51 protein-coding genes and 2 tRNA genes (2 of these 53 running past the window's edge) are annotated in these 57,671 nt (G+C 62.8%); 17 read left to right on the plus strand and 36 right to left on the minus strand.

The genetic code is table 11. The features are described 5' to 3' along the window. Both OQE62_RS01545 and OQE62_RS01550 read right to left on the minus strand, forming a co-directional pair. Window positions 1-233 carry the 5' portion of a co-chaperone GroES gene (locus OQE62_RS01545; RefSeq protein ID WP_265720221.1) on the minus strand. 61 nt of this gene lie to the left of the window's left edge, so 233 of the gene's 294 nt are visible here — the first part of the coding sequence; it begins with the start codon at window positions 231-233; its stop codon lies beyond the left edge, outside the window. Window positions 234-450: 217 nt separating this feature from the next. After that, a complete protein-coding gene (locus OQE62_RS01550) occupies window positions 451-939 on the minus strand; it encodes an FxsA family protein (RefSeq protein ID WP_265720222.1) in 489 nt (162 codons plus the stop codon). A gap of 154 nt (window positions 940-1,093) precedes the next feature. Between OQE62_RS01550 and cfa the strand changes: the two genes are divergently transcribed. Beyond that, the gene (cfa, locus tag OQE62_RS01555; RefSeq protein ID WP_265720223.1) at window positions 1,094-2,242 is read left to right on the plus strand and encodes a cyclopropane fatty acyl phospholipid synthase; all 1,149 of its coding nucleotides are present in this window, start codon (window positions 1,094-1,096) and stop codon (window positions 2,240-2,242) included. A 42-nt stretch (window positions 2,243-2,284) separates the two neighbouring features. On the opposite strand, the gene OQE62_RS01560 is transcribed toward cfa, so the two are convergent. Both OQE62_RS01560 and OQE62_RS01565 read right to left on the minus strand, forming a co-directional pair. Continuing rightward, on the minus strand, window positions 2,285-3,046 hold the full coding sequence (locus OQE62_RS01560) for an SDR family oxidoreductase (protein ID WP_265720224.1): 762 nt from the start codon (window positions 3,044-3,046) through the stop codon (window positions 2,285-2,287). A 105-nt stretch (window positions 3,047-3,151) separates the two neighbouring features. Next, window positions 3,152-4,183 carry a DUF481 domain-containing protein gene (locus OQE62_RS01565; protein ID WP_265720225.1) on the minus strand — a complete coding sequence of 344 codons (1,032 nt, stop codon included), beginning with the start codon at window positions 4,181-4,183 and terminating at the stop codon, window positions 3,152-3,154. Between the two features lie 39 nt (window positions 4,184-4,222). On the opposite strand from OQE62_RS01565, the gene OQE62_RS01570 reads away from it, so the two are divergent. Continuing rightward, the gene (locus tag OQE62_RS01570; protein WP_265720226.1) at window positions 4,223-4,540 is read left to right on the plus strand and encodes an MGMT family protein; all 318 of its coding nucleotides are present in this window, start codon (window positions 4,223-4,225) and stop codon (window positions 4,538-4,540) included. A gap of 17 nt (window positions 4,541-4,557) precedes the next feature. Here OQE62_RS01570 and OQE62_RS01575 read toward each other — a convergent pair whose 3' ends face one another. From OQE62_RS01575 to OQE62_RS01585, 3 genes are all read right to left on the minus strand, one after another. After that, on the minus strand, window positions 4,558-5,910 hold the full coding sequence (locus OQE62_RS01575) for an AmpG family muropeptide MFS transporter (RefSeq protein WP_265720227.1): 1,353 nt from the start codon (window positions 5,908-5,910) through the stop codon (window positions 4,558-4,560). 290 nt (window positions 5,911-6,200) lie between these two features. Then, window positions 6,201-7,199, minus strand: coding sequence for a threonine ammonia-lyase (locus OQE62_RS01580; protein WP_265720228.1), 999 nt, complete (start codon window positions 7,197-7,199; stop codon window positions 6,201-6,203). Between the two features lie 90 nt (window positions 7,200-7,289). Then, window positions 7,290-8,012: a TetR/AcrR family transcriptional regulator gene (locus OQE62_RS01585; protein WP_265720229.1), complete on the minus strand. Its 723-nt coding sequence runs from the start codon at window positions 8,010-8,012 to the stop codon at window positions 7,290-7,292. 67 nt (window positions 8,013-8,079) lie between these two features. Here OQE62_RS01585 and fabF point away from each other — a divergent pair, with 67 nt between their 5' ends. Next, a complete protein-coding gene (gene fabF, locus OQE62_RS01590) occupies window positions 8,080-9,345 on the plus strand; it encodes a beta-ketoacyl-ACP synthase II (protein ID WP_265720230.1) in 1,266 nt (421 codons plus the stop codon). A gap of 19 nt (window positions 9,346-9,364) precedes the next feature. Here the strand turns inward: fabF and OQE62_RS01595 are convergent, their stop codons facing one another. The 4 genes from OQE62_RS01595 to OQE62_RS01610 form a co-directional block, all read right to left on the minus strand. Then, window positions 9,365-10,789 (minus strand): aldehyde dehydrogenase family protein, encoded by a 1,425-nt coding sequence (locus OQE62_RS01595; protein WP_265720231.1) that lies wholly within the window; start codon window positions 10,787-10,789, stop codon window positions 9,365-9,367. Window positions 10,790-10,928: 139 nt separating this feature from the next. After that, window positions 10,929-11,795, minus strand: coding sequence for a regulatory signaling modulator protein AmpE (gene ampE, locus OQE62_RS01600; protein WP_265720232.1), 867 nt, complete (start codon window positions 11,793-11,795; stop codon window positions 10,929-10,931). 101 nt (window positions 11,796-11,896) lie between these two features. Then, window positions 11,897-12,460 (minus strand): 1,6-anhydro-N-acetylmuramyl-L-alanine amidase AmpD, encoded by a 564-nt coding sequence (ampD, locus tag OQE62_RS01605; RefSeq protein ID WP_265720233.1) that lies wholly within the window; start codon window positions 12,458-12,460, stop codon window positions 11,897-11,899. A gap of 58 nt (window positions 12,461-12,518) precedes the next feature. Then, window positions 12,519-14,858, minus strand: coding sequence for a DUF1631 domain-containing protein (locus OQE62_RS01610; RefSeq protein ID WP_265720234.1), 2,340 nt, complete (start codon window positions 14,856-14,858; stop codon window positions 12,519-12,521). Window positions 14,859-15,192: 334 nt separating this feature from the next. Here OQE62_RS01610 and nadC point away from each other — a divergent pair, with 334 nt between their 5' ends. Continuing rightward, window positions 15,193-16,047 carry a carboxylating nicotinate-nucleotide diphosphorylase gene (gene nadC, locus OQE62_RS01615; protein WP_265720235.1) on the plus strand — a complete coding sequence of 285 codons (855 nt, stop codon included), beginning with the start codon at window positions 15,193-15,195 and terminating at the stop codon, window positions 16,045-16,047. A 101-nt stretch (window positions 16,048-16,148) separates the two neighbouring features. On the opposite strand, the gene OQE62_RS01620 is transcribed toward nadC, so the two are convergent. Next, window positions 16,149-16,445 (minus strand): sll1863 family stress response protein, encoded by a 297-nt coding sequence (locus tag OQE62_RS01620; protein WP_265720236.1) that lies wholly within the window; start codon window positions 16,443-16,445, stop codon window positions 16,149-16,151. Between the two features lie 152 nt (window positions 16,446-16,597). Here OQE62_RS01620 and OQE62_RS01625 point away from each other — a divergent pair, with 152 nt between their 5' ends. Then, window positions 16,598-16,831 (plus strand): hypothetical protein, encoded by a 234-nt coding sequence (locus OQE62_RS01625; protein WP_265720237.1) that lies wholly within the window; start codon window positions 16,598-16,600, stop codon window positions 16,829-16,831. Between the two features lie 122 nt (window positions 16,832-16,953). On the opposite strand, the gene OQE62_RS01630 is transcribed toward OQE62_RS01625, so the two are convergent. The 13 genes from OQE62_RS01630 to OQE62_RS01690 all read right to left on the minus strand — a co-directional run bounded on the left by OQE62_RS01630 (window position 16,954) and on the right by OQE62_RS01690 (window position 32,548). Then, entirely contained in the window at window positions 16,954-18,495 is a 1,542-nt protein-coding gene (locus OQE62_RS01630; RefSeq protein ID WP_265720238.1) for a glycosyl hydrolase family 18 protein, read from the minus strand. Window positions 18,496-18,507: 12 nt separating this feature from the next. Continuing rightward, on the minus strand, window positions 18,508-19,869 hold the full coding sequence (locus OQE62_RS01635; RefSeq protein WP_265720239.1) for a methyltransferase family protein: 1,362 nt from the start codon (window positions 19,867-19,869) through the stop codon (window positions 18,508-18,510). A 232-nt stretch (window positions 19,870-20,101) separates the two neighbouring features. After that, complete coding sequence (locus OQE62_RS01640; RefSeq protein WP_265720240.1) at window positions 20,102-21,805, minus strand: glycosyl hydrolase family 18 protein; 1,704 nt, start codon at window positions 21,803-21,805, stop codon at window positions 20,102-20,104. A 414-nt stretch (window positions 21,806-22,219) separates the two neighbouring features. After that, window positions 22,220-22,948, minus strand: a complete 729-nt coding sequence (locus tag OQE62_RS01645; RefSeq protein ID WP_265720241.1) for a sulfite exporter TauE/SafE family protein — start codon at window positions 22,946-22,948, stop codon at window positions 22,220-22,222. Then, window positions 22,949-23,143: a cbb3-type cytochrome oxidase assembly protein CcoS gene (gene ccoS, locus OQE62_RS01650; RefSeq protein WP_265720242.1), complete on the minus strand. Its 195-nt coding sequence runs from the start codon at window positions 23,141-23,143 to the stop codon at window positions 22,949-22,951. 13 nt (window positions 23,144-23,156) lie between these two features. Beyond that, the gene (locus tag OQE62_RS01655) at window positions 23,157-25,661 is read right to left on the minus strand and encodes a heavy metal translocating P-type ATPase (RefSeq protein WP_265720243.1); all 2,505 of its coding nucleotides are present in this window, start codon (window positions 25,659-25,661) and stop codon (window positions 23,157-23,159) included. Beyond that, window positions 25,658-26,188 carry a FixH family protein gene (locus OQE62_RS01660; protein ID WP_265720244.1) on the minus strand — a complete coding sequence of 177 codons (531 nt, stop codon included), beginning with the start codon at window positions 26,186-26,188 and terminating at the stop codon, window positions 25,658-25,660. Before OQE62_RS01660 ends, OQE62_RS01655 begins: the two co-directional genes overlap by 4 nt. A gap of 114 nt (window positions 26,189-26,302) precedes the next feature. Continuing rightward, the gene (gene ccoG / locus OQE62_RS01665; protein ID WP_265720245.1) at window positions 26,303-27,721 is read right to left on the minus strand and encodes a cytochrome c oxidase accessory protein CcoG; all 1,419 of its coding nucleotides are present in this window, start codon (window positions 27,719-27,721) and stop codon (window positions 26,303-26,305) included. 154 nt (window positions 27,722-27,875) lie between these two features. Beyond that, window positions 27,876-28,784, minus strand: a complete 909-nt coding sequence (ccoP, locus tag OQE62_RS01670) for a cytochrome-c oxidase, cbb3-type subunit III (RefSeq protein ID WP_265720246.1) — start codon at window positions 28,782-28,784, stop codon at window positions 27,876-27,878. Continuing rightward, window positions 28,781-29,083: a cbb3-type cytochrome oxidase subunit 3 gene (locus OQE62_RS01675; RefSeq protein WP_265720247.1), complete on the minus strand. Its 303-nt coding sequence runs from the start codon at window positions 29,081-29,083 to the stop codon at window positions 28,781-28,783. The genes ccoP and OQE62_RS01675 overlap by 4 nt, the downstream gene beginning before the upstream one ends. A gap of 14 nt (window positions 29,084-29,097) precedes the next feature. Continuing rightward, window positions 29,098-29,715, minus strand: coding sequence for a cytochrome-c oxidase, cbb3-type subunit II (ccoO, locus tag OQE62_RS01680; RefSeq protein WP_265720248.1), 618 nt, complete (start codon window positions 29,713-29,715; stop codon window positions 29,098-29,100). A gap of 11 nt (window positions 29,716-29,726) precedes the next feature. Beyond that, entirely contained in the window at window positions 29,727-31,181 is a 1,455-nt protein-coding gene (gene ccoN / locus OQE62_RS01685; RefSeq protein ID WP_265720249.1) for a cytochrome-c oxidase, cbb3-type subunit I, read from the minus strand. Window positions 31,182-31,327: 146 nt separating this feature from the next. Beyond that, window positions 31,328-32,548: an argininosuccinate synthase gene (locus OQE62_RS01690; protein WP_265720250.1), complete on the minus strand. Its 1,221-nt coding sequence runs from the start codon at window positions 32,546-32,548 to the stop codon at window positions 31,328-31,330. 307 nt (window positions 32,549-32,855) lie between these two features. Here OQE62_RS01690 and pyrC point away from each other — a divergent pair, with 307 nt between their 5' ends. The 5 genes from pyrC (at window position 32,856) to OQE62_RS01715 (ending at window position 39,099) form a co-directional block, all read left to right on the plus strand. After that, on the plus strand, window positions 32,856-33,887 hold the full coding sequence (pyrC, locus tag OQE62_RS01695) for a dihydroorotase (RefSeq protein ID WP_265720251.1): 1,032 nt from the start codon (window positions 32,856-32,858) through the stop codon (window positions 33,885-33,887). 289 nt (window positions 33,888-34,176) lie between these two features. Continuing rightward, entirely contained in the window at window positions 34,177-34,842 is a 666-nt protein-coding gene (rnt, locus tag OQE62_RS01700) for a ribonuclease T (protein ID WP_265720252.1), read from the plus strand. Window positions 34,843-34,907: 65 nt separating this feature from the next. Continuing rightward, complete coding sequence (locus OQE62_RS01705; protein WP_265720253.1) at window positions 34,908-38,102, plus strand: DEAD/DEAH box helicase; 3,195 nt, start codon at window positions 34,908-34,910, stop codon at window positions 38,100-38,102. 346 nt (window positions 38,103-38,448) lie between these two features. Further along, the gene (locus OQE62_RS01710; protein WP_265720254.1) at window positions 38,449-38,649 is read left to right on the plus strand and encodes a hypothetical protein; all 201 of its coding nucleotides are present in this window, start codon (window positions 38,449-38,451) and stop codon (window positions 38,647-38,649) included. A gap of 249 nt (window positions 38,650-38,898) precedes the next feature. Beyond that, window positions 38,899-39,099 carry a hypothetical protein gene (locus OQE62_RS01715; RefSeq protein WP_265720255.1) on the plus strand — a complete coding sequence of 67 codons (201 nt, stop codon included), beginning with the start codon at window positions 38,899-38,901 and terminating at the stop codon, window positions 39,097-39,099. 66 nt (window positions 39,100-39,165) lie between these two features. Here the strand turns inward: OQE62_RS01715 and secF are convergent, their stop codons facing one another. The 4 genes from secF to queA form a co-directional block, all read right to left on the minus strand. Next, complete coding sequence (gene secF, locus OQE62_RS01720) at window positions 39,166-40,128, minus strand: protein translocase subunit SecF (RefSeq protein ID WP_265720326.1); 963 nt, start codon at window positions 40,126-40,128, stop codon at window positions 39,166-39,168. Window positions 40,129-40,196: 68 nt separating this feature from the next. Next, a complete protein-coding gene (secD, locus tag OQE62_RS01725; protein WP_265720256.1) occupies window positions 40,197-42,065 on the minus strand; it encodes a protein translocase subunit SecD in 1,869 nt (622 codons plus the stop codon). A 192-nt stretch (window positions 42,066-42,257) separates the two neighbouring features. Further along, the gene (gene tgt / locus OQE62_RS01730) at window positions 42,258-43,376 is read right to left on the minus strand and encodes a tRNA guanosine(34) transglycosylase Tgt (RefSeq protein ID WP_449288957.1); all 1,119 of its coding nucleotides are present in this window, start codon (window positions 43,374-43,376) and stop codon (window positions 42,258-42,260) included. A 149-nt stretch (window positions 43,377-43,525) separates the two neighbouring features. Further along, the gene (gene queA / locus OQE62_RS01735; protein WP_265720258.1) at window positions 43,526-44,566 is read right to left on the minus strand and encodes a tRNA preQ1(34) S-adenosylmethionine ribosyltransferase-isomerase QueA; all 1,041 of its coding nucleotides are present in this window, start codon (window positions 44,564-44,566) and stop codon (window positions 43,526-43,528) included. Window positions 44,567-44,704: 138 nt separating this feature from the next. Between queA and OQE62_RS01740 the strand changes: the two genes are divergently transcribed. The 4 genes from OQE62_RS01740 to OQE62_RS01755 all read left to right on the plus strand — a co-directional run bounded on the left by OQE62_RS01740 (window position 44,705) and on the right by OQE62_RS01755 (window position 46,757). Continuing rightward, window positions 44,705-44,791 (plus strand) — tRNA-Leu (locus tag OQE62_RS01740). Between the two features lie 106 nt (window positions 44,792-44,897). Then, window positions 44,898-45,449 carry a hypothetical protein gene (locus OQE62_RS01745; RefSeq protein ID WP_265720259.1) on the plus strand — a complete coding sequence of 184 codons (552 nt, stop codon included), beginning with the start codon at window positions 44,898-44,900 and terminating at the stop codon, window positions 45,447-45,449. A gap of 24 nt (window positions 45,450-45,473) precedes the next feature. Beyond that, entirely contained in the window at window positions 45,474-46,571 is a 1,098-nt protein-coding gene (locus OQE62_RS01750) for a cellulose-binding protein (RefSeq protein WP_265720327.1), read from the plus strand. 98 nt (window positions 46,572-46,669) lie between these two features. After that, window positions 46,670-46,757, plus strand: a tRNA-Leu gene (locus tag OQE62_RS01755). Window positions 46,758-46,953: 196 nt separating this feature from the next. Here OQE62_RS01755 and OQE62_RS01760 read toward each other — a convergent pair. Next, window positions 46,954-47,274: a hypothetical protein gene (locus tag OQE62_RS01760; protein ID WP_265720260.1), complete on the minus strand. Its 321-nt coding sequence runs from the start codon at window positions 47,272-47,274 to the stop codon at window positions 46,954-46,956. Between the two features lie 152 nt (window positions 47,275-47,426). Continuing rightward, window positions 47,427-48,626, minus strand: coding sequence for a multidrug effflux MFS transporter (locus tag OQE62_RS01765; protein WP_265720261.1), 1,200 nt, complete (start codon window positions 48,624-48,626; stop codon window positions 47,427-47,429). Window positions 48,627-48,784: 158 nt separating this feature from the next. Here OQE62_RS01765 and OQE62_RS01770 point away from each other — a divergent pair, with 158 nt between their 5' ends. Next, window positions 48,785-49,342 carry a YbaY family lipoprotein gene (locus OQE62_RS01770; RefSeq protein WP_265720262.1) on the plus strand — a complete coding sequence of 186 codons (558 nt, stop codon included), beginning with the start codon at window positions 48,785-48,787 and terminating at the stop codon, window positions 49,340-49,342. A gap of 43 nt (window positions 49,343-49,385) precedes the next feature. Here OQE62_RS01770 and tadA read toward each other — a convergent pair whose 3' ends face one another. The 4 genes from tadA to OQE62_RS01790 form a co-directional block, all read right to left on the minus strand. Continuing rightward, window positions 49,386-49,841 (minus strand): tRNA adenosine(34) deaminase TadA, encoded by a 456-nt coding sequence (gene tadA / locus OQE62_RS01775; protein ID WP_265720263.1) that lies wholly within the window; start codon window positions 49,839-49,841, stop codon window positions 49,386-49,388. A gap of 128 nt (window positions 49,842-49,969) precedes the next feature. Next, entirely contained in the window at window positions 49,970-50,773 is an 804-nt protein-coding gene (locus OQE62_RS01780; RefSeq protein ID WP_265720264.1) for a putative RNA methyltransferase, read from the minus strand. Then, entirely contained in the window at window positions 50,770-52,401 is a 1,632-nt protein-coding gene (locus OQE62_RS01785; protein WP_265720265.1) for a GMC family oxidoreductase, read from the minus strand. The genes OQE62_RS01780 and OQE62_RS01785 overlap by 4 nt, the downstream gene beginning before the upstream one ends. A 301-nt stretch (window positions 52,402-52,702) precedes the next feature. Beyond that, on the minus strand, window positions 52,703-55,402 hold the full coding sequence (locus OQE62_RS01790; RefSeq protein WP_265720266.1) for a family 20 glycosylhydrolase: 2,700 nt from the start codon (window positions 55,400-55,402) through the stop codon (window positions 52,703-52,705). Window positions 55,403-55,947: 545 nt separating this feature from the next. Here OQE62_RS01790 and OQE62_RS01795 point away from each other — a divergent pair. Next, entirely contained in the window at window positions 55,948-56,388 is a 441-nt protein-coding gene (locus tag OQE62_RS01795; protein ID WP_265720267.1) for a hypothetical protein, read from the plus strand. Between the two features lie 75 nt (window positions 56,389-56,463). Then, window positions 56,464-56,964: an RDD family protein gene (locus tag OQE62_RS01800; protein WP_265720268.1), complete on the plus strand. Its 501-nt coding sequence runs from the start codon at window positions 56,464-56,466 to the stop codon at window positions 56,962-56,964. 238 nt (window positions 56,965-57,202) lie between these two features. Here the strand turns inward: OQE62_RS01800 and lptG are convergent, their stop codons facing one another. Further along, window positions 57,203-57,671 carry the end of an LPS export ABC transporter permease LptG gene (gene lptG, locus OQE62_RS01805; protein WP_265720269.1) on the minus strand. It continues 593 nt past the right edge of the window, so 469 of the gene's 1,062 nt are visible here — the last part of the coding sequence; its start codon lies beyond the right edge, outside the window — the gene reads right to left on this strand; it ends in the stop codon at window positions 57,203-57,205.

The raw sequence follows: 57,671 nt of genomic DNA on the forward strand, positions 1-57,671 counted from the left end.
ACCTTGAGGGTATTGCTGTCGGCGTAGCGACCGAATACCACGGAGTCGCCGACCTTCACGGCCAGGGCGCGCACATCGCCGTTGTCCAGCAGCTTGCCCTCGCCCACGGCTACGACTTCGCCCTGGTTCGGCTTCTCTTTGGCAGCGCCCGGCAGCACGATACCACCGGCAGTCTTCTCTTCTTCTTCCTTACGGCGTACTACGACGCGGTCGTGTAAAGGACGAATTTTCATGGATAAGCTCTCCATTGAGTCGTTTTAAGGTTTCCAACGTGGAAGATCCTCGGCCCATTGGGCTTCGGGTCCTGGCGCCCCGGTCTGTCTCACAGAATCGGGGCAAAAACTGTGAGTGCAGCCTATCTATGGGCGCGCCGGAGAATTTCAACAGCGGCAGGTAAAAAAACTGTGAAGATGGGCCCCGTCCGGGGAATCCGATGGCCAGAGTGGTCAATTATTGATCGGGATCTTTGTCGCGGCGCCGCTCGGGGTCGCGGGGCTCTTCATGAGAAAAGTCGCCCTCGATCACATCGCGATCCCGGTGCTGCGCCCGGTCGGAGCCCCTGGGCGGCACGCCGCCGGGACCCTGCACCACGGTGACATGGCGCAGGATACGGCCCAGCAGCAACTGGCGCAGGCCGGGAATGAGGCAGGCAAAACCGAGGGCATCGGTAAAGAATCCCGGCGTCAGCAGCAGCGCACCGCCCACGGCCAGGAAGATACCTTCCGCCATCTCCCGCGCCGGCAGTTCGCCGGTCTGCATCTTCTGCTGGGCCCGCATCACCGTGGACAGCCCCTGGCGGCGCAGCAGCGCCAGCCCCACCACCGCCGTCAACAGCACCAGGCCGATGGTGGGCAGGGCACCGATTTCACTGCCCACGGCGATCAGGATCCACATCTCGAGGATGGGGATGACGATAAACAACAGTAGTAGCGGGCGCATAGGGCGATTTCCTTGGCGGCCATTCGCTTGTCGCGACGGGCGAAACTGGGTATTTTCGATATGCTGTAATAAATGAGGGGTGGTGGCAAATTATTCAAGGCGCCTCTTTCTACTCGGCGCCAGCGATGCATTACACAAGCTAGGGAGGCTTGGCATGGCAAGCGAACAGCAGGACACCATGGAAGTACCGGCCACCGGCCGCAGCCGTCACTTGGCGGACGAGATTCTGGCCGAGGCGGATATCCGTATCAACGGCGATCGGCCCTGGGATCTCCGGTTACACCGGAAAGCGGCGCTGGACGAAATCGTCGCCCGCCACAGCCTGGGTCTCGGCGAAACCTATATGCGCGGCGACTGGGATGTGCCGGCGCTGGACCAGTTCTTCTGCCGCCTGCTGGAGGCCGATCTCCCCCGCCATATCAAGCCCTGGCGCAACACCTGGCGCATCCTGCGCTGCTACCTGCTCAACCTGCAGAGCCGGCGGCGCGCCTTCGAGGTAGGCGAGCGCCACTACGACCTGGGCAACGATTTCTACGAAGCGATGCTGGACCGGCGCCTGACCTACAGTTGCGGCTACTGGCGGGAAGCGGAGACACTGGACCAGGCGCAGACCGGCAAACTGGACCTGATCTGCCGCAAGCTGGGCCTCAAACCCGGCATGCGCCTGCTGGATATCGGCTGCGGCTGGGGCAGCCTTGTGGGCTACGCCGCCGAGCACTACGGCGTGGAGTGTGTGGGCGTGACCGTGTCCAGGGAGCAGAGTGCCTACATCGACGAGCACTACGGCCACCTGCCGATCACCGTGCACCTCCAGGACTACCGCGGCCTGAAACAGCCCTTCGACCGCATCGCCAGTGTGGGCATGTTCGAGCATGTGGGGCGCAAGAATCACCGCACCTTCATGCAGGTGGCCAGGCGCTGCCTGAAAGAAGACGGCCTGATGCTCCTGCACACCATCGGCAAGAACCTGCGCCGCAGCACCACCGACCCGTGGATCGACCGATACATCTTCCCCAACGGCGACCTGCCCTCCGCCGGCCAGATCGGCGACGCCGCCGACAGGCTACTGGTGTGCGAGGACCTGCACAATTTCGGTAGCGACTACGACAAGACGCTGATGGCCTGGCACCAGAACTTCGAGCAGAGCTGGCCGCGCTTTGCCGAGCAGTACGGGCAACGCTTCTACCGCATGTGGCGCTACTACCTGCTCTCCTGCGCCGGCGCCTTCCGCGCGCGGCATATTCAGCTTTGGCAGTGGATGTTTTCCGACAAGTTGCAGGGGGGGATTCAGCGGGTGTCCTGAATGCGGAACAGTGCCAGCCCAGGCACTGTTCCGCATTCACCATTAAATCCGCGCGCCGCCGTCGATATCCAGCACCCGCCCGGTAACAAAGTCGTTTTCGAGAATAAAGCCAACCGTGGAGGCGATCTCTTCCTGCTGGCCCAGGCGGCGCAGCGGTACCTGCTTCACCAGCCCCTCGAGAATGTCCGCGCGCATCTGCGCGACCATATCGGTCTTGATAAAACCCGGCGCAATAGCCGCCACACGCACACCGTAGCGAGCCAGTTCCCGCGCCCAGGTGACGGTCATGGCGGCGACGCCGGCCTTGCTGGCGGAGTAGTTGGTCTGGCCCATATTGCCGGCGCGGGACAGGCTGGAAATATTGACGATTACACCGCTGTCGTCGCTCTCGGCCATGATGGCGGCGGCGGCGCGGCCGCACAGGAAAACGCCGGTAAGGTTCACATCGATGACCGACTGCCACTGGGACAGGGACATGCGATCGGTCACCTTGCCCTCCTTGACCTTCAGTAGCATGCCGTCGCGCATGATACCGGCGTTGTTGACCAGCACCTGCAGGCCGCCAAAGTCCGCGGCGATCTGCGCGAAGCCGCCGTCCACCTCTTCTTCGCTGGCGACGTTGATTACATAGCTGCGCACTTCAGCACCGTGTTTTTCACAGGCGGCGACGCTCTCTCTCAGGCCGTCTTCATTGACATCGATCAGCGCCAGGCGTGCGCCGCGTCCGGCCAGGTATTCGGCCATGGCGCGGCCGAGGCCCTGGCCGGCACCGGTAATGGCGACGATGCTGTTGGCAATCTGCATGGGAACTCCTCATCTGCTAATTCTGTTGTTCTCTGGTCGCAGGGTGCGCCCTACATCCCATTTTTATTGATGCCCTCTCCCCCCGGGAGAGGAGAAGTTATTGGCTCACCACTGGTAGCCGACTCCCACCGACAGTTTGGTGTCTTCCTTCTCACTTTCCAGTGAAGGCGTATTGTCGTACAGCCACTCGTAGGCCACTTCCATCAGGACCCCCTCTACCAGCGGTGTGCGCACACCGAATTTGGCGTTGGCCTGGTAATCGTCGTTGCGGTCGATCGACTGCAGTGCCTCCTGGTCGAAATAGATCTCCGGGCCCAGATCAAACTTGTAGCGGTAGTTCAGCGCCATTCGCGCGGCCGCATAGCGCTCGTCCTGCGCCTCGCTCAAATCGGTATCGATAAAGTCCTCGGTCAGGCTGCTCACGCCGCCCTGCATGGAGAAGGCGGTTTTATCGGTGTCGTAGAAGAGATAACCCATGCCCAGGCCGAGCGTGGTGCCCATATCCAGGTTTCTGGCCTCTTCATGCAGAAACGAACTGTTGGCCGCAGCGAACCACTTTTCCGCAAAGACCCAGCGCAGATCGTAACCGAGACGGTACTTCTCCAGCGATTCCACTTCCGGATTGGTCTGGTTCTGGTAGAGCGCGTTGATCAGGTGATGGAAATCCCCGTTGCGGATATCCAGGTTGGCATTGATATCCAGGTCCTCGCGCTCCCGGTTGCCGTGCTCGAAATCGCCGCCGGCACTTACATTGCCATGGAATACCACCGGGTTGCCGACAAAATCGATATAGGGCTCGGCGCGGTCGACCGCCGGGAAATCCATCACCCAGCCGGACCCCTCGTCACAGTAGAGTTCCCACTGCTCGCGGCGATGGCCGGCCAGTGTACAGGGGCCCTCACGGCCGGCGATCTTCAGGTCCACATCGGTATCCAGGGAGAGGATCTGGTCCTTGGCGATGGTCACCTCGCCGAAGGTTTCCGAAGCCCACACCACATGGTTCCGCTCCACCAGCACCAGCTCGCCGTGCACCCGGTCGCCGTTGGCCAGCGTCAGAACACCGGCCGTTGCCGACAGGGGGACAAAAGCGGTAAAAAGCAGCAGAATATTGACGATTTGTCGGAAGGCACGTACCACGAAAACAACCTTGGATTTTATTAGACAGCGGATTTAACGGTGGGAACTTACAATCGGGACAATGATGCCATATCGAGGTTCTGTCGTGTACTGGCAGAAATCCCCCGCGGGCAGGTAGTCACCTACGGCGACCTGGCGGAGATGGCCGGCTACCCCCGCGCGGCGCGTCTCGCCGGTCAGGTGCTGCGCAGGCTACCCGGGGACACGAAACTGCCCTGGCACCGCGTGATCAACGCCCAGGGGCGTATTTCCCTGCCGGAACCCCGCGCACAGCGCCAGAGAGAACGACTGGAGTGCGAGGGAATCGCGTTGATCAAGGGACGCGTGGATATGGGGAAGTACCGCTGGCAACCGTGACCGCCCGGTTCCCGCCATCAGCCGGGTCCGGCCCCTGACTCTCCCGTACGCTTGTCCCGCCACCAGAGGTAGATGGCCAGCAGGATCGCGGGGGTGCCGATGATGGCCACATAGATGAAATACACAGAGTAGCCCTGGGCATCCACCACCATACCGGAGAAACCGCTGATGAATTTGCCCGGCAGCGTCATCAGTGAATTGAACAGCGCGTACTGGGTGGCGGTATAGGCCTGGTTGGTGAGGCTCGAGATATAGGCGATAAACACGGCGTTGGCGAAGCCGCCGCTGATATTGTCCGCGCTGATCACCACCGCCAGCCAGGCCCGGTCCGGCCCCACCTGGGCCAGGTGGGCAAACAGCAGGTTGGTGGCCGCAGCCATCGCCGCCCCCACGATCAGCGGGCGCAGTATGCCGTAGCGCAGCACTATCACGCCGCCCAGATAGGCGCCCGCCACGGTACAGAAGAAGCCGAATATCTTGCCGATCTCTGCGATATCCGTCTTGCTGAAACCGAGATCCAGGTAGAACGGATAGGCCATGATACCCATGGCAATATCGCTGAGGCGAAAGATACCCACAAACAGCAGCAACACCAGTGCAAAGCGACCGTTGCGCTGGAAGAACTCGAGAAACGGGCAGCAGACGGCGCGCACGAACCACTCCCACAGGCGGCTGTGGTCGCCGCCACCCAGTACCCGGTCGACCCAGGCGTGCTGAAAGACCTCCGCCTCCCGCTTGACCCTGGCGTGGTCCGGCTCGGCGATCAGCAGCGTGGCGATGATACCCACCCCCATCAGCATCGCCATACTCATGTAGGATATCGACCAGTTGCCCCACTCGGCGACATACAGGGCACCGGCGCCGGCCACCAGCAGGGCCACCCGATAGCCGGCGATATAGTTGGCGGCCATGGCGCCCTGATACTCCGGCAACACGGCTTCGATACGATAGGCATCGATCACCACATCCTGGGTCGCCGACGAGAAGGCGACCCACAGGCACAGCAGCGCCACCTGAGTCAGAGCCAGCTGTGGGTTGACCTGGGACAGGCCGAACAGGCCCGCGGCGATGCCCAGCTGCGCCACCAGCATCCAGCTACGGCGTTTGCCCAGCCAGCGGGTCAGCAGCGGCAGACGCACCGTATCGATAACGGGCGCCCACAAGACCTTGATCGAATAGGTGATACCCACCCAGGCAAAGAAACCGATGGCGGTGCGGCTTACGCCGTAGTCGCGCAGCCAGGCGGTGAGGGTGGTAAAAACCAGCAGATAGGGCAACCCGGCGGAAAAGCCGAGAAAGAACATGACCAGCACGCGGGGTTTCAGGTAAATCCGCAGTGCCTGTCCCCAGGTAAGTGTCTGTTCCTGCATGCTGCCCTGTCAATTCCTTGTTTTTCTGGAAAAGCCGCCGGTAGAACCGATGGCGGTGATCACGCCTACCCTTCCAGCCCCGACCGCGGCAGCCTCCAGTTTAGCAGCCCGATGTAAGAACACATTGCACTAGTGGTTCATGCGGTAAATTCGGTGACTCTAGCTCACAGCCACAGGTTCCAGGGCAAGGCGAAAAAGCGCAGGACTAGCAGCGCTAATTCAAGCTTTTTCAACGCAGCACTGGGGCCTGTGGCGAAGAGATAGTGTTACAGAGTTTACCGCATGGACCACTAGCTTCGTTCCCCGCCACCCCGTTTCCCCAGCAGGTCGGACACCCGCCCCAGATCCATATTGCCACCGGTCAGTACAGCGACAACCCGTTTGTCGCGAAAACGCGCCCCGTGCTCCAGCACCGCCGCCAGGCTCACGGCCGCCGACGGTTCCACCAACTGTTTGGTGCGCGTCCACAGCAGCTCCAGGGCATCGACAATCGCGCCCTCGGAGACGGTGACGATATCCCTGACCGTGCGCCGGATGACGGCGTAGTTCCTGCGGCCGAGGGTAGTCCTCAGGCCGTCGGCAATGGTATCAGGGTGCTGCTCGGTAATATGTATACCGCCGCGCAGCGAGCGCTGCGCGTCGTCGGCGCCGGCCGGTTCCGCCCCCAGCACGATCGCGTCCGGCGCCAGCGCTGCCAGCGCCAGCCCGATGCCGGCCAGCAGGCCGCCACCGCCCACCGGCGCCACCACGATATCCGGTGTAAACCCCTCCTCGCGGCACTGCTGCAGTATTTCCAGCGCCACAGTGCCCTGGCCGGCAATGATACGGCGGTCGTCGAACGGCGGTACCACGTGCGCGCCCTTCTCCCCCACCACTTTCTGCAGGGCGGTTTCGCGATCCCGGAGGGTCGGGCCACAGAGCACTATTTCCGCACCGTAGGATGCCACCGCAGCGCGCTTGGCCACAGGCGCTGTTTCCGGCATCACCACCGTACAGGCGAGCCCCCGTTCGACCGCCGCCCAGGCCAGTGCCGCGCCGTGATTGCCGGATGAGTGGGTGGCCACCATCGCCGTGTCCGGGGGCAGCAGGCGCAGCGCATTGCCGGCGCCGCGGGCCTTGAAAGCACCCACTTTCTGCAGGTGCTCACACTTGAAGTGCAGCGACGCCCCTGTCCGTTCGTCGAGCTGGCGGCTGCGGATCAGCGGGGTGCGGTGTACAAGGCCGGCGATGTTCTGTGCCGCGGACAGCACTTCCGCGCTGGAGGGTAGATCGTTGTTTTCAGTTGGCATGGTGTCTTGCAGGTCTCTCCCGGTCGCATCTGCTCAATGGCAGCGGGGCATTGTCATTATCGGTTCCGCAATTGCTTCAACCGGATGCGGTCACCCAGCTATCCTTGCCGGATCATACGCTGACTCACTGACTCCGAGCATGGCCAGGATCTGTCGCTGTGCCGCCAACAATACCAGATGCTGCTCCCGCGGATCGGTAATGCTTCTCGCCACTGCCACTGCGCCTACCATCGCGGCGATGATGCTGCGAGCCCGGTCTGCAGCGATGTCGCGGTTCACGGCAAAAGGCAGCTTGCCCAGCCGCCCCAGGGCCGTGATGCGCACCTCCAGCATTTTTTTCATTCGCTCGTAGGCTTCTTCATAGAGTTTCCGGATTCCGGGCCTTTCGCTGCCAATCTCGTTGAACAGCACGGCTTCGGGGCCGGGATCCCGCCGGTCCCTGAATGCGCGCAAACTCAGATAGTCCGTGGCCAGCGCTGCCAGGTGCTTGATCGAAAACGGGGCTTTGGCCAGGCGGCTCACGGGACCGCGCCTGAAGCTCTCCAGGAAAGAAGCGCTGAACAGCGCCTCCTTGGATTCAAAGTGGTTGTAGAAGGCACCGTGGGTCATTTTCGCCACTTCCATGATCTGGCCTATCGATACCCTGTCAAAGCCGTGGCGACAGAAAAGCTCCGTTGCCGAGTGCATGATGCGACTTTTGCTACGCAGCTTGTGTTTTTTTGAGTAGGGCACCGTTTCCTCCCCTGCAACAGGCAACTCCGGGGCAACCACGCATTCGCGGAGCCCCGCCCCGGAAAATATTACCTTGATCATATATTAGCTGCGCGTAATTTGCCTCTGCTCCCCCGATTGCTTTGTCTACATGTCTCTGGAGGTTGTTATGCACTCGCCGATCGTGATCACCGGAATGGGGATCGCCTGCCCCCTGGGCTGTGGCGTCGATACTGTCTGGCGGCGACTGTGTGCCGGCGAATCCGGTATCGGCACCATCGAGCACTTCGATACGACCAGCTTTCCCGTGCGCCTGGCGGGAATGGTTCCGGACCGGCACAGCGACCCGGAAGCCGGGATCGACAGCGAAGCGCTGGTAAGCGCCAAAGAGCGACGCAAGCTGGACCGCTTTACACTGTATGCCCTGGCCGCCGCGGAAGAGGCCCTGGCACAGTCCGGCTGGCAACCCCGGACCGGGAGCGAACGGCAGGGCACAGCGACGATAGTGGGCAGCGGAATCGGCGGTTTCCCGACCATCACCGCGGCACAACAGACCCTGCACGAACGGGGCCACCGGCGCCTCTCTCCTTTTACGGTACCGGCGTTCCTCGCCAATCTGGCCGCGGGCCAGCTTTCGATCCGACACGGGTTCAGGGGCCCCATCGGTTGTCCGGTGACGGCTTGCGCCGCGGGGCTACAGGCGATCGGCGACGGTATGCGCATGATCCGCAGCGGTGAGGTCGAGGTGGCCCTGGTCGGCGGTGCCGAGGGCTGTGTCGACCCGCTTTCCCTGGCCAGTTTCCACGCCATGAAAGCGGTCTCCACCAATGACCGCGACCCGGTTCGGGCATCGCGCCCCTTCGACCGGGACCGGGACGGCTTCGTCATGGGGGAAGGTGCCGGGATACTGGTGATCGAAACGCAGGAGCACGCGCTCAATCGGGGCGCCACGCCGCTGGCCACGATCGGCGGTTACGGCACCAGTGCTGATGCCCATCATATTACCGCCGGTCCGGACGACGGCGCCGGTGCGGCCGCAGCTATCCACCGGGCCCTCTCGTCAGCCGGGCTTGCGCCGCAGGATATCGGCTACATCAATGCGCACGCCACATCGACCCCGGTGGGCGACCGGGCCGAGATTGCCGCCCTGCGCCATGTGTTCGGGCACCACTTGCCGGGTATCCCGGTTTCTGCCACCAAATCCGCCACCGGCCACCTGCTCGGCGCCGCGGGCGGGATCGAGGCGGTATTCACGGCAATGGCCGTGCGCGAAGGCGCACTGCCGCCAACCCTGAACCTGGATTGCGCAGACAGCGAACTGGAGGACCTGGACCTGGTGCCCGGAACCCGCCGTATCCAGCCGACACGGCACGCCCTCTGCAATGCCTTCGGGTTTGGCGGCGTCAACGCCTCGTTGCTGGCATCCCGGTTATGAAGGAGGGAACGGAATCGTTTCAGCGCAGCAGCCGCAACAGCTTGAACTTGCGCGCAGAAAACGGTGCATAGCGCAGGTCCAGGTCGAACAGGTAACTGCGTTTCATCACCGCCTTGTAGTGGCTGAAGGTGCGGAAACCGTGCTCGCCGTGGTAGGCGCCCATACCGCTGGGGCCGACGCCGCCGAACGGCAATTCGTGCGCGGCCATGAACATCATGCAGTCGTTGACGCAGGCGTTGCCGGAACTGCAGCGCGCCAGGATGCGATTGGCGGTGGCGTCATTCTGCGTAAAGACGTAGAGCGCCAGCGGCTTTTCCCGGTCGTTGACAAACTGCTCTACCCGGCTGAAATCGTCCAGCTCTATCACCGGCAGCAGCGGACCGAAAATTTCCTCCTGCATCACCGCGGTTTCCAGGCCCACCTCGCGCAGCAGCGTGGGCGCGATATAGCGGTTGTCGACATCGGTCTCGCCACCGAATACCACCTCGCCATCGCCGATATAGTCGGCGATGCGCTGCGCGTGGCGGCTGTTGACGATGCGTCCATAGTCCTTCGACTCCCGCGGCCGGTCGCCGAACATGGCGCGGGTGGCCCTCTCGATCGCCGGCACCAGCCGCTCGGCCGTAGCCCGGGTGCAGAGCAGGTAGTCCGGGGCGATACAGGTCTGGCCGGCATTGGTGAACTTTCCCCAGGCGATGCGCCGAGCCGCCACTTCGATATCCGCGTCCTCGGCGACGATACAGGGGCTCTTGCCACCCAGTTCCAGGGTCACGGGCGTCAGTTGTCTCGCCGCCGCGGCCATCACGATCTTGCCTACGCGGCCGCCGCCGGTGTAGAGGATATGGTCCCAGCGCTGCTCCAGCAGCGCGGTGGTTTCCGGCACCGCGCCCTCGACAATGGCAAAGGCATCCCGATCCAGGTAGCGCGGCAGCAGTTCCGCCACCAGCCGCGATGTGGCCGGTGCCAGCTCCGAGGGCTTCAGCACCGCGCAATTGCCGGCGGCAATGGCCGCTACCAGCGGCGACAGCAGCAGCTGCAGCGGATAGTTCCAGGCGCCGATGATCAGCACCACGCCGAGGGGTTCCGGCAACACGTAGCTCTTGCCCGGCTGGGCGACGACGGGCGTGGACGCGCGGCGCGGGCGCGTCCACTTTTTCAGGTGTTTGAGGGCGTGATCGATGTCGCCGCAGGTTGCGGAGACCTCGGTCATGAAACCTTCCTGCGGCGGCTTGTGGAGATCCCGCTGCAGGGCCTGCAGGAACCGGTCTTCATTGTCGGAGAGCATCTTGCGCAGTTGGCCCAGCTGCTGGCGGCGCCAGCCCCGTTCCGCGGTGGTGCCGCTGCGAAAGTAGGTACGCAGACCGGCGACCAGGGCGGCTGCGTTGAAGCCTTCGCCGGAGTCCGCGCCCGGCTCTTGTGGAGATTCCATCGTCTCTACTTGCATCGAGGATTTCCGCCGATGAATATTATTTTCAGTGAGGGCAATATCCGGACAGGGTGCGACCAAGTCAAGCAACGAACTGGAACAGAATTCCAAATTTAGCGCCAGCTCACCATTTTTATACTACAAGCGTACCAGACGCCTAAAAGTCGAACAGGATCGCCAGCGCCATGGCCGTGATCCACAACAAGAGTGCGCGGGACAACAGGGCCTGCAGGCCCTCGAGCTGCGCGCCACAGATGCGCTGCCCCTCGCCCACCTCCAGGCCGACGCTGCACTCGCTGGCATCGATACCGCCCAGAGCGCCCTCCAGGTAATCTTCCAGCACTTTGGACGTACTGCGCTCGCGACACATCAGGCACTGGCGCCAGGCTCGATAGCAGCCGGCGAAGTTGCCCACAATCGCGAAGGTAAACCCCGTCGCGCGCACCGGCAGCCACTCCAGTAGCCACAGCCAGCGCGACGCGGTCGCATCCTGCGTCTGCCGCGCGGCGTAGAGGGCGCTCAGGCGGTAGAGCAGCGCACCGGGGATACCCAGCAACAGGAACCAGAAAAGCACCGCGAAAAGGCGTTCGAAGGCGCGATAGGCGGCACCGCGGAAAACCTCTTCGTGCAATTGCCGGGAATCGCGCGCCTCGCCGGACTCCGGCAACAGTGGCGCCGCGGCCTGCCGCGCGGCATCCAGGTCGCCCTGGTACCAGTTGCGCAGATAGCTCGACAGAATCTCGTTGAAATTGCCGCGACCGAGGCAGTAGAGCAGCAGTGGCACAGCCACCAGCAGCGAGCCGAACCAGCCCAGGGAGGCCTCGGCCAGCACCATCAATATCGCCGCAAGCAGCACCGGCGGCAACACCGTCGCCCCCAGCAGAAGGCCGGCGTTATCCCGCAGCCTGGGCCGCTGCGCCAGATGCTGTCGCCAGGCGTAGAACCACTTGTCCCGGTGCAGCGGCGCACCGGACCCCCATATCTGCACCAATCCCAACGCCAGCAACACTGTCAGAAGTGCCATAGTTATTCTCGTTCAATCTCTCCAACAGAGAGAATAACGCCACTGGCGCGGAGGGGGAAGATGGGCGCGGGGCCGGGCACAGCGAACCGACACCTGACCAACTACTCAGCAGCCACTTCATCCAGTAGCGCCAGGTAGCGCTGCCAGTCAAAGTCGGGGCCGGGGTCCAGTTTGCGGCCGGGGGCGATATCCGAATGGCCGGTGATCCTGTCCCTGCTGATCTGCGGGTATTCCGCCCGGATGGCTGCGGTCACTTCCGCCAGCGCACGGTACTGGGCATCGGTATAGGAATCGGTATCCAGCCCTTCCAGCTCGATACCGATGGAAAAATCGTTGCAGTTGCCGCGACCGCAAAATTCGGATTTGCCCGCGTGCCAGGCGCGGCGGTCGAGCGGCACATACTGGGTCACGCGCCCGTTGCGGTCGATCAGGAAATGTGCGGAAACCCGCAGCGCAGCGATTTCGGCAAAATACGGATGGGCATCGATATCCAGTTGGCCGAGAAAGAAGTCGTCGATATGGGAGCCGCCGTACTCCCCCGGCGGCAGGCTGATACAGTGGATCACCAGCAGGTCCACCGGGCACCCCTCCGGCCGACTGTTGCAGTGCGGGCTGGGCAGCCGGCGGGCGCCGGACAACCAGCCGGATTCCGATTGGTATTTCACTAGGCATTCTCCAGTACGACTGGAGACCATTCTATGGAAGTGGGGGAGGAGTGGCGAATCAGCTCCTCTCACCGCGCTTCTTGCGCACATTGCCGATCACCGACTGCAGCGCACGTTCAAACAGCATACCGTCGTCCAGCGGCATCAGTTGCGCACCTCGCAGCGCATGGGCCAGTTCCAGGCGCGAGAATTCGGCCACCTTGGCACCGTTGCGGTTCACGAAAATAAACTGGTCGATATCCTTGATCACTGCGGCCAGGCGGCAGCGGAACTGCTCTTCATCGGAGCGTTTGAGTTCGAACCAGCTGCCCTGCGCGAGACGGAAGGTCATCTGCCAGTGGGGATCGCTTTCCGGCATTTCCCCGAGCCCCTCCTCTTCCGGCTCCGCCTGCGGCGCCAACTCGGCTTCGGCAACGGCCTGCTCCAGCTCTTCCATCTGCGGCAGGGAGGCCTCTTCCACAGCCTCCTGTGACTGTTCGGCCGTTTCCGCTGTGGCGGTCTCACTCTCAGCGGCGGACTCAGCGTTGCGGTGCTCCTGCTCCAGCTGCTCTCGGGCCCCTTGCTCGCGTTCGGCGGCGAGCTTCTGCGCCAGTGCAAAGCGCTCGCGATAGATCTCTTTCAGTCCGGCGAAGAGGCCGCGGGCCTCGAACGGGTTCAGGGATACCGACTCGACACCGGCGCGCAGGCGCTCCTGCAGCGCCGGCAGCAGAGCCAGCAGTTGCTGGCGGCTGTCGGGCATCGGCGCCTGAACACTCCACACCAGATCGCGCGCGGTACGAACATCGCGGCTCCAGGCATCGCTCTCGGTGCCCTCTTTGACACAGGTCAGGAACAGCTTGTTGTTCCAGACTTTGTGCAGCCAGTCCTGCACTACCTGGGGCAGCTCGCGTTCGGCGATCAGTGCATCCATCACCGCTGCCACGCGCGCCCTCGCGGCCTGGGTCCTGGCGCGGCCATCCGCCTCATCCACCACGCGGCGTTCGAGCATCTCGGCGCGCTTGCGCTCGCGGGCCATGAACTGGCGGAAGCGCTCCAGCAGCGTCGCGAAGATATCTACATCGCGGTCGAACTCGCTCAGCACCTGGTCGACCACCTGGCTGACTTCGCTGTACAGGGGATCGGATTCGTAGTCTTCGCCGGCCTGCCAGCCGGTGGTGGCATCGGCCAGCTCGTTGAGCAACTTGCGCGCCGGGTGGCCGCCCTTGCTGAAGAAGGACTTGTCGGCGATGGCCACTTTCAGCAGCGGCAACTGCATGCGACCCAGCTGCGACTTGATCGGCTCGGCGAGATTGCGATCCTCCAGAATGAACGAAAACAGCATCTCCACCAGCTTGATGATGTCACTGTCCACCTTGGTCAGTGATGCGGACTGGTTGGATTCCACCAGGCGCTGCTGCAACAGGCTGCCCACGTTCAGCAACTGGATGTCGCCACCCTCCGGGTAATCGACATTCTGCTGCAGCTCACCCAGGTGCCCCAGCAGATCGCCCGCCGGCATGGGGGCCAGGCCGGCAGTGGCCGGCAGCAGTCCCGGGGAAAAATTGCCGCTCCCCGCGGCCTGCCCGCCCGCCGGGCCCATCGACTGGGGAACGCCCTGCTCCACAGAAGGGCCTGCGGCCGCGCCGCCGGACTCCCGGGGCGCTCCGGTAGTGGGCCGGGATGTACCGGGCGCGGAGCGCTGGACCGGGCGCTGGCGGGCAACGCGGCGCTGTTCTCGCAATGATGGCAACACCCCCTGCTCCACCAGCAGGTGATTGCACTGCTCGTAGAAATCTTTCAGGTTCAGCATCACCACCTGCTCGAACTTCTTCAGCAGCACCAGGCGGGCACGGATATGGATATCCAGCGGGCGGATGGCCTCGACAAAGGCGTCGCAGATGGCATCGGGGCCGAGGGGGTTGTTCTTGTCGTAGATCTTGACGGAGTAGAGGGTATCGAGGCGCAGGCCCAGTTCGGTGATCGGCTCGGCAAAATCGCGCTTGGCATTGGCGACCATGCTATCGGCGGCCACCAGCTGTTCGAGATCGTCGTTGTGGACCAGCGAGAGGTTGTCGGAGGCAAACGCCTCTTCATCGTCGGTTTCCTGAGGCTGTACCTGGAAGGCTTCATCGATATTGCCGCCAAAGCGCCCGGTGATATTGCGCCGCTCCACCCGCAGCAGGCGCAACGCCTGGAAGAGGCCGTCCTGCTCCTCCTGGCCGTGGGCCCGCTCCGCCATGGAGAAGAGCGAGTCGTCCACCTTGCCGAACAGCTGCTTGAACTGCTCCTGCAACTGGCTGCGCGCCTTCTCCCGCAGCGTCACCACTGCCGATGCCAGCGGCATGGACTTGCGTGCGGAGCCACCCTGTCCACCGACGCCTTTTTCCGTCAGCGAAACCACCTTGCTGGAGTCGTTCATTTTCTGATCGCCTTTTGGGTGCCTATCCGGCCCCTGCGCTGTTGATAGCCTGGAGAGAGCGCGACCGGGCGCGCCGCGGTAACCGACTGTTCTGAGTACTGCCGCAGCGATGGATTGCGCTGCAGAGATTCTACCCATGAATGAACATTTTCGGACTCATCGGTACACCTTGGCAACTTCGACAGACGGATTTGAGACGCTTGTCACAGCCCCCAACCGAACAGGCCGCCGCTACCCCTGCGCCGACTGCCGATTGCCATGACAGCGCCAACAGCCGCAATCGAAAATCGCTGACTTTTGGTAGACTGCCGCCTCCACAAAAGAGGTCCCCGCCATGCAACCACAGGACACCGCCATTCCCGATATCATCCCCGACCTGCAGCGCGCCGTGCGCACCGCGCTGGCCGAGGACCTGGGCAGCGGCGATATCACCGCTCAGCTGATTCCCGCCGCGCGGGACGCGCGGGCGCGGGTGATTACCCGGGAGGACTGCACCGTCTGCGGTCGCGCCTGGGTCGACGAGGTCTTCCGCCAGCTCGATCCGGCGCTGCAACTGACCTGGCACTGCGAGGACGGCGAACAGGTAAAAGCCGATACGGTACTGTTCGAGCTGGCCGGCAACGCCCGCGCCATCCTCACCGGCGAGCGCACGGCGCTGAATTTCCTCCAGACACTCTCCGGCACCGCCACCACTGCGGCGGCATTCGCGGCCCGCACCGCCGGTACCGATATCCGCATACTGGATACCCGCAAGACAATTCCGGGCCTGCGGAGCGCGCAGAAATACGCGGTGCTCTGCGGCGGCTGCCACAACCACCGCATCGGTCTCTACGACGCCTTCCTGATCAAGGAAAACCATATCGCCGCGGCCGGCGGTATCGGCAGCGCCATCGAACAGGCGCGCCGGATCGCGCCGGAAGCCCTGGTGGAAGTGGAGGTGGAAAGCCTGGAGGAACTGCGGCAGGCGCTGGACGGCGGTGCCGAGGTGATCATGCTGGACGAGTTCAGCGATGCGGACACCCGCGCCGCGCTGGACCTGGCCCGCGGCCGGGCGAAGATCGAGATTTCCGGCAGCGTCGACCGGCAGCGCCTGCAACAACTGGCCGGACTGGACGTGGACTACATCTCCTCCGGCAGCCTGACCAAGCACCTGCGCGCCATCGACCTGTCGCTGCGGATCGATCTCTGACCGAAGTGACACCAGGCGGATTTGGCGTAGAAGGGGGGGATGGGCACGTCGCTGCGCTCCCCTGCCCATCTACCCCGGAGCCGATCGATTCCCGATAAAGCTCAGCGCATCCGGTCGCGGGCCCGCTCGATGGACTGTTTCAGCTCGCCCCAGGCGCTTTCCACGCCGGCCTTCACCTCGTCCCAGGCGTCGCCGCTCTGGCCCTGCAGGTGATTCAGCTTTTCCCGCAGCGCATCACGCTTGGTGCGCAGTTCGCTCAGTTGGTCCCGGTACTTGATTTCGGCATCGGTTCCGGCCTCTTCGGCTTTCGCCTGCAGCTTGTCGATTTCCGCGTTCCACTCTTTCAAACGAGCGGCCATCTTTTGCTGGTAGGCGGTTTTCTCTTCGCGTTCACTCATGGACTGGTACCTCAGGATTCGTTGCATGTCCCCTGAGTGTAGAACTGTCCGCCAAACACCGGCAGTTCATCTACGCTTTCGATAGAGTTTTTTTACAGCAACGCCAACCCGGCGGCGCAGTGCACGCCCCGAAAGCCCGACGGAGACAGTCCATGAACCAGTGCGAAACCTGCGGCAACCAGTACGACAAGACGATGGAGATTACCATCGGCAATGAATCCCATACCTTCGATAGTTTCGAGTGTGCGATAGAGGCCCTGGCCCCCAGGTGCGCCCAGTGCAATTGCCGCATCCTGGGCCACGGCACCGAGGCCGGCGGCGATTACTACTGCTGCGCCCACTGCGCCGTCCGCGCTGGCCACGACGATATCGTCGACCGGGCCTGAGCATCTCCCCCTGATCGGGAACCGGCCGCGCCGGTTCCCACAGATTCCTGTGTAGCCTGTTTCCGCATAAAAACGGGGCCCCGAAAGGCCCCGTTTCCTCGCTTACAGTATCGCGCTACCGGCTACGGGAGGTTATGCACATGGCTACCCACCGGCCCCGAGAAGATACCGCCGTCGTGCATATCCCAGTTGATCGACCAGGTCATGACGCCGTTGAAATCCGGATAGGCCTGGCCCGGTGTCAGTGAGCCGCAGTTGGTCAGCGCTGTGAGGCAGTCCAGCGCGCGGTTGATATCCGCCGTGGTCGCCTGGCCGCTGCCGGCGGAACTGGGCCCGGACGGCAGTCCCAGCCCCACCTGTTCCGGCGCCAGGCCGTCGAAGTGGCCGGCCGAACCGCGGCCGAGGGGGAAGCCCTCGATCAGCATCATCGCCGATGCCACCATCATATCCACCGAACCGGCCGGATAGGCCTGGCTGCTGTAGGGCGTCGACAGGCCGCCGTTGTTGTAGAGCTGCACGTGCAGCAGATCCAGCTCGTTGCGCAACTGGTCGATCATCGGCAGGTAGGCGCCCCAGATACCCGAGTAACTGGTGTAGCCGCCCTGCACATAGGGGTGCTCCGGCGCCATGGACAGGTACATATCCGGGTACTGCTGCTTCAGGCGTTTGACCGCATCCACCAGGTTCTGCACCACCGGCGCGCCGTGCATGACGCCGGCCCCGGATTCCAGGTCGATATCGATACCGTCGAAGCCGTACTCGTCGATCATCGCCGCGGTGCTGCTGACGAAGTTGTCGACATGTTCCGGGGTGTCCAGGGTCACGGTACCGGTCTCGCCGCCGAAGGACACCACAACGATCTTGCCCTCGGCCCGCTTGGCGGCGATATCGTCAATAAACTGCTGCTTGTCGAGGCCCGGGTCCAGGTTGAAGGCCACATTGCCGTTGCCGGCATCGTCGGCGAAGGCCACCACGATCACGTCCCAGACATCGGACACCTCGCTGATACGGTAGAGGCCGGAACCGTTGTCAAAATTGTGCCAGTAGCCCACCAGCGCGTGATCCGGCAGCAGGCCGCTGTTGCCACCGCCACCGGAACCGCCAGAGGAGCTGGAAGAACTGCTCGAGGAACTGCTGCTGGAAGAGCTGCTGGAGCTGCTGCCGCCTCCGCAGTCCCCTACCCCCGTCCAGGCATCCTGCCAGTGATCGCCCTCGCCCGGTGCGTAGGCCCAGGCTGCATCGGAGGAGCACCAGCCGGCGATATTGCAGCGAAACTTCCCGCCGGCGTTCTGCACCAGGTCCCCGGTGGCGTAGGCCGTGCCGGCGACATACTGCGGCGCATCGCAACTGCCGGAACCTCCGGAAGAAGAGCTGGAAGAAGACGAACTGGACGAGGAACTCGAAGACGAGCTGGAGCTGCTACCGCTGGACGAACCATCGCAGGCACCGTCGTAATTCCACACATCCCAGGTGCCGGAATTGGTCGCCGGGTCCTCTGCCTGGGTCCACCAGTTGGCCGTATAGGCGTTGGAGAGATGTTGAACGCTGTCGCCACCGACATAGGCGGTGGGTTCTTCCCATTGGGGCAGGCTGCCGCAGTCCACCGCCGCGGCTTCTGCCGCGACGAGGCCCAGGGCAGCAGCGCCCAGCCAAAACCGTTTCATTGTTCTGATTCCCTATTCTGTAGCCAGCCCGGCCGATGGCCGCGCGGGCTGGTCGGAAGACTGTCCGGGCAGATTGAATAATCGCCCGGGGTTGAATCGCAGCAGCGGAAACCAACGGCCGACAAACGCAAACAGGCCGCGCTGCTCGATATAGCGCGCGTAGGCGACATAGTCCGGATCCCAGGACAGGTGCCGCTCCTCGGTGCGCGCGCGCATGAAGTAAACGAAATTTACCAACAGCAGTAACATCGACTGCCGCAGCGCATCCCCGCCACTGGAACTCACCATGAACGGCATGGAGATCATCCACCAGGACAGGTTTTTGCTGACATACGCCGGGTGCTTGGTGTAGCGGTAGGGACCATTGGTGAGGATGCCGCGATGGGTCAGGTTGGAGAAACGCAGCCCGAACGGAATACTCGCCCAGACATAGATTGCAATCAGCAACAGGATCGCGGCTCCCCAGACGCCGTACATAACGGGAGTACTCCAGAACCAGTGTCCCCAGGCCGGTCCCTGGTCGTATTTCAGGTAGGTGCCGGAAAAAGTGCTCCAGAACGGCTGGTAGCTGATCAGCGCCACCCCCCAACCGAGAAAGCTCGGCTCCGCGCTGCGAATATGGGAGTCGAACAGCCGCAGGGTGCACACATAGCCCACGGTCACGTACAGCAGGTCGATGTAGTAGAGAAAATTGAAGGTGAAATCGAACACCGCCTTGAAACTGCCCGCCAGGCGGGCGAAATCGAAATTCAGCAGTGTGGTCAGGTTGTTACCCAGGTAGACAAACATCAGCGGCAGGAAAAACAGTTTTACCAGCCAGCCCAGAAACAACTGGCCAATGGCGCGGCCGTCAATGTCCTTGCGACGCCCCAGCAGCCAGCTGCCCAACTGCCAGTAGGCATCCCAGGGCTTTCGCATATGGCCGTCGAGCCAGTAGAAATACGGCACCGCCAGTAACAGCCACCAGGGCAGCACCGCTTTCACTACCGCGTAATAGTTGTCGTAAAAGGAGCCGTGATACTCGGGAAAAAGCCAGTAGACCAGTGCCACCAGCCCCACCACGCAGTAAAAGCCCAGCAGCTTCACCGCGGTGCGGTGGCCGCTGCCCCGCTTGCGCGGCGCACTGAAATCCAGCCCCGCCGACGGGTTGCGGTAAGGCTTTAAGAACAACCATTCCAGCAGGATGATCGGCAGCGCCAGTGACACGCAGACAATCACCAGGCCCAGGGTCCGCGACGGCAACTGCTGGCCGTACTCGCGCAACCAGACCATCGCCAGCAGCGAAATGGCGAGGGCGACGGAATTGATCCAGACACTGGTGGGTGCCTCGGGGCAGGCGACGGCTTGCGCCGCCGGCTTTTTATTCTTTTTCATATCGCGGCCGGTAATCAGCAGTTATTTTCGGGCCCGGTCAGTGGCCAGTAAGAGGACTCAGGGGCGGTCCTGCTACCGGGGGCCTTTTGCGGGACACGGCTAGGCGCCCCCGCCGTGAATACATCCCTGTAGGCTTGTCCGCGAGGTCCCTCTCGCAGACAGTCCCGCAAAAGGCCCCCGGCATCAGGACCTTCGCCCCGGACTCTCAGTTCTTTCCGGGTCCCGAACAAAGTTACTGATTACTGTCCATCGCTTCAATCAACTCACCGTCGGCGGTGTCCCCGGTCAGCTCCCAGAAGAAGGAACCACCCAGGTTTTCATCGGCGATGTACTGCATCTTGCCGGCGATGGTGGACGGGGTGTCGTAACTCCACCAGTCGTTGCCGCAGTGGGCATAGGCGGTGCCGGCAACGGTGCCGGTAGACGGGCAGGTGTTTTTCAGCACCTTGTAGTCCTCGATACCCGCCTCGTAAGTACCGGAAGCCGCGCCGGTTGCCGCACCGCCCGGTGCAGACTGGCTGACGCCGGTCCAGCCGCGGCCGTAGAAACCGATACCTAGGTTCAGCTTGTCCGCCGGAATCCCCTTGTTCTTCAACGCCTGGATGGCGTAGTCGGAATAGAAGCCCGGCTGCGGAATGCTGGGAAAGTCGGTCAGGGCCGAGTGGGGTGCGGTGGGGCCGTCGGCGTCGAAGGCACCGAAGAAGTCGTAAGTCATGACATTGTAGAAATCGACATACTGCGCCGCACCGGCATAGTCCGCGGAGTCGATCTTGCCACCCGCGGTACCGTCGGCGGTGATGGCCGCAGTCACCAGTTCATCGCCGAAGCGTGCGCGCATCGCCGCCATCATATCCGTCAGTGCGGAATAGCCGCTGCTATCACAGCTCTTGCCACAGGCGTTGGGGTATTCCCAGTCCAGGTCGATACCGTCGAAGACACCGTCCCAACGCGGATCGTGAACCAGCTCATAACAGGAATCGGCGAACGCCTCCGGGTTCTGTGCCGCCTCGCCGAAGCCGCCGGACCAGGTCCAGCCGCCAAAGGACCAGAGTACCTTGATGTGCGGGTACATTTCCTTCAGCTTGCGCAGCTGATTGAAGGAGCCGCGCAGCGCGCCGGTATCCCAGGTATCCGCCTCGCCGTCGACACTTTCCTCTGCGCTGTAGAAGCGGTCGTAGTCGGCGTAGGAATCGCCGATGGTGCACTGGCCATTCTGCACATTGCCGAAGGCGTAGTAGATATGGGTCAGCTTCTCGGCGGAGCCGCTGGTGACGATATCTTTCACGTGGTAGTCGCGGTCGTACACGCCCCACTCGACAAAGTAGCCCCCCAGGTTTGCGCCGCCGCTGCTGGAACCGCCGCCGCTGCTGCTGGAAGAAGACGAGGAACTGCTGCCGCCCGACGAGCTGGAAGAGCTCGAGGAACTGGAAGAACTCGAGGAGCCACCGCAGGCGCCCAGATTATCCCACACATCCGCCTGATCGGGCTGCTCACCCTGGGTCCACCATCTGGCGGTATATTCATCTCCCTCGTACTGGACGCTGTCGCCCCCCACGTATACGGCGGATACATCCCACACCGGCAGGTTATCGCAATCGCTGCCGCCGCCGGAGCTGCTCGAAGAAGAACTACTGGAACTGGAAGAGCTGGATGAGGAGGAAGAAGAGGAGGAGGAACTGCCGTCACAGGCACCGAGATCGCTCCAGGCATCTGCCCAGGCCCAGCCGGTGCCCGGTTCGTAGGCACCGCCCTGGCTGCACCAGCCGCCCACATCACAGCGATAGGCCACCGAGTTGTTCTGGACTATATCGCCCGTGCTGTAGCTGGAGCCATCCGCATAGCCCTGGACGCCACCGCAGTCATAGGCGTAACTCTGTGCGGCGAACACGCCGAACAGCAGTGCGGCCGCCAGCCGCAAAGGACTCGTTATTTTCATGATTGTCACCGTTTATTGTTGGAATGAATTCCGAAAAGATCGACGGCCAAACTCCTACTGCACCGAGCCTTACGCCGCGATCCCACAACTGCCGCATTTCTTTTGTTGATACCGTTTCAGTCAGTCGTGTCGATACAAAAGTACAAATTGGTACGTAGACAGCGCTGTCATCAAAAAATGATAACGCTGTCATCTGTACGTCACTGACAATAGCGGTAATTGCCCCTTGGTGCCAGACGGTAAATAGCGCCAAGTGTTACGGAGTACGCAGAATTCGGAGAAATATCGCGCCCCGTTACGCGCGATTACAGAAGGACGGCGCCAAAATCTACACAAGACAGGCAAATGGCGCCAAGTACGACATCGCGGATAACCGAACAGGGGCTCCATTGAAAGGTGAATCACCCCATTACATCAGTGGTGATCATGGTGTTCTTTCTGCCCTGGAGGCAGTGGCGCCATTTCCACCCCACCGTGGTTGGAATGCGCCCCCTGCCCCATCGCTCCCCACAGGGTCCAGAACCCGAACAGCAATATCGCGCCGGCAAACAGCAACCGCACCGCCGGCCGCTGCACAAAGCCGCGCACTTTCGAAGCGGCCGCGCCGGTGGCAAACATCGCCGGCACCGTACCGAGCCCGAACGCCAGCATCGCCAGGGCCGCGCGCCCGCTGTCGCCCTGGGCCAGGGCGAAGGTCAGCGCACTGTAGACCAGGCCGCAGGGCAGCCAGCCCCACAGGGAACCCAGCGCCACCGCCTGTGGCACAGACCGCACCGGCAACAGCCTGGCGGACAGCGGCTGCAGGTAGCGCCAGAGGTAGACACCGCCCTTTTCCAGCCAAACCAGACCGCGCCACCAGCCGGCGATATACAGGGCCATGGCAATCAGCATAAAGCCGGCCAGCAGCCGCAGTGGCGTCAGCGCCGGCAGTACCGCGGCGCCGAGGGCGCCGGCAATGGCCCCCATCAGGGCATAGCTGCCGACGCGCCCGATCGAGTAGCCGGCCAGCTGGCCCCAGGCGGTTTTCTGCCCGGGCACGGCCATGCCCAGGGCGCCGGCGATACCGCCGCACATGCCGATACAGTGGCTGCTGCCGAGAAAGCCGATGGCCAGCGCGGCGGCGATAAAACCCCAGTCGCCCATCTAGCGCTCCCCTTCGCCGTCGTCCGCCGGCTTTTGTTGCGCGGATTCGCCGGGCTCGTCATCGTCGAACAGGATGCGACTGCCCTCGGTGTCCAGGTCGTCGTACTGGCCATTGTTGACCGCCCAGAAGAACAGCTTGACTGCAGTGGCGACGAAGAGGATGGCGATGGGGATCAGGAAATAGAGGCTGTCCATTGTTCGAGTACCGCTAACGTAGCTCCCCTCTCCCGCCGGGAGAGGGATTGGGGGAAAGGGTAGTGGAGGTGGCACCTTCAGCCTGCCCTCTCCCCCGGCCCCTCTCCCGGCGGGAGAGGGGAGTATCAGTATCGTGCCGGGACAGGCGCAGCGCATTCAGCACCACCACCAGTGAACTGACCGACATACCGATGGCCGCCGCCCAGGGCGGCACCAGGCCGCAGGCGGCCAGGGGCAGTGCCAGCGCATTGTAACCCAGGGCCCAGGCCAGGTTCTGGCGCACGATTGTACGGCAGCGGCGCGCCAGTGCCACGGCCTGAGCCAGTACGCCCAGGTCGCCGCTGAGCAGAATGGCGTCGGCGCGGGACTGGGCCAGGTCGGCGGCGGAGATCATCGCCACCGAGGCGTCGGCACCGGAGAGCACCGGCACATCGTTGAGACCGTCGCCGACCATCAGTACCCGCTCGCCATCGCGCTGCAACTGCCGGATATGCTCGAGTTTCTGTTCCGGCGAGGCGCCGGCGTGCCAGTGGCGGATACCGGCGGCGGCCGCCAGCCGCTGCACTTCGCCGGACTGGTCGCCGCTCAGCAGTTCCACCCTCAGGCCGGCACTTTCCAGCTCGGGCACCGCACGCGCGGCCGAAGGGCGAAGCTGATCGCCGAGCGCGATCCAGGCCAGCGGCCCGCTGGAATCCGCCAACAGCAGCCACTGGCCCTCACTTTCCGGTACCGCAGGTGCCGGGCTGCCGGCAAAATCCGCACGGCCGAGGCGATAGTGCTCGCCGTCGACGACGCCCTCGAGACCGCGGCCGGTATGCACCTGTACGTCGCGGGCGTTGAGGTTGCCGCTCCAGGCGCGGAAGGCTCGGGCCAACGGGTGATTGGTGCGGGATTCCAGCGCCGCGGCCAGGTCCAGGATGCGCTGTTGGTCCGCGCCGTCGCGCAGTGATTCCACCTGCAGAATCCGCGGCTCGCCGCGGGTCAGGGTGCCGGTCTTGTCGAACACGGCCCGAGTCAACCGCGGCAGCGTCTCCAGCATCTGGCCGCCGGCCACCAGCAGTCCCAGCTGTTGCAGGCGCAGCGTCGCCGATGCCAGCGCCGCCGGTGTGGCCAGGGACAGGGCGCAGGGGCAGGTCACCACCAGTACCGACAGCGCCACCCAGAAGGCCCGCGACGGATCCAGCTGCCACCAGACCGCGAAGGCGCCCAGCGCCGCCAGCAACACCAGGCCGACAAACCAGCCGGCGACGCGATCCGCCAGCGCCACCTGCTGCGGCTTTTCCAGTTGCGCCCGTTCCACCAGCCGCTCGATTGCGGACAGGCGGGTGGATTCGCCGGCGGCGCTGACCCGCACCGTCAGGGTGGAATCGCCGTTGACGCTGCCGGCGTAGACGCGGCTACCCGGGGTTTTCTGTTGCAGCGCCGACTCGCCGCTCAACAGCGATTCATCCACACCGCTGGCGCCCTCGATCACCTCGCCGTCGGCGGCGACGGTATCCCCGGGGCGCAGCAGAATAGGGTCGCCCGCCACCAGCGCCGCCACCGGAACCGAATCGACCCCGTTGCCGTCCAGCCGGTTGGCGGTCAGCGGCAACAGTTGCGCCAGGCCGCCGCTGGCGAGGCCGGCGCGATGGCGCGCGCGCATCTCCACGGTGCGGCCCAGCAGCAGGAAAAAGGTGAACATGGAGATGGATTCGAAATACACCTCGCCGGTGTTGAAAACAGTGGCGTACAAGCTGGCGCCGTAGGCGAGGCCGATGGCCAGGGAGACCGGTACATCCATGCTGAGACTGCCCCCGCGCAGGCTGCGCAGGGCGGCACTGAAAAACGGCCGCGCGGCGTAGAGCACCACCGGTGTGGCCACCAGCAGCGAGACCCATCTCAGGTAGCGCTGCAGTTCGCTGTCAATACCGGAGCTGGCACCGAAATAGAGGGCGATGGCAAACATCATCACCTGCATGGTGCCGAGCCCGGCCACACCCAGGCGGCGCAGCGCCGCGCGCTGTTCGCGCTGGATCAGCTGCTCACTGTTGGCGGCGGTGGCCGGCGCCGGGCGGTAGCCGATGCTTGAGAGCTCGGCGAAGAGTCGGCCGGGGCGGATTCTCTCCGGGTCGAATGCGATGCGGGCGCGCTGGGTGCTGGCGTTGACGGAGACCTTTTTCACCCCGTCCAGTTTCCCCAGGTGTTTCTCGATCAGCCAGACACAGGCGGCGCAGGTAATGCCGCCCACCAGCAGGCCGGCCACTTTCAGGCCGTCCTTCCCTTGTTGCACAAACTGCCGCTGCACTTCTTCCAGGTCGTAGGCGGCCCACTGGCCGTCGCGGGATTCTGTCTCGGGGCGTTCGCTGCGGCTGTCCCGGAAGCGGTAAAAGTTGTCCAGCCCGCCGGCGACAATCGCGCCCGCCACCGCCTCACAGCCCGGGCAACACATGGGCCGTTCGGCGCCATTGATGGTGACCGAGTGGCGGCTGCCGGCGGGTACCGGCAGGCCGCAGTGGAAGCAGGCCGTCGAAGTCATTGCACGGCGGGGTTCAGCGGCGCGGCGTCACCCAGGTCGAAATTGATCTCGCCCTTGAGGCGCCACCCGGCATCCAGGTGCTGCTGTGGATTCAGTTCCGGCATCAGGCGCAGGTACCAGCGGTGCTGCAGCTCGCCCGGTACCGAACCGGTATAGCGGCCGCCGCTGCGCTGGAGCAGGATATGGCGGTCCATATCCTCTTCGACCGGGTGACTCATGGTCAGCAGCAACTGCTGCGGGTACTCCAGCTGGCCGTTCAGATCGAGCGTGACGACATTCTCCCCGCGCCGGAACTGCAGCATACCGGCGAGCCCCAGTTCCCGCGCGCGCTCGTCCTGCTCGGCGGTGTAGTGGTACATGCGGCTGTCTTTGTGGTAGGTGTCGCTGACAGTATCGTCGGCGTAGAGTACGGCGATGGAGACCATGGTCGCCGAGGCTACCAGGGTGAGGATCAACGGGAAGAGGACGACCCAGAGCCAGAATTCGCGGTACCAGGGTTTTTTGGGGTTTTCGGTCATTGTGTTCATAACGGGTTGAGTGCCTGTTGCGGCCGCCCTCTCCCCCGGCCCCTCTCCCACAGGGAGAGGGGGGCGATGTTCCCTCGCCCTGGGGAGAGGCTCAGGGAGAGGGGAGCAAGAGCCCTACTGTTCGGGCCCGATAAATACCGTCTGGTGCCGATCCATCAACTCCGGCTTGTCCACTGCCTGGACCACGATATGGATATCGTGCTTGGTCGCTTCTAGTTGCTCTTTCGGCACGCTGACGCGAATGGGCACCCCGTAGATTTCGCCGGCCTCGAGGTAGATTTCCCGCGGCATGCGCACGGAGTAGTCGTACCCGGCTTCACCCTCGATGCGGATGGAGAATTCGTGTGGCGCCTGGTCCATATTGTTGATCTTGACCCGGTAGACGTTCTGGATATCGCCGCGGGACTCATGGAACAGGCGCGCGCCGCGATCCCGCAACACTTCCGCCTCGATCGGGCTGCGGGTCACCACCTGTTGTGCGAACAGGGCGATCATCGCCGCCAGTACAAAGGCGTAGCCGAACAGGCGCGGACGCAGGTAGTTGGTCTTGCCGGTCTCCAGTTCGTCTTCGGAGGTGAAGCGGATCAGGCCGCGTGGGTATTCCATCTTGTCCATGACGCTGTTGCAGGCGTCGACGCAGAGACCGCAGTTGATGCACTCAGACTGCAGGCCGTCGCGGATGTCGATATCCACCGGGCACACCTGCACACACCAATAGCAGTCGATACAGTCGCCCATGCCCTCGGCGCGATAGTCGATGCCCTTTTTGCGCGGGCCGCGGGTCTCGCCACGCCTGGCATCGTAGTGGACCGCGAGCGTGTCCTTGTCGTACATCACCGACTGGAAACGCGCGTAGGGGCACATGTACTTGCACACCTGCTCGCGCATAAAGCCGGCATTGAAATAGGTGGCAAACGCAAAGAAGGCCACCCAGAAAACACCCTGCGGGTGGGCCCGGATATGGGCCAGGTCCAACACCAGGTCGCGTATGCCGTAGAAATAACCCACAAACGCCAGTGCGGTGGCCAGCGAAATGAATATCCAGATGGCGTGGGTACCGCCCTTGCGCAGTAGCTTCTCCAGACTCCAGGGCGCCGCGTCCAGTTTCATTCGTTTGTTGCGGTCCCCCTCGCAGATCCGCTCGGCCCAGATAAACATCATGGTCCAGACGGTCTGTGGACAGGTGAAGCCACACCAGACCCTACCCAGCCAGGTGGTGACCGCAAACAATGCAAAGGCGGCAATAATCAGCAGCCAGGCAAGCAGGAAACCGTCCTGGGGCCCGAATGAAGTCCAGAAGATATGGAATTTGCGCGCCGGCAGATCGAAGAGTACGGCCTGGCGACCGTCGATGTTCAGCCAGGGCAGGAAGAAGAAACCGATCAGCAGCGGCAGCCCGGTGTACTTGCGAATGCGGGTAAACACGCCGCGGATATGGCGGATATAGACCTTGTCGTCCGACTCGTAAAGCATCCGGTAGCGGACTTCACCGCTGCCGTCCTGCTCTTCCACCGTTGGAATTTTATCGCTCACAAAACCTCACTATTACCTGCAGCGCAATCGGCGGGCAGGTCGTTTTCTCGATGATGAGGCCTTTCTTTTTCTTCCCTGTCCGCCGTATTCCAACACCGCAGGATGCGGCACGACGCAGCGTGCCCATCCGACAAATTCGGTCACTAACCACCCATCACTGTTCGACTTCCTGCTGCCGCGACAGGCTGTAGACATAGGCCGCCACCAGGCGGATCTTGTCTTCGCGCAGTTTGTCTTCCTGCTTCGGCATCTCATTGCTACGGCCGCTGCGGATGGTGTGGCGGATCTGCTCGCGGCTGCTGCCGTAGAGCCAGATATTGTCCGTCAGGTTGGGGGCGCCCATGGACTGGTTGCCCTTGCCATCGGCGCCGTGACAGGCCATGCAGACGGTGCCGAAAACCTTCTCGCCCTCGGCCGCCATCTCGGCGTCGTGCTCCAGTTCATTCAGGGCCAGTACGTATTCCGCCGTGTTCTTGACACCTTCCTCGCCGATCATCGGCCCCTGCGGTGGCATCTCCCCCTCGCGGCCCTTTCGGATCGTCTCGAGGATTTTGTCGGGTGTGCCGCCGTGAAGCCAGTTTCCATCGGTCAGGTTGGGGAAGCCGTAGTTGCCACCGCCGTCGGCGCCGTGGCAGACGGCGCAGTTGTTGGCAAAAATCCGCGCGCCCATTTTCAGGGCCTCGCGGCTATCGGCAATCTGCTCCACTGGCATTTCCGCGTACTTGCCAAACGTGTCGTCAAACTCGGCGCGGGCGTCCGCCTGTTGGCGCTCCAACTGGCCCACGGAAGTCCAGCCGCCGAAGCCCTTGAAGTTACCCAGGCCCGGGTAGATGGCCAGGTAGATACCGGTGAAAACCAGCGTGGCCACAAACAGCATGAACCACCACTTGGGCAGCGGGTTGTCGTATTCCTCGATGCCGTCGTAGACGTGGCCAGTGGTCTTGTTTTCGGGATCCTGCTGGTCGTCCACTGCCACCTTGCGGTTGGCAAACAGAATCCAGGTCACCAGTGCCAGGTTGGTGAGAGTGAGTACAATAACCCACACACTCCAGAATGTACTCATTGTTTGTCCTGCCCCTTTTTCTCAGCCCCGGCAGAGTCACTACCCGCCGACAGCCCATTCTGTCTCGCCGAAGATCCGCCCTTTTGTCCGGTGGATCCACTCTCTTCTTTCGATGCCCTGTCGCTGTCCCGGTCTGCGCTCTGCGCCGAGCGCCCGGATTTTTCCTCGTCGGCGAACGGCAGCCTGGCGTCTTCCTCGAAGCGCTTCCTGCGCGAGGGCGAGAAGGCCCACCAACAGACGCCGAGGAAAGCCAACGCACCGAGGACGACGGCGATAATGCGCAAAGTGTCAATATTCAAGAGCTGCTACTCCATTAGCGTTTCTGTTGCACCAGAACACCCAGTTGCTGCAGGTAGGCCACCAGGGCATCGATTTCCTTCACGCGACCGCCGACGAAAGGCTCGCTCGCCGTGGCGATATCCTCGTCGGTATAGGGCACACCGGCGGCGCGCATGGCGCGCATCTTGGCGGCGGTGTGTTCGCCGGTGACCACATTGTCGAACAGCCAGGGGAAAGCCGGCATATTGGATCCCGGTACCACATTGCGCGGGTTGTACAGGTGCGCTCGGTGCCACTCATCGGAGTAGCGGTCACCCACCCGCGCAAGATCCGGGCCGGTGCGCTTGGAGCCCCACAGGAAGGGGTGCTCGTAGACATTTTCCTGCGCCATGGAGTAGTGGCCGTAGCGCTCCACTTCCGCGCGCAGCGGGCGCACCATCTGTGTGTGGCACACGTGGCAACCCTCGCGGATATAGATATCGCGCCCTTCCAGCACGATCGGGTCGAACGGCTTGAGGCCGGCCACCGGCTCGTTGTTGGCCTTGACGAAGAACTGCGGAACGATTTCCACCAGGGCGCCGAAGCTGATGGCGACAATGGTCAGTACGATCAGAATGCCGACGTTCTTTTCTACTATGTCATGGTTTTTCACGGTCTGACCTCCTAAGCCGTCTGCGCCATCGGCACTGTGTTATCACCGCGCGCGGCATTTTCCTTCTCGGTGATGGTGCGGAATACGTTGTAGGCCATCAGGAACATGCCGAACAGGAAGAAGCTGCCGCCGATCCAGCGCACGATATAGCCGGGGTGGCTGGCCATCACACTCTCCACGAAGCTGTAGGTCAGGGTGCCGTCGGCGTTGAAGGCGCGCCACATCAGGCCCTGGGTGATACCGTTGACCCACATGGCGGCGATGTACAACACGGTACCGACGGTTGCCAGCCAGAAATGGGCGTTGATCAGCTTGACGCTGTACATCTCTCTGCGTTTCCACAGCACCGGTACCAGGTGGTACAGGGCACCGATGGAGATCATCGCCACCCAGCCCAGGGCGCCGGAGTGCACGTGGCCCACGGTCCAGTCGGTGTTGTGGGACAGGGCGTTGACCGTCTTGATGGACATCATCGGCCCCTCGAAGGTGGACATGCCGTAGAAGGACAGGGATACCACCAGGAAGCGCAGGGTCGGGTCGGTGCGCAGTTTGTGCCAGGCGCCGGACAGGGTCATGATGCCGTTGATCATACCGCCCCAGGACGGCGCCAGCAGGATTACGGACATCACCATGGCCAGGCTCTGGGTCCAGTCCGGCAGCGCGGAATAGTGCAGGTGGTGGCCGCCGGCCCAGACGTAGATGGAGATCAGCGCCCAGAAGTGCACGATCGACAGCTGGTAGGAATAGATGGGGCGATTGGCCTGCTTGGGCACGAAGTAGTACATGATGCCGAGGAAGGCCGCAGTAAGGAAGAAGCCCACCGCGTTGTGGCCGTACCACCACTGGATCATGGCGTCGGTGGTACCGGCAAACAGCGAGTAGGACTTGAATGCCGATACCGGTACCGCCAGGCTGTTGACGATATGCAGCGCGGCAATGGTGATGATGTAGGCGCCGAAGAACCAGTTGGCCACATAGATATGAGAGGTCCGGCGCTTGGCGATGGTACCGAAGAATACCAGCGCATAGGCGATCCAGATAAACGCAATCAGGATATCAATGGGCCATTCGAGCTCAGCGTACTCCTTGGTGGAGGTGTAGCCCATGGGCAGGGTGATGGCGGCAGCAATAATGACGACCTGCCAGCCCCAGAAAGTGAACGGCACCAGCCAACCGCCCCAGAGCGGTGTCTGGCAGGTGCGCTGCACCACATAGTAGGAGGTGGCAAAGAGCACGCTGCCGCCGAAGGCGAAGATCACCGCGTTGGTGTGCAGCGGGCGCAGTCGGCCGAAGTGGCTGAACGGCTGCCAGAAGTTATTCAACTCCGGCCACGCCAGCTGCGCCGCAATGAGCACGCCCATGCCCATGCCGAAGATACCCCAGACCACCGACATGATGGTGAACTGACGTACCACTTTGTAGTCATAGTCCGGCACTGGGCCGGTCTTTGCCACGGTTGTCGTCATTGTGTTACTTCCGTTGCTATTTAGAATTCGTTTCCGCGGGACGAACGGCGGCCGCCCTCAGGTCTGCGGCTCTACCCCTTTCACGATAGCCGGCGCCGATACGCGGGCGAAGTTTTGTACGCACCATTCCCCCACGACAGCGCTTTTTACAGCAGATCGCGCCCTTTTCCCGCCGCAATGCGCAGGCGCAGCGCATTGAGCTTGATAAAGCCCTCGGCATCCTTCTGGTCGTAGGCGCCGGCGTCGTCCTCGAAGGTGGCGATACGCGCGTCGAACAGGCTGTCTTCGGAGCGGCGGCCCACAGCAGTAACGCTGCCCTTGTACAGTTTCAGGCGTACCTCACCGTTTACCACCGACTGGGACTGGTCGATGGCCGCCTGCAGCATCTCCCGCTCCGGGGACCACCAGTAGCCGTTGTAGATCAACTTGGCGTAGCGCGGCATCAGCTCGTCTTTCATATGCGCCACTTCGCGGTCCAGGGTGATGGATTCGATGGCGCGGTGTGCCCTCAGCAGGATGGTGCCACCGGGGGTCTCGTAGCAGCCGCGGGATTTCATGCCCACATAGCGGTTCTCGACGATATCCAGGCGGCCGATGCCGTTGTCGCCGCCCAGTTTATTGAGGGTTTCCAGCATGGTGGCCGGACTCAGGCGCTCGCCGTCCAGTGCCACCGGATCGCCGTTTTCGAAGGTCAGGGTGATATAGGTGGGTTTGTCCGGTGCCGCTTCCGGGCTCACGCTCCAGCGCCACATATCCTCCTCGGCTTCCGCCCAGGGATCCTCCAGAATGCCGCCCTCGTAGGAGATATGCAGCAGGTTGGCGTCCATCGAGTAGGGGGACTTCTTCTTGCCGGAGGAGAAATCCACCGGGATCTTGTGCTTTTCGCAGTAATTCATCAGCGAGTCGCGGGAGCCCAGGTCCCACTCGCGCCAGGGGGCTATCACCTGGATACCCGGCTTCAGCGCGTAGGCGCCCAGCTCGAAGCGCACCTGGTCGTTACCCTTGCCGGTGGCGCCGTGGGAGATGGCGTCGGCGCCGGTCTCGTTGGCGATCTCGATCAGGCGCTTGGCGATCAGCGGGCGGGCGATGGAAGTCCCCAGCAGGTACTCGCCCTCATAGATGGTATTGGCGCGGAACATCGGGAAGACGAAATCGCGCACATACTCCTCGCGCAGATCGTCGATGTAGATTTCCTTGACGCCCAGGGCTTCCGCCTTGGCGCGCGCCGGTTCCACTTCCTCGCCCTGGCCGATATCCGCGGTGAAAGTCACCACCTCGCAGCCATAGGTTTCCTGCAGCCATCGCACGATCACGGACGTGTCCAGACCACCGGAATATGCCAGTACCACCTTGTCGATTTTGCTCATTGCTATCCTCTGCCGGAAGTGTGCCGCCACTACTCAATGCACGGCGGCGCCGGGCGCTGCAGTGCAGGTGAAGTGTCGATCTGGGGAGATTATTGTTGGAGATGTGCCCAGGGTTGGCGGTCCAGTGTACTGCTCCGCCTTATGTCGGGGCGCGATTGTAGCGCCTCAGACGGCGATCGACTAGCGCCAGAAAGACCACAAGGGAAAAATGGTTATTGAGTGAGCAAACCGGGGGCAGATCGCAATTTCCCGATGCTTCGGTTAGCATCTGCGCCGCAATTCACTGAGCCCGGCCAACGATCAGCACATGACGGATCAAATCACCCTCCGCGCCCCCGACGACTGGCACCTCCACCTCCGCGACGGCGACGCCCTCGAGCGCACCGTCGGCGACGCGGCCCGCCAGTTCCGCCGCGCCATCGTGATGCCAAACCTGGTGCCCCCGGTAGTGGACGCCGAGGACGCTGTCTCCTATCGGCTGCGTATCTGCGAACAGATTCCCGCAGGCAGCCCCTTCGAGCCGCTGATGGTGATCTACCTGACCGACAGGACAGACGCGGAAGTAATCCGGCAGGCACAGGCGGCCGGCGTAGTCGCCGCCAAGCTCTACCCCGCCGGCGCCACCACCAATTCCGATTCCGGTGTTACCGATATCGCCAACATCTACCCGGCGCTGGAGGCAATGCAGGACTGCGGCATGAAACTGCTGCTGCACGGCGAAGTGACCTCTCACGATATCGATATCTTCGACCGCGAGCAGGTATTCATCGAGAAGATCCTGTCCCCGGTGGTAGACGACTTCCCCGACCTGAAAATCGTGCTGGAACACATCACCACCGCCCACGCGGCCGAGTTCGTGCAGAAGGCCCGCGACGGCGTCGGCGCCACCATCACCGCCCACCACCTGCTGTACAACCGCAACCACATGCTGGTGGGCGGCATACGCCCCCACTACTACTGCCTGCCGATCCTCAAGCGCGGCTACCACCAGTCGGCGCTGATCGAGGCCGCCACCAGCGGCAACCCGAAATTCTTCCTGGGCACCGACTCGGCGCCCCACATGCGGGGCAAAAAGGAAACCGCCTGCGGCTGCGCCGGCTGCTACACCGCCTACAGCGCCATGGAGCTCTACGCCGAGGTGTTCGACCGGGCCGGGGCCCTGGACAGGCTCGAGGCCTTCGCCAGCGAATTCGGCCCCGACTTCTACGATCTGCCGCGCAACGAGGGCAGCATCACCCTGGTGCGCAAGCCCTGGGCCCTGCCGCAGAGCCTGGAGATGGGCGGCGAGGAGCTGGTGCCACTGGCCGCTGGCGAGACGCTGAACTGGCAGCTGGTATGATCGGGACTCGGGACTCGGGACTCGGGACTCGGGACTCGGGACTCGGGACTCGGGACTCGGGACTCGGGACTCGGGACTCCAGAATTGTGCCGCAGGAGTCGGAAGGAAAAGAATACGAAAGTCCGACGCGAAGGTCCTGCTACCGGGATTTGTTTGCGGGACTGTCTGCGAGAGGGACCTCGCAGACAAGCCCCCAGGGATGGGTTTACGGCGTGCCCCGCAAACAAATCCCGGTAGCAGGGCCGCCCCAGAATTTGCTTACAGCCACAGAAACCGATAAGGACCCCAAGTGACCCCCGCCGAAGAACCCTCCGGACCCAAAAGCCTGTTAGCCCAGCGGTTTCGCGGTTTCCTGCCCGTGGTGGTGGACCTGGAGAGCGGCGGCTTCAACTCGCGTACCGATGCACTGCTGGAGATTTCCGCGGTGATCCTGGACATGAGTGAAGACGGCGTGTTGTTTCCGTCGGAGACTCACAGCTTCCACCTGGAACCCTTCGAGGGCGCCAATGTGGAGCAGTCGGCGCTGGACTTTATCGGCATCGACCTGGAGTCCCCCGACCGCGACGCCTGGCCCGAGGAAATCGCCCTGCCGGAACTGTTCCGCAAGATCCGCGCCGCGGTGAAGAAACACAGCTGCACCCGCGCCGTGGTGGTGGCCCACAACGCCCACTTCGACCTCGGGTTCATCAACGCCGCCGTAGACCGCTGCGGCGTCAAGCGCAACCCCTTCCACCCCTTCTCCTGTTTCGACACTGCCACCCTCGGCGGCCTCGCCTACGGCCAGACCGTACTGGCCAAGGCCTGCCAGGTGGCCGGTATCCCGTTCGACAACAACAGCGCCCACTCCGCCGAGTACGACGCCGAGAAAACCGCCGATCTCTTCTGCGGTATCGTCAACAAATGGCGGGAACTGGGCGGCTGGCCCCTGGAGGACAAGACGGGAGTCGGGGAATAGGTACCTCGACACCGTCTCTGTCCCTGGCATAGGATTTCGCCTTTTCGTACCCGAGGATCAATTCGATGTCGCTACCCGAGATTACCCGCGGTGCCATTCTCGCCGCCTGTGGCGCGGGCGCCTTCCAGCGGGGCGAGCGCTATGCCGAGGAGCGACGGGTGGTACACCTGCAGATGGATCCCGATGACGGGCTTATCCTGAGTGCCGTCGAAGGCTCCAACTCCGAGCCCTACGAACAGGAAATCAACATTATCCCGGGGCAGCGGCAGGCGCGCATCAGCGGCTATTGCGACTGCCCCGTGGGCTACAACTGCAAGCATGTGGTCGCGGCACTGCTCACACTGATGCAGCAACTAGAGGCCGGCCTGGCCCCCAGCGGCAACAGCCTCGCCCTGGCCAACTGGCAGCGCCGCCTCCGTGCCGCGGAGCGCCCCCCCACCCCCGACACCACTCACCGCGAACAGAGAGTGATCTACCTGTTCGGCGAGAACGACGACGGCGCCCTGGAAATCGGCATGCAGCGGGTGCGCCGCCGCAAGGACGGCACTTGGGGCAAGCCGCTATCCATTCCCGGTGCGCCCTGGAACTACACCAGCAGCGACCACCTGGCACCCGCCGACGCCACCATCGTGGAACTGCTCGGCGACAGCGGCAACGTCGACTGGGAATTCACCCCCGAGGGCCGCCTCGGCGCCATGGCGCTGGTGGAAATTCTCGACAGCGGCCGCGGCATCCTGCCCGCGAACGGCGAGCAGGTGGTACCCGGCGACCGGCGCACCCTCGACTTTTCCTGGGACGGGAACAATGGGCGGGAACAACTGCAGGTCGCCCTCGCGGACTGCGACGGCGACTGGCTGCTCGCCACCACCGAACCGCCCCACTACATCGACATGACAAGCGGGCACTGCGGCCCCATCGACACGCCCCTGTCCAGCGAACAGATTCTGCTGCTGCGGCAGATGCCACCGGTGCCCGAGGAGTCGCAGCTGGAAACCGCCCAGCTGCTGGCCGAACAGCTGCCCGAGGACACATTGCCGCTACCGGTGGACAACCTCGTCGACATCGGCGGAGAGCCCACCCCGCTGCTGCGGCTGGCATACCGGGAGGCGCTCGACTGCCACTACGCGGCCCTCCACTTCGTCTACGACGGATACGAAATCCGCGCCTTCCCGCCCGCCGCCACACAACTGCTGGAAACAGATGGCGGGCAACTGCTGGTGACCCGCGACGGCGATTTCGAACTCGGCGCCATAGACCGGCTGGAGGAACTCGGCTTTACCGGCTACCGCCTGTCCCCCACTGATGTCGGCGACGTGGGCTTCCTGCTGCCCGACACTGAAACCCTGCCCTCGCCCCTGCGCTGGGCGGAATTCCTCGACCGCGATGCGGAGCAACTGCACGAACGCGGCTGGCGTATCGAGAAGGCTGCCGATTTCAAACTGGATGTCACCACCGCCGACAGCCTGTCCGGCGAACTGCACAGCAACAGCCTGGGCATCCAGGTCAATTTCGGCGACGAGCAATTGGAACTGCTGCCGCTGCTCACCCGCGCCCTCGAATACGGCGGCGAACTGCCCGAGGGCGGCCTGATGGTGGAGCTGGGCCGGGACCAGTGGCTGAATATCCCCCGCGACTGGGTAGAGCCGGTACTGGACACCCTGATCGAACTGCACGAGGAGCCAGCGCTCGACAAAAAGGGCCACCTCAAGATGCACCGCCACAACCTGGCGCCGCTGGCCCAGCTCGAGGACGAGCTGGGAGACAGCGATTTCGCCTGGTCCGGCGGCGAAGAGCGCCGCGCACTGGCGCGGGAGCTGAAGAACCTGCAGGGCCTGGAGACGGTGACGCCGCCAGAGGGCCTGCAAGCGGAACTGCGCGACTACCAGCGGGAGGGACTCAACTGGCTGGCCTTCCTGCACCGCTTCCAGTTCGGCGGCATCCTCGCCGACGACATGGGCCTGGGCAAGACACTGCAGACACTGGCGTTTATCCTGCACCTGAAAGAGCGCGGCGAGCTGCGCCGAGCTGCGCTGATCGTCGCCCCCACCAGCCTGCTGGGCAACTGGCTGCACGAGGCACAGAAGTTCACCCCGGGGCTGAGCGCCGTCATCAGCCACGGCACCGACAGGAAACCCAAGCTGCGCAGGCTCAAGGACTACGACCTGGTGATCACCAGCTACGCCCTGGCGCAACGGGATGCGGATATTCTCGCCCGCCACCCCTTCAGCCTGCTGGTACTGGACGAAGCCCAGGCGATCAAGAACCCCCGCGCCAAGGTATCCCAGGCCCTGCGCGGCTATAAAACCACCCAACGCCTGTGCCTCACCGGCACGCCGCTGGAAAACCACCTGGGGGAATTCTGGGCCCAGTTCGATTTCCTGATGCCGGGCCTGCTGGGCAACGACAAATCCTTCAACCGCCTCTACCGCAAGCCCATCGAAAAGGAGGCGGACGAATCCCGCCGGAACCAGTTGCGCAGCCGCACCGCGCCCTTCATGCTGCGCCGCACCAAGGAACAGGTGGCCGGCGAACTGCCGCCGAAAACCGAAATCGTGCAGGCGGTAACCCTGGGCGACAAACAACAGAAGCTCTACCAGACGGTGCGCGCCAGTATGGAGAAGGAAGTGCGCAAACTGCTGGACAGCAAGGGGCTGGCGAAGAGCCATATCCAGGTGCTGGACGCGCTGCTGAAACTGCGCCAGATCTGCTGCGACCCCTCGCTGGTAAAAATCCCCAGCGCGGCGAAAGTGAAGCAGTCCGCCAAACTGGAAGCGCTATTGGAAATGCTCGAAGAGATGCTGGCGGAAGGGCGAAGAATCCTGCTGTTCTCCCAGTTCACCAGCATGCTGTCGATCGTCGAGCGCGAACTGAAAAAACGCGGTGTGGCCCACAGCAAACTCACCGGCCGCACGCGCAAGCGGGACAAGGCCATCGATGCCTTCCAGTCCGGCGAGGTCCCGCTGTTCCTGATCAGCCTCAAGGCCGGCGGCTTCGGCCTCAACCTGACCGCGGCAGACACGGTGATCCACTACGACCCCTGGTGGAACCCGGCCGCGGAAAACCAGGCCACCGACCGCGCCCACCGCATCGGCCAGCAGAAATCGGTTTTCGTCTACAAGCTGATTGCCGAGGGCACCATCGAGGAGCGCATCCAGGAAATGCAGCGGCACAAACAGTCCCTCGCGGATGCCCTGCTGGCCGGCGAGGGAGCGGCGCTGTCCAGCCTCTCCGGCGAGGAGATACTGGAGCTGTTCAGCTGAGCCGGGGGCGCCGGGCCTAAGGCACCGGCAATCCGCTGGCCCCGGACTGTTTCGCCAACGGCAGCGACGACGGCAACCACTGGGTAACTGTCCCTGAGCACAGAGCTTGTGCGGCGATGGGGAATTGCGACCGCACCACACTAGTGCGCCGTGCGGGAAGTTCGCGAACAAAGGAGCACAGACAAAGCGCTCAGATCAAGGCGAGCAAGCGCTGGAATAGCAGGGCTATTTCAAGCTTTCCCAACGCAGAGCTGGTCGCTTTGGCGCAGCGAACTGTTTGCGAACTTCCCGTACGGCACACTAGCATCACCGAAGGGAAGAGAACCGCTTTTCGCGGAGGTGATCCATGAATTCCCCCAAATTCGGCCTGCGCCTGGCCAGCGTAATATTCGGCCTGATGTCCCTGGGCCAGTTGTGGCGACTGGTGGCACAGCCGCAGGTGCTGGTTGCCGGCGCCCCCATGCCGGCATGGCCCAGCGCCGTCGCCTTTGTCCTGCTGCTGGCGCTGTGCATCTGGCTGTGGAGGCTCTCCGGCAAGGCCGGCTGACAGAAACAGGGAGTCACCGGAAGCCCGGTACTGGCCAAGCTCTTGTGTGCTTCCAGTTTCGGGAGCCGGGTCGGAGTGCCATCGGCAACTACCTCCGACTCCGAAGCCTGAATTTGTGTCAGCCAGGCAGAAAAGCGAAGAAAAATATGCGGGTAAAAACGGGAAAACGAGAGTCAAATACCGGACAGGTGATTTTTTGTGCAAACTGGTGTAGAATGGCCCGTTCTCGAAGATAACCGGATAGACATTGTGGCCAAAAAAGCAACCGGCGCATCCAAGCGCAAGCAGCAGCCCACCTCCGTGGAAACCCGCCAGACCATCGAGGAACAGGTACAGGCATTCCTGGCCGGCGGCGGTGAAATACAGCAGGTCCCCAAGGGCGTCAGCGGCCAGACCAGCACTTCCGGTCCCAAGCACATCACCCTGGGCAAGAAACCCCGCACTGCCTGAGTGGCCGGCGATTAGTGGTTGGTGACCGGGTTCCCAACCACTGACCACCAACCACCCAACACTCCCTCAGGGCATCTCGTCTTCCAGCTCTGCCCCTTCCTTCACCGGCGGCATCAGGTCTTCCTTGGTGATATGCAGGGCCATCAGCACGTTTGCGGCAACGTAGACGGACGAATAGGTACCCACTACCACGCCGACGATCAGCGCCAGCGAGAAATTGTGAATCAGCTCGCCGCCGAAGAACTGCAGTGCCCATAGCACCAGCATGGTGGTGAAGGAGGTCATCAGGGTACGGCCGAGCGTCTGGCTGATGGAGATATTGATGATCTCCTCGGAGCTCGCCTTGCGCACCTTGCGGAAATTCTCGCGGATACGATCCGCCACCACGATGGTGTCGTTCAGCGAGTAGCCGATCACCGCCAGTACCGCCGCCAGCACCGTCAGATCGAAATCCAGCCTCAACAGGGCGAAGAAGCCCAGCACGATGACCACATCGTGGGCCAGTGCGGCCACGGCGCCAACGGAAAACTTGTACTGGAAGCGCAGCGCCACATAGGCCATCACCACGATCAGCGCGAACAGCATGCCCAGGCCCCCGTCGTCGCGCAGCTCTTCACCGATCTGCGGGCCCACCATTTCCACGCGGCGCAGGGTCACGTCGCCGCCGGACTGCTGCGCCAGCAGGGTCACCACCTGGTCGCCGATGGATTGGGTCGCCTCTTCATCGCGGGCGCTGAACTGGGTCTGTTCTGCCGCCACCTCCGGCGGCAGCTTGATCAGGATCTCGGTGTCGGAACCGAAGCGCACCACCGAGGCGCCCTCGTAACCGGCGTCCACCAGTTGGTCCCGTACCTCCTCGATGCCGGGTGCCTGTTCGTAACCCACTTCAATCTGGGTACCGCCGGTAAAATCCAGGCCGAACTGCAGGCCGTTCATCACCAGCGCAGCGATGGAGCCCAGTACCAGCACGATGGATGCGCCCGCAGCCAGCTTGCGCCAGCGCATGAAATTGAACACGCGCTTGCCCATATACTCGGTGATGCGGCCGTTTTCCTCTTTGGTTTCCACTGTTTTGCTCTCACTCACGGTCGGCACTCCTATATCCAAAGTTTCTGCACACGGCGACCGCCGTAGAACAAGTTGATGATTGCGCGGGTGCCCATGATGGCACTGAACATGGAGGTCAGGATGCCCACGCTAAGGGTTACCGCGAAGCCCTGTACCGGGCCGGAGCCGATCGCGTACAGGATGACCGCAACGATCAGGGTGGTGATATTGGCATCGACAATGGTGCTGTAGGCATTATCGAAACCGGCTCTGATCGCCGACTGCGGCGGCATACCGTTCCTGATTTCCTCCCGTATTCGCGAGAAGATCAGTACGTTGGCGTCCACCGCCATACCCACAGTCAGCACGATACCGGCGATACCCGGCAGCGTCAGGGTGGCGCCGAGGATCGACATCACCGCCACCAGCAACACCATGTTCAGCCCCAGGGCGATATTGGCGGCGATACCGAAGACCCGGTAGAACAACAGCATGCAGATCAGCACCGCGATCAGGCCGATCTGCACCGACGTCACGCCCACCTCGATGTTGTCGGCGCCGAGCGACGGACCGATTACCCGTTCTTCCACGAAGTACATGGGCGCTGCCAGGGCGCCGGCGCGCAGCAGCAGCGCCAGGTCCTGGGCTTCCCCGGCCTCCAGGCCGGTGGTGCGGAACTGCTTGCCCAGTGCGCTCTGCACCGTCGCCAGGCTGATGATCTGCTTGGTGTCGACGCGCTTCTGCACGGTAATCTCGTTGCCCTGCTCGTCCACCCGGGTTTCAGGCAGGAAGCGGCTCTCGATAAACAGGGTGCCCATGCGCCGGCCGACATTCTTCCAGGTGGCGCGGTGCATCATCTCGCCGCCGCGGGAATCCAGGGTGATGTTCACCTGCGGCATGCCGTTTTCGTCGTAGCCGACGCGGGCGTTGGTGACGCGGTCGCCCTTGATGATGACCTTGCGCTCCAGCCAGGCGCCGCCGTAGGCCTGGCGCTGTTGTTCATTGCGGAATTCGAAGTGCTCCTTGTTGGTCACCAGTTCGTCCGGGCGCGCTTCCATGCGGAATTCCAGGTTGGCGGTCTTGCCGATGATGCGCTTGGCCTCGGCGGTGTCCTGCACGCCCGGCAGTTCCACCACGATGCGGTTGCGCCCCTGGCGTTGCACGATGGGTTCCGATACACCCAGCTCGTTCACCCGGTTGCGCAGCGCCGTCAGGTTCTGGGCAATGGCGTAGTCCTCGAGCTCCTTGATCTTCTCTTCCGACAGGGCCGCGTGGACCTGCAGGTCGTTGCCGCTGCCGGACTCGGTGACCTGCAGGGTCGGGAACTCGCTGCGAATGGTGGAAACCGCCTTGTCCCGCAGCTCATCGGTGCGGAAGCGGGCGACGATCTCGCGGTCGTCCACCAGGTCGACGCTGCGGTAACGGGCCTTGGCCGCGCGCAGCTTGGCCTTGATGTCCTGGGCGTAGCTCTCGAGGTTGGTGCGGACGATAGTGTTGGTGTCCACCTCCATCAGGAAGTGCACACCGCCGGCCAGGTCCAGCCCCAGTTTCATGGGGCTGGCACCCATACTGCTCAGCCACTCCGGCGTGGTGGGCGCCTGGTTGAGGGCCACCACATACTCGCTGTGGCCCAGCGTCTGCTGGATCACGCGCTTGGCCGGCAGTTGCTCCTCGATCGACTCCAGGCGCAGCAGCACAGCGTTGTTGTCGCTGACCTCGCCGCCGAAATACTCGATGCCCGCCTCGTCCAGCGCCCGCTCGGCCTGTTCCAGCACCTCAGGCCCCACAGACATGGCGCTGGACTGGCCGGAGATCTGTACCGCCGGATCCGGCTTGTAGAGGTTGGGCGCGGCGTAGAGAAAGCCGAGGGCCGCGATGACGAGGATCAGGAGATACTTCCAGACGGGGTAGCGATTCATGCTGCTCTCATTGTTGTAGTGTGCGGCCCCGCGGGCCGGTCATTCAAAGCGATGTGGTCGGATATGCGGGCGCACGGGGCCAATTGCAAGGCGCGCGCTCTTTCCGGATCGGGGGCCGATTATACGGGGATGGTGTGCCGGTACAAATGCGGGAGCCCGCCCCGAATCGGGTCCGGGCGGGCTCCCGCGGCATCAGTCGGCGAGCGGCGGCACTTCCCGGCCCAGGCGGCGATAGAAGTCCGCCACGAAGGTCTCCAGCGCGCCGCCGGCAATGGCACCGCGCAGTCCCTGCATCAACCGCTGGTAGTGGCGCAGGTTGTGGATGGTGTTGAGCTGCGAGCCGAGAATCTCGCCGCAGCGGTCCAGGTGGTGGAGATAGCCGCGGGAGAAGTTCTCGCAGGTATAGCAGTCGCAGTCGGCTTCCAGCGGGCCCGTGTCGTGGCGGTGCGCGGCATTGCGGATCTTGACCACGCCCTCCGCCGTGAACAGGTGGCCGTTGCGGGCGTTGCGGGTGGGCATGACGCAGTCGAACATATCCACCCCGCGGCGCACCGCCTCGACGATATCCTCGGGCTTGCCCACCCCCATCAGGTAGCGCGGCCGCTCCGCCGGCATCCGGTGGGCCAGGTGGTCGAGCACCTTGACCATTTCCTCTTTCGGCTCGCCCACCGACAGGCCGCCGATGGCGTAGCCGTCGAAGCCGATCTCCTCGAGCCCGCGCAGGGAGGTGTCCCGCAGCTCCGGGTACATCCCCCCCTGAACGATACCGAACAGCGCCGAGGGGCTGTCGCCGTGGGCCTTTTTCGAGCGCTCGGCCCAGCGCAGCGACATCTCCATCGACTTGCGCGCCTCATCCGCCGTGGCCGGATAGGGCGTGCACTCGTCGAAGATCATGACGATGTCGGAGCCCAAAGACTGCTGCACCTGCATGGATTCCTCCGGCCCCATGAATACCCGGCTGCCGTCCACCGGCGACCGGAAGGACACCCCCTCCTCGGTGATCTTGCGCATCTTGCCCAGACTGAACACCTGGAACCCCCCGGAATCCGTCAGGATGGGCCCGGACCACTGCATGAAATCGTGCAGATCGCCGTGCTCCTCGATCACCTGCGTGCCCGGCCGCAGCATCAGGTGGAAGGTGTTGCCGAGAATGATCTGGGCCCCGATGCCCTCCACATCCCGCGGCAGCATGCCTTTCACGGTGCCGTAGGTGCCCACCGGCATAAACGCCGGCGTTTCCACCACCCCGCGCGGAAAGCGCAAACGCCCGCGTCGGGCCTTGCCCTCCGTGGCGTCCAATTCAAACTGCATAAAGCACTGGCGGCTCAAGGGTAACTCCTGGTTCTCTGTTCGGGACTCGGGGAGGATCATGTCATTATCGGGTTCCACGGCGCCCGAAAGACTAGCTCCCCTCTCCCCTTGGGAGAGGGGCCGGGGGAGAGGGCCGTGGCGGCGCCACCTCACCAGCTACTGACATCCGGATTCCGACTAATCAACATCGCATCCCCATAACTGAAGAAACGGTACTTTTCCGCCACCGCCTCCCGATACGCATTCATCGTCTGCCCGTAACCGGCAAAGGCACTCACCAGCATCAACAGCGTCGATTCCGGCAGATGGAAATTGGTGATCAACCGGTCGATCACCCGGAAGCGGTAACCGGGATAGATAAAGATATCCGTCTCGCCGGTAGTGGGTTTCAACTCCCCTTCCGCCGCAGCGCTCTCCAGCGCCCGCACGCTGGTAGTACCCACGGCGATTACCTTACCGCCGCGGGCCCGGCAGTCCGCCACCGCCCGGCAGACGGACTCCGGCACCTGCATCACCTCGCTGTGCATTTTGTGCTCGAAGATATCGTCCACCCGTACCGGCAGGAAGGTACCGGCGCCCACGTGCAGGGTCACGAACGCTGTCTCCACGCCCTTGCTGCGCAGCGCCTCGAGCATCTCTTCGTCGAAGTGCAGGCCGGCGGTGGGCGCCGCCACGGCGCCCGCCTCGCGGCTGTAGACCGTCTGGTAGCGCTCCTTGTCGGACTCCTCGTCCGGGCGGTCGATATAGGGCGGCAGCGGCATATGCCCCAGCCGCTCCAGCACCGCCAGCGCCCCCTCCGGCGGAAACTCCAGCTCGAACAACGCCTCGTGGCGCGCCGGCATCTGCAGCGCGGTACCGTCCTCCAGCAGTATCTCGCTGCCCGCTTTGGGGGCCTTGCTGGCGCGGATATGGGCCAGCGCGCGGCGCTCGTCCAGCACCCGTTCGATCAGAATCTCCAGCTTTCCGCCGCTGGCCTTGCGCCCGAACAGCCGCGCCGGAATCACCCGCGTATCGTTGAACACCAGCAGGTCGCCGGGCTCCACCAGCTCCGCCAGTTCAGCGAAGCGGCGGTGATCCACCTCGCCGCTGGACCCGTCCAGGCACAACAGGCGGCTGCCGCGGCGCTCCTCGGTGGGCGCGCGGGCGATCAGTTCATCGGGCAGGTCGAAATGGAAATCCTGGCGGCGCATGGCTTCAGTTTAGGTGGTCTCAGAGGGCGCGAAGATTAACGGAAAGCCGCTCCGGCGCCAAATCCGGTTGACCCTAGTATGGCCGTCGCTATAATCAGCTCTGAATCGAGGCAGCCAAACATACGACCTCGAACCGCTGCCAGAGTGGTGAAATTGGTAGACACGACGGATTCAAAATCCGTTGCCTTCACGGGCGTGCCGGTTCGAGTCCGGCCTCTGGTACCAAATACGAAAGTCCGTGATTGCTTTGCCGACACGGGCTTTTTTATTGTACATATCACTCTCCTTGAGTGAAGTGTAAGAAAAGGATAGGCATTGAAAAGGAAATTTAATGACTTCCCCCAGGCAACCTTTCGCGATACTCCTCTTCACAATATCCTTGATACTGGTTGCCAGCTGTGAACTCGGCGAAGGTGAAGTCCAAACTACCCCCCTCGCCGGTTACAAGTCATATCGTCACGATGGCCTGAGCCTGGATTACCCCAACACCTGGGCCTTGGCTTATGATAGCACCCCCTCCATCTATACCACTCGAGGCGTGGGTTTTGAGATTTCTGAATTCTCATCAGCAACCATCCTGATTGAGAAGGATAAAAGACTCATGCTCAGTCAGGTTATGGATCACTTTATCGATGAGCTCCAGCTGGAAACCAAAGACACGATAGAAGACTTCACTAGAAGCACTGCAAAGATCAACGGGCACCCCGCTCAAACCATAAAGTGGAAAGACACCTTCCTGGGTAAAACCCAATACGAGCTTACCGTCGCAAGGGTAACTGACACTCCCTATGATGTTTTTTCGGTTTTCAGCTTAAGTGACGAAGACATTAAAGACGCAACCCCCCATTTAGCTGCCTTCACCAGCAGCATAGGGGTCGAATAAAAAAGGAACTGATTCGTGAGCAGCATGGAAGAGAATTACGATGGAGCTTTGATTAGCGAGCTTGGCGTCAAGAGATACCTAAAAGGCCGGAAAGATATTCAAGTATCGAATATCAATTTTTTCACCCGCGGAGCCGAGACCGAAAAAGCGTGGAAGGCATGCAATTTCGGTTGCCACGGGCCGAGCTACCGCAACTTGATCCGCCCATCATCATTTGGGGAATTCCTACAACCTATCGACGAAACATCACCAGCTCTGGCAGGCATTATCGACGGAGTGCGGCACCAGACTGTCGGCAAGGCCCAGCGGCTAGGCGGAGGAATCAAGCGAACAGGGGAAGGACTAAAGCTCTCAGGGAATGAAGCGTTTCAAAACGTCGGAAATGAAAACTGGGCAGTCTACGAGTTTGCCCAATCCTCTTTCGACAAGCTGACTTCTGTTGAACTGAACAGCCTGGATAACCCCATCTTTCAGATCGTTACCGTCATAATCAATGAATACACATCTGTCATTCCCGAGTGGGTATTGAACGATGCACACCGGGACGGTGCCTTCATACTGCCCGATACCATTGATACTGCCTGGGTACTTAAAGCAATCTCACTACACCTGATTGAGGGTGTCAGCAGAGAAGATCTGAATGAAGCCGTTCACCTGCTTAACGACCCGACCCAGAGATTGATAGGAAAACAGATAGGCATGCGATTGGCATCAGCCATAGGCGCAATTCTTGCGTCTCTCGTCTGTAAAAAGCTAATGGCGCAAAGCCGAGGAATTGATACCGTAAAGCGGGACCTTGCAAAACTAAGATCTCAGGCTAAGAAAGCAAACGGTAGTCTCGGAAAAACCTTACTCGCGCTACTCAATGCACAGGGAGTTTTGAGCCGAGCCGGAGAAGCCAGTCGTCGATTACAGCAAACCAGTCCCCGGATATGGCACATTCTACGCTACCGTCTTAATGGCGCGAATATGGTGTACTTTCTGGTGGAACCGCTGCTACAGGAGTACATCGACCGACTATCCCTTCTTGAAAAGAAGCCGGCTGAATTTGCCAAAGTAATGACTGCTCTGGTCCGCGACAAGCAGACAAGGCAAATTTTCTTTCCGGGGACGGCCTTTTAGGCTCAACATCACAGCTTAATACTGTCAACCGGCACCCCCCCTGAGTCAAATCCGGTTGCCCCTGGGAAGGACCGCCGCCACAATCGCCAGAGCGCTCTACCGGAGTGGTAAAATTGGTAGACACGACGGATTCAAAATCCGTTGGGGGTAAAACCCGTGTCGGTTCGAGTCCGGCCCCCGGTACCATCTCTTTCCCAGCCGCCCTCTTCTCCGCATGGCATGTTGGATGAAAAGAACTGGCGGGCTCAAAATCCGCTGGACTGACATCCTCCCCTGCTACGCAAAGGGGTTCCTCCTTCGAAACACTCATTCCCGAGTGCGAGAATGTACCTGGCCGAAGGTCGACCAAGTTTCTTACATCCCCGGCGCCCCCCTCACACAGTTACCGCAGGCGGTGGTTACGCCGCCTCCTCACGATAAAAACGAACAAAGCGAGAGCGGCAACAGGCCACCACATATAGCGAACGAGAAGCAGGTAAAACTCTTCCCCGATCACACCATTTTCATCGGCAAGCAGAACAGTGTATTGCCCCCCTTCAGGAAAACCGGTTATATAATTTTCCAAGGATGGGGAAAACCGGAAAACCAGAAAGCTCGCAGGATCATCGGGCAATACTATGATCGCCGTAAACAGCTTGACCACCAGCAATACCGCGGCAAAGGCCACCAGAGCCAGAGGAATCTTAAGGTTTTGCAAGGCCATGTTTATTCCTCATCCTGTTGAGCTTATCCATTACCAGGTTTCCCGGGCAGGTGTACCCCTGTCCAGGGAGGTATTCTTTGTGGCCGCCCAATTTTCTTACTCTTGTAAAATGCCCCCGCAAAGTCTTTATCAACGCGTTGGCAGCGACTCGATCAGGACTGCACCAAGACGGCCGCCGACCTGCGCAACGTCAAGAGGGACAGGCCCAGTGCCAGCAGCGCACAGATCGCAATACTGGCCACCAACGGCAGCGGCGTACCGTCGAACACCAGGCTCGACAACACAATCGCCACCGCCCCCGTCAGCATCTGCAATGCGCCGCCCAGTGCGGCGGCAGTGCCGGCGATGGGACCGTGGTCGTCCAGGGACAACACCATCGAGGTGGGCACCACCAAGCCGAGGAAGGAGTTACTCAGCAGCAGCATGGCCACCAGCAATGCAAAGCTGTCGAAGCCGGCGGCGATCAGTGCGCACATGGCCGAGGCGCTGACGGCGAAGCCGGTCACCGCCCATCTGACCACGCTGACCGAACCGAAACGCTCCCCCAGGGTGGCGGCGAACTGGCTGGCGGTGAAAAAGCCCAGCGCGTTCAGCGCGAAAGCGAGACTGAACTGGGTGGACGTCAGCCCGTAGTACTCGGTGTAGAGGAAGGACGACGTGGACAGGAAAACGAAAAAGCTCGCCATTCCCAGACCGCCGATCAGCGTCAGCCCCATATAGCCGGGATCGCAGAACAGGGTGCGGAAGGCCCGCCACATGGCGCCGAACCGGAAGGGTACCCGATCGGCAGGCTGCAGTGTCTCGGGCAGGCCAAAGCCGGCCAACAGCAGGCTCAGTATCGTCGCCAGCGTCACGGCGACAAATACCGACTGCCAGCCGAAGGGGCCGATCAGGGCACTGCCGGCCAGCGGCGCCAGCATCGGTGAAATGGAGATCACCAGCATCACCGTGGTCATCAACCGCGTTGCCTTGGTGCCGGTATAGCGGTCGCGGATGATGGCGCGCGGAATCGACATCACCGCGGCCGCCCCCACACCCTGTACGAATCGCAGCGCAATCAGCCACTCGATGGTGGGCGCGAAAGCACAGCCGATGGAAGCCAATGCAAACAGGATCAGGCCGAAATACAGCGGCGGCTTGCGCCCGAACATATCGGACGCCGGGCCGTAGAACAGCTGGCAGACACCGAAGGCGATAAAGAACGACATCAGCGTATACTGCACCGCCTCCACAGGCGCGCCAAAGCTCTCGGCCATGACCGGGAGCGCCGGCAGGTACATATCGATGGCGAAGGGGCCGACGCAACTCAGCAGGCCGAGAATCAGCGCCATCTTGATCCACTCGTGATTCATAACAACAACTCGTATCCACCCTCTAAACTGCTACCGGGCCCCCGCCGGCCGGCGAGCCAGTCTAGCAGATTGCGCCCCTCACAGCGGAACTTGTGCACTACCGCTGGATCACAGTGCCTCTAAATACCTTCGCACGAATCAGAGAACAGGGAATCGCCATGCGCAAAACCGACTTCCACTCCATTCGCTCCCTACTGTCTTACGGTCTGGCAGCGCTACTGCTGTTCGCGCTGGCCGCCTGTCAGCAGGAAAAAAATCCGCAGCCGACCCCGGACGAGCCGCCACAAAAGAACGGCGTCAGTGAACGGGAAGACGCCGACACTTCCATGAACGGCACCGGGGAACCACTGCAGATCAGCGGACAACTGATCTATCTGCAGCGTATCGCTCTGCCACCAAATGCCGTGGCCACTGTCCAGCTGCGCGACGTATCACTCGCCGATGCGCCGGCCGGGGTCGTTGCCGAACAGGTCATCGAACTGGAGAACCGGCAGATCCCCGTGCCCTTCTCCCTGCGGATAGAGCGCGGCGAGCTGGACCCGCACCGCACCTACTCGGTGGCGGCGAGAATCGAGAACGGGAAGGAGCAGCTGCTCTGGATCACCGACAGCCACCACGGTGTAAATCCCGGCCACAACGGGGATATCGACCTCGGCGATATTCGCCTGACACAGGCGGCTTCAGGCTCTGCGCCCCAACCGGGAGAAAGCCGGTAGCGCTGCACTTTCGGGAACAGGAAGGATGCGACCCGGGTGATTGTCAGCGCCTGCCGGCAAAAAACTCCCTGACCAGTTTTGCCGCCTCCTCGTCCATCAGGCCACTTTCCACCGCGATTTTGTGATTGAAAAAGTCCGCCTGGGGCAACTGCAGGCGACTCTCCACCGCCCCGGCGCGGGGTTCGCTCGCACCGTAGACCAGGCGGCTGACGCGCGCGTGCACCAGGGCGCCGAAACACATGGTGCAGGGCTCGATGGTCACGTAGAGGGTGGTATCGGGCAGGCGGTAGTTCTGTGCCCGCTCCGCGGCCCGGCGCAGGGCGACGATTTCCGCGTGGGCGCTGGGATCGCAGTTGCCGATCGGGCGGTTGCTGCCCTCGCCGACGATTTCTCCGTTGCGCACCAGTACCGCACCCACCGGTACCTCGCCGCGCTCGCCGGCGATCTCCGCCAGTTCCAGCGCGCGGCGCATAAATCCGTAATCTCTCGGGGTTGCCATAGCTTCCAATTAGTCGGGTGCGCCGTGGCAGAGAACTGCTCCTTGCGTTTTCTGCATGACCGCCATCCATGGCGGTCTCGCACCGATGATTAATGGTGCGCACGGCGCACCCTACGGGCAAAGAGCCATTATTTTTTACAGACGAGGCGGCGCACGACGAAATCCGCCTCCAGTTTCAGGATGTCCCGCTGCTCCAGTTCCCGCCTCACCTCGCTGTGGCCCTTCCAGGCGAAAGGTGTCATGGCGAGAAAATCCGCGATCGCCTCGCGCCCTTCCAGGCGCAGCGGAAAACAGCAGCGCATCTCCACCTCCGGCGCAAAGCCCTCGACGGCCCTCGGCGGCGCGTGCTCTCGCGGCTCACCGTAGAGCGCCTTTTTCAGCGACCATAGATGGCCGGGCCCCGGCGCCACATCCAGCAGCAATCCGCCGGCATTCACCACACGCTGCATCTCCGCGTCGCCGGCCGGCGCGAAGATCCGCAGCAAAAGGTCGGCACTGTCCGCCGCCAGTGGCAAATCGTAACTGCCGGCGACCACAAACCGGGCACCGGGCTGGCCCTTTGCCGCCATGCGCACACCGGCCTTGGAAATATCCACTCCGGCCAGCGCCTCCGCCGGCCAGCCGGCCGCCTGCAGTTGACGTGCGTAGTAACCCTCGCCGCAGCCGATATCCAGCAGCTGGCAGCCGGGCGCATGGGGCAGCAGCCCGGCAATCGCCTCCACCAGCGGGCGGTAGTGGCCCGCCTCCAGAAAGCGCCGCCGTGCCCGCAGCATTTCCGCGGAATCCCCCGGTTCGCGGCTGCGCTTGCGGTTCACCGGCAACAGATTGACATAGCCCTCGCGGGCGCAGTCGAAGCTGTGGCGGTTGGCACAGTGCCAACTGTATTGATCCAACTGCAGCGGCTGCCGGCAGATGGGGCATTGCCAGATCATTCGTTTTCCAGGATCTCCGTCGTTTCAGCGGGGGCGGGTGCCCGGTTCAGGATCATGTCCGCGGCCTTTTCCGCAATCGCGATCACCGGTGCATTGGTGTTGCCGCTGATCAGGGTGGGCATTATGGAGGCGTCCACCACGCGCAGTCCATCGACACCGCGCACTTTCAGGTGGCTGTCTACCACCGCCATTTCGTCGTCGCCCATTTTACAACTGCCCACCGGGTGATAGATGGTTTCCGCATGTTTGCGGATAAAACTCTCGATCAGGCGGCGATTTTTCAGTCTTTTCGTCGGGCTCCAACGCCGTTTGCGATAACGCGCCAGCGCTTCCTGTTCGAGGATATCCCGCGACATCTGGAAACCCTCGATCATCACCTCCATATCCTCGCGCTCGGCGAGATAGTTCGGCTGGATCAACGGCGACTCTCGCGGGTCGGCGCTGGCCAGCGCAATCTCGCCGCGGCTGCGCGGCCGCAGGGCGCAGGCGTGCAGCGAGTAGCCGTACCCCTCCGATTTTTCCAGCCCGTGGTTGAACAGCGGCGCCGCACAGAAGTGAAACTGGATATCCGGGTGGGCGCCGGCGAGACTGGAGCTGGCAAAGCCGCCCGCCTCGGCCACATTGCTGGTCAGCGGGCCGCGGTTGGCAAACAGGAACTCCGGCAGCCGCAGCGCCGTTCCGAGCTTGGGCAACAGGGAATCGGAGAAGGTGATGGGTTTCGAGGCCTCCGCCACCTGCACGATATCCAGGTGATCCTGCAGGTTCCGGCCGACGCCGGGCAGGTGCGACTGGGGCAGGATACCCAGCTTTTTCAGCGATGATTCCGGACCGATACCGGACAGCATCAGCAACTGCGGGGACTGCACCGCGCCGCCACACAGCAGCACTTCCCTGTTGGCCAGTATGCGCTTGCCGTTCACCAGCTCCACACCGGTCACCCGATCGCCCCGGAACAACAGGCGCGCCGCCTGGCTGCCGGTAAGAACACTCAGGTTGGGGCGATTTTTGACCGGGTGCAGGTAGGCGCTGGCGGCGGAACAGCGGCGGCCGTGCTTTTGCGTGACCTGGTAGAAACCGACCCCGTTCTGCTGGCTGCCGTTGAAGTCGCTGTTGAGGCGGTGGCCCGCCGCCCTGGCGGCGCCCACGAAGGCGCGCCCCGCCTCAGACTTCCATTTCAGGTCGGAAACCGACAGCGGCCCGAAGCCGCAGTGGTAGGCATCGCTGCCGCGCTCGTTGCCCTCGGCCAGCAGGAAATACGGCAGCAGGTCGCGCCAGCCCCAGCCGGAGTTGCCGGCGGCCTCCCAGGCATCGTAGTCGGCGCTGTTACCCCGGGTATAGATCATCGCGTTGATCGAACTGCTGCCGCCGAGGGTGCGCCCGCGGGGCCAGAAGAGTTTGCGGCCCCTCAACTGTGCCTGGGACTCTGTGTAGAAATGCCGGTTGTAACCGGTACCCGGCAGCAGGTAGGCGATTCCCGCCGGCATCCGGATCAACAGGCTGCGATCCGCCGGGCCCGCCTCCAGTACACAGACGCGATGCTGCTCCTCCGCGCTGAGGCGATTGGCCAGCACACAGCCGGCGGAGCCGCCGCCGACGATCACATAGTCGAATACCATTTGTCGGGGCATGATGTCTTTCTCTCCCTGCGCTTTTTGATGCTGCCCGGCTTTCGGGAACCGGCGCGGGCGGCCGGAGACCTTTCGCCGACGCAGCAATTGTAGCCGCCGCGGGCACGCGGACTCTCGCCATGGTACTGGATATTCACGGTGGCGGGGGGGGGGTGGCCGCCGGAATGGCTGGCGGCCGGGGACAGGGAAGGATGCAGCGGCCCGGCGCCGCGGGAGTAGCAGCGGTTTACCACGGGAGTGCGGGGCGCCGTGTTGGACTTCGCAGAGCTCGGTCCAACCTGCCCCCGGTTTTTGCCGGCAGTCAGCGCTGCGCCGCCAGCGGCACCGCGCGGCCGGCGCGCTCGCCGTCAGCGCTGCGGGCGCGCAGGGACTGCACCCGTGCGGCCGGCGTATCTTCGGCCAGCGGCTGCCAGCGCTCGCCGTCGAAATATTCCAGCGCCAGTCCCGGGAAGGGCGTGGCGGTCAGCAGCCCGCCGTCGGCGACCACCGCGCCCGGTACCGGAATGCGGTAGCGAATACCGCCGAGATCCAGCTTGCGCAGCTCCTTGTGGCCCAGCGCGGCAGCGAAGCCCCGCCAGTCGGCGGCCAGCGCCTCCTTGTCCACGGCGTCCGTCTCGGCGGAGAATTTCTGCCCCTTTACCGGTGGCAATTCCCACCCGGCTTTGTGCCAGGCGCGCTCGGCCAGGGCCAGTACCCGCGGGAACATCTGGTACTCCACCCGGGCATCGGTGCGTACAACCTCGCTCCAGAGCTGCCCCTGGACACCAACGACCCGCTCGGCCAGTTCCGGCCCGGCGGATGTGGCGGACCAGGGGTTACCGTCGCGATCGGTGGAGACTTCCGCCAGTTGTGCGGTATTCAGCGGTGCGTAGCTGAAGGCCTTTTCGGTATCGATATAGCGCGAGGCCCAGTAGTAACCACTCTCCTCCGGATCCACCTCGTGGGGCATGTCGAAGTAGAGGAAATCCGAGTGGGACTGCACCACATCAAAACCGCTCTCGGCGAAGTGCAGGCTCTCGTCGCCGCCGCCCCAGAAGAGCGGCGCCCAAGAGTTCACGTAGTTGTGTTCGGTCGCCAGCTCCCTGCCTGCGTTTTCGATCGCTTTCACACCGTCGTTCCAGGCGGCCATGGTGGACACACCGGCATCGGCCACCAGTTGGCTGACGCGCCTGGCGTAGTACTCACCCAACTGGTCGATGGATTCCACCTCGCCGCTGGCGATCAGTTTTTCGCAGCGGGGCGAGTTGCTCCAGGGCTGTCGGCGAGCCTCGGCCGGCGCATCGCCCTTGTCGGGGTTGTCGCCGGGCGCATCCTCAAAGGCGCCGCCGGCGAGGATATTGACCGCCTCGTCGCCGCCGAAATGCCAACTGGCCAGCGGCTGGCCTGCGGCCCGGTGCATCGCCTTCACCTCGTCGACCACCTTGCCGACGAAACGATAGGTGGAGTCGATACAGGGATTGATATAGCTGTCGTCGTAGTACTGCACCGACAGGTATTGCGTGTCGTCCTGTGGATCGATCAGGCGGAATTCTTCCGCCCGCTGCGGCGCCTCATCCTTCAGCCTGCGGTAGCGAGCCTCCATGGAGACCACCGCGGCGCGGGCGTGGGCCGGCATATCGAATTCCGGCACCACCCGGATATGGCGCGCGTCGGCGTAGCGGATGATTTCGATATAGTCGTCGACACTGAAGTGGCCGCTGCCGTTGTTGTCGGCCTCGGGGCCGGAGCCCAACTGCGGCAACAGGCACTGGTCTTCGTCCAGATCGAAACAGCGTTTGCTGCCCACCCCGGTCAGTTCCGGCAGACCCGGTATCTCCAGGCGCCAGCCCTCGTCGTCGGACAGGTGGAAGTGGAAGCGGTTGAGCTTGTAGGCGGCCATCTGGTCCAGCAGTTTCAGCACCAGGTCCTTGCTGTGGAAATTGCGGCCCACGTCCAGGAAGAGGCCGCGGTGATCGAAGCGCGGCGCGTCTTCCACGGTCACGCGCGCCAGGGTGCGGCTGTCGAGATCCACCAGCGCCAACAGCGATTGCAGACCGTAAAAGGCGCCGGCCTGGTCGGCGCCGACGACGGTGGCGCTACGCTCGCCGGTTTCCAGCCGGTAGGCCGCCGCACTTTCATCCCCGAAGGCATCTGCGTCGATTTCGACCGTCACCGCGTAGGCGCCGGGGCCCACCGGTGCCAACTGCAGTTGCTCCAGGCGCTGGCGGAAGGCGTGCAGGCTGCGGCTGTCCAGCGGGCCGGCATTCACGGCGATACCGGTCTTCAGAGTCGCCGGCTCTCCGGTGACCCGGGTCTCCAGCGGCTGCGGGATGATGCGCGCGCGCCAGTCGTCGCCGTCAAAGGGCCCGTCGGCGCTGAAATCGGCATAGCGGGTGGCGGCGGTGGCCAGCACATTGGCATCGGCGGCGGTGCGCTTCCAGTTGTCGGGGTCGTTGGTGCCGATGGGCTTCACCAACCCGTCGATACGGTCGGTATCGGTGGACTCGATCACCCTCGCCTGGCCGGCGACATCCACCACAAACAGGCGCGGCATAAAGTCGGATTCGAACTGGAACCAGTTCTCGGCGAGGAAATCCAGTTCCAGCGTCTCGCCGGCCTCGATACCGGCAAACTGCGCGTTCGGCGTCAGCCGGTGCAGGTCGCCCTGCACCCGTTCCAGCTCGAAGTCGTCGCGGTTCAGCAGGCGGAAGCTGCGGCGCACACTGTGGAAATACAGGGTCCAGTCCCGCTCGCCGGCAGCGATTGCCGGCCCTTCGTTGGTCAGCGAGATGCGGTAGCTGGAGCAGGCGGCCCCACCGCCACCGGCGCGCTTGCAGTCGGCGCGCAGCACCTCGTCGACACCCTGGAAATTGGTCAGTACTTCCTGGGAAACAGCGAAATACCGGGCGATGCGCTCCGTCGCAGTGGCCGGCGTTTCGGGATCGGTGTTCGGGTCGCTGCAGGCACTCAGCAGGGCGCTGGCGGCAATGGCGGCCAGAGCCAGGAAGGCAATACGGATCATGGGCAGGCTCTTATTATTGGTCGGTAAACGCCACCTTAGCGAAAAAGACAGCGCTGTCAACACGAAGAGGAAACGATTGAGAATGCAAAAAGAGACGCCCGCGATAGCTGGCATCCAAAACTTCCGTGTATAAGAAGGCCGGCGCACAGATAGACAGGGAATAATGACCGACCGGTGCCGATTCCGTTTAGTGTCGAACTGCCAAACGGACTAGATCGAGTTGTCATGTAAAGGGGAATCTGCGCCTGCCCGCAGCTATAAAAAACTTTGGCGTTCGCCGGCACACCCGCCGCAGGAGATGGACAACAATAAAGAAGCCCAGTGATGATGCGGGCTGCAGCCAATTGACCGGCATTCATCAATTGTCCACAAATTCATGTTGCCACAAGCGACTCAACTGTGAGATACAACAAGTCACTGAAGGGTGAACCATAATAAATTCAGCGGTTGCAAAGCAATCGCCTGGTGAAAGAAGTAGACACCCCGGGGTAGATCCAATGGAACTTTGTCGTTTTCGTTTCCTTCCCAGCAAGCACCTGCCTGTTGTGTTTACCCTTCTCGTGCTTCCCGCATCCGGCAGCTGCCTCGCCGACGAGCTGTTTATCCCCGACTCGAGCAGCGCCCTGAACCTGCAGGCGGACAATGCTTTCTTCGTCGACAGTGCCTTCGGCATGGACAACGCCGCCCTCTACGAGGCAGCGGACAACCTGCGCAACAACTCAATGGGCTCGGTGCAGCGCCGCCTGAACTACCAGTGGCTGCAGATGCACACGCGCCCCAACGAACACGAGCCCATCACCGGCGGCAAGGCCCTGAACGAAATCCTGAAGATGGGCTGGAAGACCTACCGCGAACAACACAAGCGTGCCAAGAGCAACTCCCTGCTGCGCTACACTACCGGCAAGGGCAAGATCGGCAAGTCGTTCGACTACGATATGCGCCTGTCGGACGAGAAGTTCCGGTTTTCGTTTGAATACGAATTCTGAGCGGCCACAACGCACAACCGCAGCCCACTCCAACCTCTGTTAAAATCTCCGCCATTTCCCCTGGCGGAGATTGCCGTGAGCCAATCCAGACCCCCTTCAACTGCCCCCACCTTTGACGAACTGCCTCCCGCGGGTGTCGGCCGCCGCCTGGCGGCCCTGGTCTACGACAGCCTGATCCTTGTGGGCCTGCTGATGGTCTACGGCTTTGTCGCCATGCTGTTGGCTTCGGCGGTGGTGGGCCTGAACTGCCAGCCGGAGGAACTGGACTACAACCCCTGCGTCAGCGGGCCGCTTTTCCAGCTCGGGGCAGTGGCGGTGATCGCCGGCTACTTTATCTGGTCCTGGCGCGCCGCCGGCCAGACCATCGGCATGCGCGCTTGGCGGCTGTTACTGGCCTCCCCGGGCGGGGTGCAACTGAGCTGGCGCCAGTGCGCCCTGCGCGCGCTGGCTGCACCGATTTCCCTCGCCTGCCTGGGCGCCGGCTATTTCTGGGCCTGGACGCGGGCGGACCGCGCCAGCTGGCACGATCTGGCGTCGGGCGCCGGAGTGCGGTTGTTACCCAAGAAGAAAAAGTAGCGCCCTACCGCGTAATGCCAGTCAGTTAAGCGGGTTGAGGCTTGGAAGGTGGGGTTGCACAGGGCTTTAGCTGGGCATTGGGGCGGTCCTGCTACCGGGTGCAGCCTTGCGAGACACGCCGTAAATACATCCCTGTAGGCTTGTCTGCGAGGTCCCTCTCGCAGACAGTCTCGCAAGGCTGCACCCGGTAGCAGGACCTTTGCCGCGACAGGGCGGCTTAACTGATTGGTATTACGCCCTATCGCGCCCGCTTCAGCAGCATCCAGCCCAACCCGAAACACAGCAACACCGGCAGCAGCACGGCGATCAACGGCGGGAAGCCGAATACCACCGAGCTGGGGCCGAGCATGTCCTGTACCGTCTGGAAGACGATGCCAACGATGACACCGGTAAATACCCGCAGGCCGGTGGTCACTGTCCGCAGCGGACCGAAGATGAAGGAAATGGCGACCATCACCAGGCTGGCAATGGTCAGCGGCTGCAGGACCTTCTTCCAGAACTGCAGCCAGTAGCGGCTGGAGTCCTGCCCCTTGCCGTCCAGGAATGTGCCGTAGGCCCAGAGATTGCGCGGCGACAGGTCGGACGGCAGCGGCACCACCAGCGCAAACAGGTTCGGGGAGATATCCGTCTCCCAGACGCTGTCGGATTCCACCTCGCTGCCGACGCTTTCCTCGGTAAAGGTGGTGGCGCGGTTGTTCTGTAACAGC

Source organism: Microbulbifer halophilus (genome assembly GCF_026183675.1).
Classification (GTDB): Bacteria; Pseudomonadota; Gammaproteobacteria; order Pseudomonadales; family Cellvibrionaceae; genus Microbulbifer; species Microbulbifer halophilus.

Excerpts from the sequence above, each read along its gene's own strand:
- ccoS (WP_265720242.1), bottom strand. The coding sequence starts at position 23,143 with ATGGACAGCCTCTATTTCCTGATCCCCATCGCCATCCTCTTCGTCGCC.
- OQE62_RS01710 (WP_265720254.1), top strand. The coding sequence starts at position 38,449 with ATGAATTCCCCCAAATTCGGCCTGCGCCTGGCCAGCGTAATATTCGGC.
- OQE62_RS01595 (WP_265720231.1), bottom strand. The coding sequence starts at position 10,789 with ATGCAAGTAGAGACGATGGAATCTCCACAAGAGCCGGGCGCGGACTCC.
- OQE62_RS01625 (WP_265720237.1), top strand. The coding sequence starts at position 16,598 with ATGAACCAGTGCGAAACCTGCGGCAACCAGTACGACAAGACGATGGAG.
- OQE62_RS01780 (WP_265720264.1), bottom strand. The coding sequence starts at position 50,773 with ATGATCTGGCAATGCCCCATCTGCCGGCAGCCGCTGCAGTTGGATCAA.
- OQE62_RS01630 (WP_265720238.1), bottom strand. The coding sequence starts at position 18,495 with ATGAAACGGTTTTGGCTGGGCGCTGCTGCCCTGGGCCTCGTCGCGGCA.
- OQE62_RS01660 (WP_265720244.1), bottom strand. The coding sequence starts at position 26,188 with ATGAACACAATGACCGAAAACCCCAAAAAACCCTGGTACCGCGAATTC.
- nadC (WP_265720235.1), top strand. The coding sequence starts at position 15,193 with ATGCAACCACAGGACACCGCCATTCCCGATATCATCCCCGACCTGCAG.
- ccoP (WP_265720246.1), bottom strand. The coding sequence starts at position 28,784 with ATGAGTACATTCTGGAGTGTGTGGGTTATTGTACTCACTCTCACCAAC.
- OQE62_RS01745 (WP_265720259.1), top strand. The coding sequence starts at position 44,898 with ATGACTTCCCCCAGGCAACCTTTCGCGATACTCCTCTTCACAATATCC.
- OQE62_RS01750 (WP_265720327.1), top strand. The coding sequence starts at position 45,474 with ATGGAAGAGAATTACGATGGAGCTTTGATTAGCGAGCTTGGCGTCAAG.
- OQE62_RS01620 (WP_265720236.1), bottom strand. The coding sequence starts at position 16,445 with ATGAGTGAACGCGAAGAGAAAACCGCCTACCAGCAAAAGATGGCCGCT.
- OQE62_RS01785 (WP_265720265.1), bottom strand. The coding sequence starts at position 52,401 with ATGCCCCGACAAATGGTATTCGACTATGTGATCGTCGGCGGCGGCTCC.
- tadA (WP_265720263.1), bottom strand. The coding sequence starts at position 49,841 with ATGGCAACCCCGAGAGATTACGGATTTATGCGCCGCGCGCTGGAACTG.
- ampE (WP_265720232.1), bottom strand. The coding sequence starts at position 11,795 with ATGGCACTTCTGACAGTGTTGCTGGCGTTGGGATTGGTGCAGATATGG.
- secD (WP_265720256.1), bottom strand. The coding sequence starts at position 42,065 with ATGAATCGCTACCCCGTCTGGAAGTATCTCCTGATCCTCGTCATCGCG.
- OQE62_RS01645 (WP_265720241.1), bottom strand. The coding sequence starts at position 22,948 with ATGGGCGACTGGGGTTTTATCGCCGCCGCGCTGGCCATCGGCTTTCTC.
- OQE62_RS01640 (WP_265720240.1), bottom strand. The coding sequence starts at position 21,805 with ATGAAAATAACGAGTCCTTTGCGGCTGGCGGCCGCACTGCTGTTCGGC.
- OQE62_RS01585 (WP_265720229.1), bottom strand. The coding sequence starts at position 8,012 with ATGATCAAGGTAATATTTTCCGGGGCGGGGCTCCGCGAATGCGTGGTT.
- fabF (WP_265720230.1), top strand. The coding sequence starts at position 8,080 with ATGCACTCGCCGATCGTGATCACCGGAATGGGGATCGCCTGCCCCCTG.
- OQE62_RS01635 (WP_265720239.1), bottom strand. The coding sequence starts at position 19,869 with ATGAAAAAGAATAAAAAGCCGGCGGCGCAAGCCGTCGCCTGCCCCGAG.
- OQE62_RS01705 (WP_265720253.1), top strand. The coding sequence starts at position 34,908 with ATGTCGCTACCCGAGATTACCCGCGGTGCCATTCTCGCCGCCTGTGGC.
- OQE62_RS01770 (WP_265720262.1), top strand. The coding sequence starts at position 48,785 with ATGCGCAAAACCGACTTCCACTCCATTCGCTCCCTACTGTCTTACGGT.
- OQE62_RS01610 (WP_265720234.1), bottom strand. The coding sequence starts at position 14,858 with ATGAACGACTCCAGCAAGGTGGTTTCGCTGACGGAAAAAGGCGTCGGT.
- OQE62_RS01690 (WP_265720250.1), bottom strand. The coding sequence starts at position 32,548 with ATGAGCAAAATCGACAAGGTGGTACTGGCATATTCCGGTGGTCTGGAC.
- queA (WP_265720258.1), bottom strand. The coding sequence starts at position 44,566 with ATGCGCCGCCAGGATTTCCATTTCGACCTGCCCGATGAACTGATCGCC.
- cfa (WP_265720223.1), top strand. The coding sequence starts at position 1,094 with ATGGCAAGCGAACAGCAGGACACCATGGAAGTACCGGCCACCGGCCGC.
- OQE62_RS01790 (WP_265720266.1), bottom strand. The coding sequence starts at position 55,402 with ATGATCCGTATTGCCTTCCTGGCTCTGGCCGCCATTGCCGCCAGCGCC.
- ccoN (WP_265720249.1), bottom strand. The coding sequence starts at position 31,181 with ATGACGACAACCGTGGCAAAGACCGGCCCAGTGCCGGACTATGACTAC.
- OQE62_RS01580 (WP_265720228.1), bottom strand. The coding sequence starts at position 7,199 with ATGCCAACTGAAAACAACGATCTACCCTCCAGCGCGGAAGTGCTGTCC.
- tgt (WP_449288957.1), bottom strand. The coding sequence starts at position 43,376 with ATGCAGTTTGAATTGGACGCCACGGAGGGCAAGGCCCGACGCGGGCGT.
- pyrC (WP_265720251.1), top strand. The coding sequence starts at position 32,856 with ATGACGGATCAAATCACCCTCCGCGCCCCCGACGACTGGCACCTCCAC.
- OQE62_RS01655 (WP_265720243.1), bottom strand. The coding sequence starts at position 25,661 with ATGACTTCGACGGCCTGCTTCCACTGCGGCCTGCCGGTACCCGCCGGC.
- OQE62_RS01765 (WP_265720261.1), bottom strand. The coding sequence starts at position 48,626 with ATGAATCACGAGTGGATCAAGATGGCGCTGATTCTCGGCCTGCTGAGT.
- OQE62_RS01560 (WP_265720224.1), bottom strand. The coding sequence starts at position 3,046 with ATGCAGATTGCCAACAGCATCGTCGCCATTACCGGTGCCGGCCAGGGC.
- OQE62_RS01575 (WP_265720227.1), bottom strand. The coding sequence starts at position 5,910 with ATGCAGGAACAGACACTTACCTGGGGACAGGCACTGCGGATTTACCTG.
- OQE62_RS01760 (WP_265720260.1), bottom strand. The coding sequence starts at position 47,274 with ATGGCCTTGCAAAACCTTAAGATTCCTCTGGCTCTGGTGGCCTTTGCC.
- secF (WP_265720326.1), bottom strand. The coding sequence starts at position 40,128 with ATGGGCAAGCGCGTGTTCAATTTCATGCGCTGGCGCAAGCTGGCTGCG.
- OQE62_RS01550 (WP_265720222.1), bottom strand. The coding sequence starts at position 939 with ATGCGCCCGCTACTACTGTTGTTTATCGTCATCCCCATCCTCGAGATG.